Origin of the sequence: Olivibacter sp. CPCC 100613 (assembly GCF_036959255.1) — a bacterium.
Classification (GTDB): Bacteria; Bacteroidota; Bacteroidia; order Sphingobacteriales; family Sphingobacteriaceae; genus Olivibacter.
The window spans coordinates 576557-634227 of the sequence record NZ_JAWMTI010000001.1; the positions used below are offsets into that span (position 1 = coordinate 576557).

The following is a 57671-nucleotide window of genomic DNA, read 5'->3' on the forward strand; positions in this document are numbered from 1 at the left end:
ACATGCTACTAGAAGATTATGAATCACTTAAAGGCGGATAAAGCCTGATAGTTTTTATAAGAAACGGCAATTATATTCAATTTGTTTATCTTCGCCAAAGAATATTCCAAACATTTATTAAAGCATGTCGAGAAAGCGTATACTTATTACCGGAGCAGCTGGTTTTCTAGGATCACACCTATGTGATCGATTTATTAGAGAGGATTTTCATGTAATTGGAATGGACAACCTCATAACCGGAGATCTAAGAAACATCGAACACCTATTTAAACTGGAAAATTTTGAATTTTATAATCACGATGTTTCTAAATTTGTATATGTGCCGGGACGCTTAGACTATATTTTACATTTCGCATCCCCGGCCAGTCCGATTGACTATCTGAAAATTCCAATTCAAACATTAAAAGTAGGCTCTCTAGGCACCCATAATCTTCTCGGTTTAGCACGTTCTAAAGAATCCCGTATCTTAGTGGCATCTACCTCAGAAGTATACGGAGATCCTACCGTTAGCCCTCAGTCGGAAGCGTACTGGGGAAATGTAAACCCGGTTGGTCCCCGCGGTGTATATGATGAGGCAAAGCGCTTTCAGGAAGCCATTACGATGGCTTATCATACCTTTCATGGATTAGATACGCGAATTGTCAGGATATTCAACACTTATGGCCCACGCATGCGATTGAATGATGGAAGAGTATTACCCGCATTTATCGGTCAAGCGCTAAGAGGCGAAGATTTGACAGTATTCGGTGACGGATCGCAGACGCGTTCATTTTGTTATGTAGACGATCAGATAGACGGTATTTATCGTCTATTGATGAGTGATTATACGCACCCACTCAACATAGGAAACCCGGATGAAATCACCATTAAACAATTCGGTGAGGAAATTATAAAATTGACAGGAACATCTCAAAAACTAGTTTATCGCGACCTACCTGTAGACGATCCTAAACAAAGAAGACCGGATATAACGAAAGCTAAGGAGGTGCTGGGTTGGGAGCCCAAAGTAGACCGAACAGAAGGTTTGCAAAAGACCTACGAATATTTCAAATCTCTTCCTGAAAAGGAAATAAAACACAAAGATTTTACGTATTATAACAAGCATTAATAAAAGATTCTTCATATGAGCAAAATTTTGGTTACTGGCGGCACCGGATATATCGGGTCGCATACTGTTGTAGAACTACAGCGTGCTGGTTACACGCCTGTTATTATTGATAACTTGTCAAATTCCAACCGAGGGGTATTGAAACAGATTGCTTCCATCACGGGAGACAGCCCCGAGTTTCATGAATTTGACCTCTGCGACGAGCAAAAAGTAGCCGAATTTGTAAATAACAACCCTGAAATTACGGGCCTTATTCACTTTGCAGCTAGTAAGGCTGTCGGAGAATCAGTAGAAGAACCAATTAAGTATTATCGAAACAATTTCTTTTCTTTACTTAATTTATTAAACGCCTTTAAGGGACGTGACATTAATTTTGTATTCTCCTCAAGCTGTACCGTTTACGGACAACCCAAAGAGCTCCCCGTCACCGAAGCAGCCCCTGTACAAAAGGCCGAATCGCCCTATGGCAATACCAAGCAAGTAGCTGAGGAAATCTTGAGCGATACAGCCAAAGCATTTTCCAATTATCATATCATTGCGCTACGTTATTTTAACCCGGTAGGGGCACATGCAAGCGCATTAATCGGCGAATTACCCTTGGGCGTCCCACAAAATCTTGTCCCTTTTATTACACAAACCGCCATCGGAAAACGAGAAAAAATCACGGTATTCGGAGATGATTATGATACTCCCGATGGATCGGCTATTAGAGATTACATCCATGTGGTAGATTTAGCAAAGGCACACGTGGCGGCCATAAAACGCTTAGAGGAGCAAAAGGCGGAAACGAATTATGAAGTATTCAACATTGGCACCGGTAAAGGCTTATCTGTACTCGAAATTATCAAAGCTTTTGAATCGTCAACCGGTGTCAAACTGAATTTTCAAATAGGGGCCCGTCGGGTTGGAGACATTGAGAAGGTTTGGGGCGATGTGTCTAAATCAGCAACCGAGCTGGGATGGAAGGCGGAATTGGGTGTCGAAGAAATGATGCGTTCTGCCTGGGCCTGGGAGGTTTATTTAAAAGAAAAAAATCCATTTGGATAATATATCTTATTTTGCAAACATTTCTAATAGAAAGACCATGAATATCATTATAACAGGCGGTGCAGGATTTATTGGATCGCACGTGGTAAGACGTTTTGTCAACAACTACCCGCAATATCATATCTTTAATCTCGATAATCTGACGTATGCAGGTAATCTGGCCAATTTAAAGGATATAGAGGACAGATCAAATTATCAGTTTGTTAAGGGGGATATCACCGATGCCGCTTTTATCGACGGACTGTTCGAACGCACCAAACCCGATGCGGTGATCCACTTGGCTGCTGAATCACATGTCGATCGCTCTATTAGCAATCCCTTGGATTTCGTGCTGACCAACGTTGTCGGAACGGTTAATCTACTGAATGCCGCGCGTAAATACTGGGCAACTGATCAGAGCAAGCGTTTTTATCATGTTAGCACGGACGAAGTATATGGGGCATTGGGAGAAAGCGGCATGTTCACCGAAGAGACCAAATATGATCCGCACTCTCCCTACTCTGCTTCAAAGGCAAGTTCCGATCATTTTGTCAGAGCCTACCATGACACTTATGGGCTCAATACGGTCATCTCCAATTGTTCCAACAATTATGGTTCACATCATTTTCCGGAAAAGCTGATTCCCTTGGCAATTCATAACATAAAGAACGAGAAACCTGTACCTGTATACGGAAAGGGGGAAAACGTTCGGGACTGGCTTTGGGTAGAAGATCACGCCCGTGCCATCGATGTGATTTTCCATCGGGCAAAGGCGGGCGATACCTACAATATCGGTGGCCATAATGAATGGAAGAACATCGATCTGATCAAACTATTATGTAGTATTATGGATCGGAAACTCGGACGCTCAATAGGCGAATCGGAAAAGCTCATCACATTCGTGAAAGATCGGGCGGGCCATGATTTACGATATGCCATCGATTCTACGAAACTTCAAAAGGAATTGGAATGGGTGCCGAGCTTGCAATTTGAAGAGGGTTTGGAAAAGACCGTTGATTGGTATCTAGCAAATGAAGAATGGCTAAATAACGTCACATCAGGGGCTTATAAAGAATATTATAGTAAGCAGTATGAAAGGGAATAAGGCAGTAGGAAGTTAAAAACAAAATAATTAGCTATCTCGATTCAACAAGGTCCCTACTAACTGTTCCCTATTAACTATTTAACAATGTTATACAATCCTTTTCAGAAATTTTCGTTTGACAATAAAACTTGTTTCTTAAGCGGCCAGACTTTAACATCATCCGAAGAACAAATACAAGTATTTCCTTCTTGGCTGATGCAGCACTATCAGCTGGAGGAAAAACCATTCAAACTCCTTGATGAAAGTATAACAACTTACAAGAAACTTCAAGTTCCTTGTTCGGTAGAGACCTCCGATAAGCTGGAAAAACTAGAAGAAGCCATAAAATCTGCCTTTCTTGGTGGTTATGAGGAAGTGATTAAACTTGACAGCCAATTATTATTTCAGTGGATCGGAAAGCTCCTTTATGGCATCGTATTCAATGAAATACAATTAGGAATAAGGCAGCAACTTATGAGCGGTGAAGCCATGAATTTTTCACAAGTTTTAGCTAGAAAGTTCACCAATCTACATGTTATGCTACAATCCATGATTAGACCGATGGAATTTGAAGTTAACTTACCTTTCAGTATCAACATATTTGAAATAGACAGCATAGATGACAAGTTCAATTACCGAGATGAAATAAATACGCTCGTTTTCTCGTTACGTATGAAAAATTTCGGCATCGTCGCTTGCTTACAGGACAATGGGGCTAACAACAAATACCACGACACGAAGCTTCAAATAGTATCCGGTAAGAAATTGCACCCAATTCAGTTCGAGGAAATTTGTGGGCTTTTCTTTTATTCTGCTTACCTTTTTAATCGACTACCTGAATATGCGATACTTCCAACAGAAGAAGTTGTTTATATCGAACCCATGCCGCTAGCCGGTACTGACACACGCCCGATCTTTGACCCCTTTCAAGCTAAAACGTATGGGCAGGTACTGGAAAATTTCTGGAAACCTTGGGGGTTCACATTATTTGAAATCATTAAAGATCCTGAAAACCCCATGACATTCCTAACGGATCAAACCGGCGCTTTTCGTCCTTGTGAAACGATAGAGTTGCCAAAGACATATGACAATTAAGTAAGCAATTGCCCTACAGCCGTGAAAAAATGACCAATTACTTGGGGATATAATAATATAGTAACAACTACGCCAACAACAGCGCCATAGAAATGGGCGTCGTGATTAATACTATCGCGGCCGACTCTAGCTGCCCAAATGCAGTAGAATAAAAACAACGGTCCGAAAATAACCGCAGGGATGGGAATAAAAAATACGCCAATATAAGAAGTGGGTTGAAATAAAATAGCACTAAAAAGCACTCCGCAAATAGCTCCTGAAGCACCAAGACTATAGTAATTATAATGGTTTTTCTGCTTGATGATCGTAGTGATATCGCTGATAATCAAACTCAACAAATAAATCAAAGCGAATTGTATATGCCCCCAGCTACTGATCGAAGCCAATATTCGCTCTAGCTGAAACCCGAAAAAAGAAAAGGTGAACATGTTAAAAAATAAATGCATCCAATCTCGGTGGATCATACCGCTGGTAAGTAGCGTATATACTCGTTCTCCCCTACTTATGCTGTACGGATGCAACATGAACTTTTCAAGAACGCCGTGATTCGAAAAGGCATAAATGCTAGTAATAAGTGTGAAAATAAAAATCAGGCTGGCTACAGGTGTTTCCGTGATATAACTCTCCATATCTTAAATAATAGGGTTGAAAATACTAAAAAAATGTCATTAATCGCTAGAATAATCCTAATTGTTTACCCTGCATCGGTACAAACAAGTCTGTGCGCAATTCAGGCAATTTATTCCCCCCCATAAAACGAGACACCGATAACTTAAATAACTGATGCAGACTTTCAGCAAGTCGCCCTTCCCCACTAATTCGCCGACCGAACTGACTATCATTTAGATTCCCTCCATGACAAGCCGCGATACCATGTAAGATCTTTTCGGCCCGATCGGGAAAAGCTTTATAGACCCAATCTTTAAACAGCTCACTAATCGCACCGTTCAACCTTACAATGGTGAAGGAGGCGGCAGTTGCGCCATGCTTTGCCGCTTGCTCAATAAGTGCGGGCATTTCATCACTATTCAACCCTGGTACAATTGGTGCACACATCAGCATGACGGGGATACCTGTGTCTGTTAATTGTCTAATTACCTTGAGTCGACCAGCAGCTGTCACGGTTCTGGGTTCCATCTTTTGTCTCAACTCCTCATTCAAGGAATTGATGGTAACAGCAACCTGTACAAGCTTCCATTTTGCCAGTTCACTTAAGATATCAAGATCACGAAGTATCAAGTTGTTTTTACTGATAATAGAGACAGGATGTTTATATTTTAGAAATACCTCAAGCAGGGAGCGAGTAAGCTTAAGTTTACGTTCTAACGGCTGGTAACAATCTGTATTACCAGAAAGCATAATGGTGGAAGGAACATAGCTTTTTGCATTAAACTCCTTTTCCAAAAGTGCCGCGCAGTTGCGCTTGACAATAATCTTTCTTTCAAAATCCAAACCTGCACTATAACCCCAATATTCGTGCGCATTCCGTGCATAGCAATAAATGCAACCATGCTCACAGCCCTGATAAGGGTTAATTGATCGCATAAAGCGTAAGTCCGGGCTGTCACTTTCGCTGATGATTTGTTTAGGATACGATTCGATTACCTGAGTCGCAGTGTTTTCCAAAAAAGGTTCATCCAAGCCCTCAATGTGCTCGCAAATATATTTATTCTTGAAAAATTTATTGTGTGTATTGATTTGAGCACCCCTGCCTCTAAAATACTCCTCATTTTGTATTGCGTCCATAAACAAATATACTAAAAATATTAGTTTAAATACTATTATTTTTAGTATATTTGTTTAAACTGATTCGAAGGTATCGTCGACTAGGAGTAAATAGAGCTGCTTCGGCCCATGAGCCCCCAAAACCAGCGTTTTTTCAATATCGGCTGTTCTACTAGGACCTGTAATGGTACTGATCATCGTTGGCAGCTCTTGGTTATATCGCTGTTTAATAAGTTCAAACCCGTCCTTTAGGTCCATTACCAATTGCGACGTATAAGCAATGACTACGTGCACGTGCGGATAAATACTCAATCTCCTGCCCGCAAGATCACCATTGCTTACCATAATACTCCCAGATCGAGCAATTAAGGCTTCGCATTTTGTAATACCCATTTCTGCTTTTTGGAACTCCGTGTCACCTCTAAAGTATGGAAATTCATAGCGATCCAGTATTTTCTGTATCTCTTTTTCCCAAGCATAAATCTTTCTAAGCCCTTCCTTTTCCGTAATCGCAAGTAGGCTTTCTATCAACTGGATTTCATCTTCACAAAAAACGAAATTCCCTGCAACTGCTGTAAAATTTTGGGCAAATAATATCTCGATAACCTCGTCAGATTCTTTGTATAACGGCACCTCTTCCAGATTAGGGTAGGGATTATCGCGCTTTAGCAACAACGCTTTTCGTATTTTCTTCAGCAATCTTTCCTTCGCAGTAGCTTCTTGCATAATCAATCTATTTAAAGTGCAAGGTATGAGTTTTTTATTAAAAATTTGAAGGAGAAGATAGACTGTACACTGAATGGTGAATATAAAAAGGAAGAGGCGCGACTGAGTCAGTCGCGCCTCTTCCTTTTTATATAGAGTTCATTTACATTATTACTGCTTAACAGTATCTGTCGCGCTATTATCGTCTGAAGATTTACTCTTATCAAAGGTTCCCGAGTTATCACCCACACCTTCATGCATTAAACCTTCAGCAGCCTTGCGCTGATCAGAAGAACCTTCATCTCCGTTAACAAATTCATCATAGGTGGTCCGATGATCGAAAGGTCTTTTACCTAATATTTCTTCCAAATCAGACTGGAACAGTATTTCCTTTTCCAACAGCTTTTCAGCCAAAGCCTTCAAACCATCTGATTTCTCGGTAAGCAATTGCCTGGTTTTATCATAAACATCACTTATCAATTTGCGGACTTCTTCATCAATAAGTTCGGCCGTTTTTTCGGAATACGGTTTTTGAAACTGGGACTCTTGACCATCATTAAATGATACATTCCCCACTTTTCCGTTCATACCATACACAGCTACCATTGCATAAGCCAACTTGGTAATACGCTCCAAATCGTTCTGTGCACCGGTAGAAATTTTGCCAAATGTAATATCTTCAGCAACCCTTCCGCCCATTGTCATGCACATACCATCGATCAGCTGTTCAGTAGTATATAAAAATTGCTCTTTTGGTAAATATTGCGCATAACCCAATGCCGCCACTCCTCTTGGAACAATGGACACTTTTACTAGAGGATCGGCATGCTCTAAAAACCATCCAGCAATAGCATGTCCTGCCTCATGATAGGCAACAATACGTTTTTCCTCTGGTGAAATAATCTTATTTTTCTTTTCCAATCCACCAATGACTCGGTCTATCGCGTCTTGGAAATCCTGCATATCAACAGATTCTTTATTTTTTCGCGCAGCTATAAGTGCAGCTTCATTGCACACATTCGCAATCTCAGCACCCGCAAAACCAGGCGTCTGTGCAGATAATTTCTTTGCTTCAACATCTGCCGCTAATTTAATTGGTTTTAAATGCACTTTAAATATTTGTTCCCTGCCAACCAAATCAGGTTTATCGATCGAAATCTGTCGATCAAAACGTCCAGGCCTTAATAAAGCAGAATCCAATACGTCCGGTCGGTTTGTAGCGGCTAATATGATGATACCGGAATCCGTCCCGAATCCATCCATCTCCACCAATAATTGATTCAGTGTATTTTCTCTTTCGTCATTTCCGCCAACAATATTATTTTTCCCGCGAGCACGTCCAATTGCATCGATCTCATCAATAAAAATAATGCAAGGTGCTTTATCTTTCGCTTGCTTGAACAAGTCACGTACACGTGATGCACCAACTCCAACAAACATTTCTACGAAATCGGACCCTGACAGTGAAAAGAAAGGTACTTGAGCTTCCCCGGCAACTGCCTTAGCTAATAAGGTTTTTCCTGTACCGGGAGACCCGACTAATAATGCTCCTTTTGGAATCTTTCCCCCTAAATTGGTGTACTTTTTCGGGTTTCTCAGAAAATCTACGATTTCCATCACCTCTTGCTTCGCTTCTTCCAGTCCTGCAACATCGTTGAACGTGATATTAACCTGCGATTCTTTATCAAATAGCTGCGCTTTAGATTTACCAATATTGAAAATCTGACCGCCGGCACCTCCTGCGCCACCACCCATTCTGCGCATGATGAAAACCCAAAAAAGAATAACAAGTCCCAAAGGTAAGATGATAGAAAGCAACCAGCCGGTCCAAGGGCTATTTCGCTCTTCTAATGTCACATTTACCCGTTGATTTTCGGGAACACCTTGTTGCGCAGCATTTAATTTACGCTCTAAGGCATCAAAAGAGCCGTCCTGAAAAAAATACTGCGGACCTGCATTACCTGTTGAGAGGTTAAGTCCGTTATTCTTTGGCCGTACATCTTTATATTTCTCTTGATTGAGTTTATCCTTTTTTATATAAACTTCCACCCCAATTAATTCGTTTCTCTTATAGGCTACTAACTTTTCTACATCGCCCTCTTTCAACATAGTAGACTCGAATCGCTGATAGGTGATTTCTTTCGCACTCTCTCCTGTGAAAACATATTGGAGCGCGATAAAACCCAATATCATGGCTATCCATAACCACATGATATTGAATTTTGGAGGTTTGGGGCTGATTTTCTTTCCCGGAACTTTCTTTATTTTCCCAGGTTGATTTGACATATTATCTTTCATAAATTGTTTATCCTCTTTGTTTATTTAGCTTGGGGAATCTATGCACTTTGGAAATACTTCATCTCTGCATCGCCCCATAAATCTTCTATCGCATAAAATTGCCTTTTATCCGTCTTGAAGATATGTACAACAACGTCTATGTAATCTAGCAGAATCCATTCAGCATGATCGAGCCCTTCTTTTCGCCAAGGATCTTGCTTAACTGCTTTATACACTTCCTCTTCCACACTTTTCGCTATCGCCCGCACTTGGGTTGTCGATTCGGCATGACATACTACAAAATAATCAGAAACCGAACTATGAATATTTTGGAGGTCTAATCTAACTATTTCGTTACCTTTCTTCTCTTGGATACCATGTATAATAATTTCCGAGAGATGAGTGGATTCTTTAACCTTTTTACCTTTTACCATTAAAAAATTTTAGTTTTGAACAGTTTTTCATTTAATGCCACAAAGACTTTGCAAAGTAACACTTTTTTGGGACTTATTGTTGGAGAAAATATTATTACTCTTCAACAGGTAAGCTCAACTAATGATTATCTAAAATCTAATCTGTCAAATTCTAAGCCATATACTGAAGGAACTGTAATAATGGCAGTAGAACAATATGCGGGAAAGGGACAAGCAGGCAATGTTTGGAAGAGTGAGCCCGGCAAAAATCTAATCTGCAGTATTCTTTTGAACCCAACTTTTCTCTTACCAAAGGATCAGTTTGAATTGAACATTGCCGTCAGTTTGGCTATAATCGATACTTTAGAACCGATATTGGGTAAAAACCTCCGTATAAAATGGCCCAACGATATCTATTATTTGGATAAAAAGATTGGTGGAATTCTTATTGAAAATATACTTCGAGGAATAAGCTGGAAACATGCTATTATTGGCATAGGTCTTAATATCAACCAAACTGACTTTGGCGACTACCAGGCAAAAAGTGTCTCTCTTAAACAACTCCTGAATCGGGAGTTTGAGGTAAAAACTTTGCTCCAAACGCTTTGCTTTCATTTAAGTATTGAGTACCAAAAACTTAAAGGCAGACAAGCTGCACAACAAAAGAAGCGATACAAAGGCTTTCTTTATCGATTAGGACAACCGGCAAACTTCCTCATTGCTGGACAATGCAAAAACGGCACAATCCTTGACGTTAGTAAGGAAGGGAAACTTATAGTGGATTTTGACGGCAAATTGACAGAGTACGCAATCAAAGAAATCGCTTTCATTTGACGTTTCCTGCCAACTATACAGAAGTAGTACGGTAAAAACTGACTAAAGTACCGATCGGGACAAGTGCCGGTACATTGCATAATCCCCTCCTTTTCTATATGTTTGCACCGTCCTTAGTCTCGTATTTTTAACTAAGGCCAAAATTCACACAAACGTTTAAACCTTATTTGACTGTCAGCGTCAAAAAACAAATTGTATTAAAATGAAAAAATTCAGTGCATTTTTAGTTCTCTTGATTTTCAGCACCTTGGCTGTTTCTGCACAGATTAAAACCCCAGTTAAATGGGCCTATGCCGCCAAAAAGATCAATAATAATGAAGCTGTACTTCTAATAAAAGCCACCATTGAGAAAGGTTGGCATATTTACTCACAGAACATTAAGCCGGGAGGCCCTGTACCTACCAGTTTAACCTTCACAAAATCAACCGATTACACCCCCCTTGGCAAAACTACGGAACCGAAAGGGATAAGTCACTTCGAAAAGGTATTTGACATGGACGTTGTGTATTTTGAAAATGAAGTTGTTTTCCAACAAAAAATCAAACTGAATAAAGCAACAACAGCTGTTAAAGGTACCATTGAGTTTATGGTCTGTAACGATAAGGAGTGTTTGCCGCCTGATGAGGTAAATTTCAATATTCCAATAAAATAAGCAAAAACGGCGCAAGCCGTTTTTGCTTATTTCATCTAACCTATACCGCACTTTATTTACAATAAGGAGACCTGAAAATTGACTCCCTGTCAGGAATAATTACTAATTTCACGCCTTCAAACAAAAACTGATGTATAGAAAATTCATTATAATTACATTAGCAAGCATTTTTCTCAGCTTTTTCGTAAACGAAGCTTCTGCGCTTACGTTACAAACAGATTCCATCTCTTTGGATGGTATAGAATTTACAGATATAACGGAAGATACCACAGTAGCAGATACGGTCCAGTCAACTGGACCGACAAAGGATTTATCTGCTCAACAGGAAGTTGCTGCCAACACAGAGCGAAGCGTTTCACTCTGGCAAATATTCATTAATGGACTACTCTTCGGCTTTGCTGCTATTTTAATGCCCTGTATATTTCCCATGCTTCCTTTAACCGTTAGTTTTTTTACAAAAAGGGCCGGTTCTAAATCAAGAGCGATTGGACAAGCCATCTTATATGGCTTATCTATTATCGTTATTTATGTCGGATTGGGGATGCTCGTTACTATCTTTTTTGGATCGGACGCGCTAAACGCACTATCCACTAATGGTATTTTTAATTTCTTATTTTTCTTGTTGTTAGTGGTTTTTGCCGCCTCTTTTTTGGGTGCTTTTGAAATCACACTGCCCAGTTCATTTGTCAACAAAGTAGACGCGAAATCGGATCAAGGAGGTCTTCTAGGCATTTTTTTTATGGCTTTTAGCCTTGCCTTGGTTTCCTTCTCCTGCACAGGGCCCTTAATCGGCACTTTATTAGTCGATGCAGCCTCTAAAGGCGAGCGTCTGGGGCCTGCCATTGGTATGTTTGGTTTTTCCCTAGCCCTGGCCATTCCCTTTGCTGTCTTCGCTTTATTCCCTTCCTTACTGAAGTCCTTGCCGAAGTCGGGTGGCTGGCTAAATAGTGTGAAGGTCGTATTAGGGTTCCTCGAATTAGCTTTTGCACTAAAATTTCTATCGAATGTAGATTTGGCATACCATTGGAATTGGTTGGATAGGGAAGTATTTTTAGCCCTCTGGATTGTTATATTTGGTTTAATGGGATTGTACCTTCTAGGAAAAATCCGATTTGCACACGATAGTGAAGTGCAACATTTATCCGTTTTACGCACATTTTTTGCAATCGTAGTCCTATCTTTTGTCATATACCTTATCCCGGGTATGTGGGGAGCCCCACTTAAGTCTGTCAGTGCATTTCTGCCCCCTAGCGCCACCCAGGATTTTGACTTAAGCGCCGGCATATCGGTGCCACCCCCTACTTCTGCAACGAATGCTGGACCTAAGAAGTATGCGGAGATTTTTCATGAGCGTGGAACGCCAAAAGGTTTTGACCCTTATTACGATTATGAACAAGCCCTGGAGGTTTCCAAACAAACCAATAAACCCGTTTTAATTGATTTCACGGGGTGGAACTGTGTGAACTGCCGCAAAATGGAAGCAAATGTTTGGACAGATCCTCGTGTGAAAGCCTTGCTAAACAATGAGTTTATTATGGCTGAATTATTTGTTGACGATAAAACCAGTCTGCCTCAAGACGAGCAATACATATCTACTTACAGCAAGAAAAAGATCAATACGATCGGAAAAAAATGGAGCGATTTCCAGGCATCCAAATTCAATAGCAACTCACAACCGTTGTATGTTATTGTAGATAGTGACGGTGATGTCTTGGTTCCTCCTCAAGGAGCGAATTATGATCCACAAAATTATATCGAATTTCTTGAATCGGGGATCAAGGCTTATAAAGAGCGTCCATAGTGTCCGTAATAATCAAATTAGCTATACATTTACAATATGAGCACAATCAAAAATATTGCAGTATTTACTTCAGGTGGGGATTCCCCGGGTATGAACGCCGCCATACGCGCAGTTGTGCGGACGGGCTTACATTATAACCTGAATGTATTCGGTATTCAACGGGGCTACGATGGGATGGTAAATGGAGATATCTTTCCGATGGATGCTAAATCTGTAGCCAATATCATTCAACGCGGCGGAACTATTTTAAAGACAGCGCGTAGTAAAGAATTCAGAACAGTCGAAGGACGTCTACGTGCTTATGAACAAATTAGACAATTCGAAATTGATGGATTAGTGGCTATAGGCGGAGACGGAACCTTTACAGGAGCCGCAAAATTCATTGAAGAACATGACATTCCGGTAATGGGACTTCCCGGCACTATCGATAATGATTTAGCCGGGACTGATTTTACCATTGGTTATGATACGGCTATCAATACCGTTATCAGTGCTGTTGATAAAATCAGGGATACTGCGGAATCTCATGATCGCCTATTTATCATCGAAGTAATGGGGCGCGATTCAGGCCTTATTGCACTCCGGAGTGGAATAGGAACGGGAGCGGAAGCGATTTTAATTCCCGAAAGCGCAACAGATTCAACCGCTTTACTGGAAAAATTAGCACATGGCAGAAGAGATAAATCTTCAAAAATCGTATTAGTCGCGGAAGGTGATGTGGAAGGCGGAGCATTCGTTATTGCTGAGCTGGTAAAGAAACATTTCCCAAATTATGATACTAGAGTTTCTATTTTAGGTCACATCCAACGTGGAGGGAGTCCCACTTGTATGGATCGCGTACTGGCAAGCCGTCTAGGTGTTGCAGCGGTTGAAGCCCTACTAGCGGGGCGTAGAGGAGAAATGGCGGGAGTTATCAATGGCGACATCGCTTTTACACCATTTAGCAAAGCCATCAAACATATAGACTCGCTCACGCCTAGTCTTCTTAAAATTGTGGATATCTTATCCTAGTTTATTTGTAAAATGATTTGAAGAGAGATGCTTGATTGGTAGTCGAGCACTCTTTGCAATGGAAACGGACTTTAGCGGAACCGAAGCAAAAATATTAGATAAAACCTGGTTTATGGAGTGTGATTTCAGATTAAAAGTGTTTTTCACCGCTGCTACACAATTGAATTTTACAAAAACAGCTTCGGAACTTTTTATATCGCAACCTGCTGTAAGCAAAAATATTCAGGAACTAGAGCAGCAAGTTGGATTATCCCTTTTCGAACGGAGCGGTAATAAACTCAAGCTGACTGCGGCGGGCTCCATTCTCTACAAACATGCCCGCCTTATTATCGAACAATACAATAAAGCAACTTACGAAATCGATACATTAAAGGGCGAGACATCCGGAAAATTAAAATTAGGAGCTAGCACCACTATTTCTCACTATATCATTCCTTTTATACTAGCGAACTTTCACCGCAATTACGATGGTATCCATATTGAGGTGGCTCATGGCAATACGCAGCAAGTAGAAGACTGGTTGGATGACAAAACCATTGACCTTGGAATTATCGAGGGCTTAACGCAGAATAAATCCATGAAATACACCCCGCTATTTAAGGATGAAATTGTTTTGGTTACACGTACCGAAAATCCACTTGCTTTGAAAGCAATATGTTCATTTCAGGACTTACGAGCGCTTGATTTCATTATGCGTGAGAATGGATCCGGGACAAACGACGTTATCGCCAAACATTTAAAAGGAAAGGGACTGGATCTACAGGAGTTACAGATAAACGTTAATTTAGCGAGTACGGAAAGTATTAAGCAATTTCTCTTCCATAGCAATAGTTTTGCTTTTCTTTCTATACATGCCATCACACGGGAGCTACAGGAAAAACGTCTCAAGGTTGTTGAAATAGAAAACTTTACCATCGAACGCAGTTTTTTCTTCATTCATCCTCACGGGCCCCTATCTGGTCTTCCTGAATTATTTATGCGGTTTGCTAAGCGGCAGGAGCAATTTTTTATCCATGCTACCTAATAATAAAAAAGAGTTGTAGCTTTTGAAAAGCTACAACTCTTTTTTACAATTACTTAGGCATTCCTACCGCCTCTTCGTCCACCCATCCGATTCTGCCTTTCTTTCAGCAAAGTATCATACTTTTTCACCTGTTCGTCGTTTAAAACCCCTTTTATCTTTTGCTGAGATTTTTCTCTTAGGGTGCGCATTTTTTCGAAGCTTGCTCTTCTATTGCTTTCATCTCTGCCCGATTGAAATAGCGTTTGCTGCTCTTTGGCCTCCGCCAGCGAAAACTGATAAATCGAGTCTTTTTGTGTCTGGTTCAACTGGAGCTCTTTGTCAAGCATTTCCACTGTCCTTTTCGCACGCTCATCAGGATTTAATCGCATACCACCATTTCGTGGTTGCTGCGCTTTTGCTAAACCTATTATTAGTAAAAAGGCGCCTAGAACTAACCATTTTTTATCCATAATCATTTCATTATAATAAACTTAGATAAAAAATAGACGAAAGGTTTAACAAGATAAATTATTTTATTTGCGTGCTGCTAGTTTTTAACTTCTTTTTAAAAACCTTTTCAAATTTTTCCAATTTTGGAGCTATTACAAATTGACAGTAGCCCTCACTTCGATTTAAATTAAAATAATTTTGATGATAATCTTCTGCTATATAGAAAGCACTATACGGTTCTATTTGCGTGACAATCGGCTTATTGTATGCATGCTCTTCATTCAATCTTTTCACATAGTACAGCGCCTTCTCCTTCTGCTGTGAATTATGAAAAAAGATGGCGGATCGATATTGTGTTCCCACATCATTCCCCTGCCTATTTAGCTGCGTAGGGTCATGTGCTACAAAAAAAGCTTCGATCAGCTCATCAAAGCTTATCATTTTCGGATCGAAAATGATATTGACCGCCTCTGCATGCCCAGTGTTACCTGTACATACTTCTTTATAAGTCGGATTTTCAACATGGCCCCCCGTATAACCTGAAATAACCGTATCAACCCCCTTAAGTTGTTGAAACTGTGCCTCAACACACCAAAAACAACCTGCCGCAAAGGTTGCTGTATCCAAAAGGTTAACAGTTGATTGAAAGCCTGTTTCCAGATTCTTTTTTTCCTCTTTTTGATACCCACCAGCGCAGGAAATATAGGTATTCACCATGATAACGCTAAGGATCATTGCTATTTTTTTCATTGTTTCATTTCAATTAATCAACACGTAGGACCAATTTACCGAATTGTTCCGAACGGTCCATCTTTCTCAACGCTTCTTCTGCATGTGCCAAGGGGAAGATCGCATCGATAACAGGTTTCGCCAGATGTTTATTCACAAATGCCAGCATATCATGGAAGTCTTTGGGCGACCCCATCGTACTACCTAAGATACTCAATTGTTTCCAGAATATCTTTCTCGCATTGAGTTCAGGTAAATTACCCGATGCTGTAGCACCGAAAAACACGATCCTACCACCAGGCTTAGCCAGCTCGATATAATGATCAAAATCCCTTCCTATGGCACTATCGACAATCACATCAAAACCGCCATCCGGCCTCATCTTTTCTACCCAATTTTTATCGGTATATAACACCCCTGCCTTGGCGCCCATTTCCAGCGCTTTTCTTATTTTTTCCCGTTTACTAGACGTAACATATACTTCTGCTCCCGCAAGCACAGCCCATTGCAAAACAAAGCTTGCTACACCCCCACCTACTCCGGCAACCAATACCCGTTCCCCCGCTTTTAACTGAGCCCTACTAAACAACGCACGCCATGCCGTCAACCCAGCCAAGGGGATGGCCGCAGCTTCCTCAAAAGTAAGGTGAGCGGGCATAATATGTAAATTCTGAAGGGGGACCTTTACGTACTCCGCAAAGGTTCCATCTTGAGGAAGCCCGAGTATATGAAATGCGGATGACTGCACAGCTTCGCTTTCGCCCCAATCTAATGACGGATTAATCACAACTTCTTTTCCAATCCAATCCTTTTCAGATTCGCTGCCAACTTCCACCACAACACCAGCACCATCTGAACCTAAAATAATGGGAAATTTCAACCCAGCATACTCACCCCGCTGTATCCAATAATCTCGTCTGTTAAAGGCTGCAGCTTTAAGGTTTACGAGTGCTTCATTTGCTTTTAGCTTCGGCTTATTTACATTTTTTATTGTTAACGGTAGGTTGATTCCGTCTAGGACTATTGCTTTCATCTGTTGAATTTTATAATGGTGATTCCCTCATCTCCTCAAGGCTTGATAACCGCAGCTTCAATCCGGGCATATGGTTGAATTAGCCTCTGATGAAAAAAAGCAGTGTTGCCCAGGCAAACACTGCTTTTCACATGTTTTTAATACTTTTTCGGAAATTCCGAACTAATCATTATTTCTTAGCATTAGCATAACGCTCGCCAACTGATTTCCAACAAATAACATTAAAAATTGCTTCTAAATAGGCAGGACGCTTGTTCTGGTATTTTAAATAATAGGCGTGTTCCCAAACATCGATACCCAAAATCGGCGTTCCCTTAACTTCGGCAACATCCATCAACGGATTATCTTGGTTTGGCGTTGAGGTTACCTGCAACTTACCGGAACCGTCTACTACCAACCATGACCAACCCGAACCGAAGCGCGTAGCTCCTGCGTCCTGAAGCTTCTTTTTCAATTCATCAAAAGAGCCGAAAGTTTCTTCAATGGCTGTTGCCAGCTCACCACTTGGAGTTGTTTGTGCATCCGGAGACAATATTGTCCAAAATAAGGAGTGATTATAGTGGCCTCCACCATTGTTTCGAACCGCAGCAGGATATTTTGAAATGTTCTTTATGATTTCTTCAATGGAAAGCGATTCTGCATCGGTTCCGGCTATTGCCTTATTCAAATTATCAACATATGCCTGATGATGTTTTCCATGGTGAATCTCCATGGTCTCTTTATCAATATGAGGTTCTAATGCATCGGATGCGTATGGTAACGCAGGGAGTGAAAAAGCCATAATTTTATGTTTTTTAATTTTCTGATTTGTTCTACACAAATATAACGATATATGCTTCGAATTGTTCTCATGAATTAAGGTTTTTATAAGGAGATGACAATTAGCATGAAGCTTTTACTAGGATACAGAATATACGGGTGGTAAACTTACCTTCTCTTCAATTGAAAAAACCGCTGCACCAGCTCTCGACATGTATCTTCCATCACACCACTTACAACGGTGGTTTTTGGATGGACAATAGCTGCCGAAGTAGCAATATAGCCTCTCTTCTCATCCCGTGCACCAAAAACAATTCGCTTAATTTGAGACCAATAGGAAGCTCCTGCACACATGACACACGGTTCGATCGTCACATAGAGGGTACAGTCTTTTAAATATTTGCCGCCAATGTAATTAGCTGCAGCAGTGAAGGCCTGCATTTCTGCATGGGCTGTGACATCATTCAGTGTTTCGGTAAGGTTGTGCCCGCGGGCAATAATTTTTCCATCGTGCACAATGATGGCCCCAATAGGTACCTCATCCGACTCGAAAGCTTTTTGGGCTTCGCGTAACGCTTCCTTCATAAAGAATTCGTCTGATACAGCATCACTTGTATCTTCAAAATTGATATATTTCATCTGTAAAGAAATTACGGTCTAGATCAGTTTAGCACCATTAGGCACCTTGGACGCTACGGTAGATAAAACAATATCGCCATTTTCGTCTGCAAACCCGGTAATTAAACATTCGGATATAAAATTGGCAATCTGCTTTCTGGGAAAGTTTATCACTCCAATCACTTGCTTCCCTGACAGTTCTTCTTTTGTATAATGTTTCGTAATTTGGGCGCTGCTTTTCCGTATGCCTATTTCAGGTCCGAAATCAACTGTTAGTTTATAGGCCGGTTTGCGAGCCTTTGGAAAGTCTTCTGCTATTAAAATCGTTCCGACACGGAGCTCCACCTTTTCAAAATCAAGCCAATTTATCTCTTCCATGAGATAAACATAGATAAACTTGTGTTTTTTCGCAAGTTTTATTTAAAACCTCCGTTTCTACTCGTAACGTAAGGCCTCGATCGGATCGAGTTTGGAAGCCTTAGAGGCCGGATAAAAACCTGAGATCATGCCAACACCTACACAAACGACAATTCCCATGATAATCCATTTCCAAGGGACTACGAAACTCGTTCCTACGACAATAGCAACGATGTTACCAATTAGAATACCAAGTAATATCCCGCCAATCCCTCCTAATAAACAGATTACGATGGCCTCCGTTAAAAATTGCATCCGTATTACCTTAGGCGTAGCGCCAATCGCCTTTCGGACGCCAATTTCCCGTGTTCGCTCGGTCACCGATACAAGCATGATATTCATCAAACCGATGGAGGCGCCAATTAATGTAATGATACCGATGACGAAAGCACCTACGGCAACATAGGTAAGGCTACTAACTAATATCTGAGCAACGGCATCACTTTTGGTTATCTCAAAATTGCTTTCCTGCGTAACGGCCAAGCCTCGTATATTTCTAAACAAGGCAGTTGCTTCTCCAATTGTTGGGTCTATTCCCTGCGCGTTACCGCTCATTACTGTAATCGTATAAGAAGGCATCTCTCCCTGAACTGCTGCACGTGCACGCAATAAGGGAATAATGCAGGTTTTATCAGCCCCCATACCAGCACTGGACCCCTTATCTTCCAACACGCCGATGATAAGGTATTTTGCATTACCAATGACCAACATTTTATTCAGCGGATCCTGCCCTTCTTTAAATAATCGTTTTTTTATTTCACTCCCGATAATCACCACATTGGATCCGGTTTCTAACTCTCTTTGTGTGAAGTTTCGACCACTTTCTAATTTATAACCACCAGTTTGTAAATAGTGGTCATCTCCGCCTAAGATGGATATGTTTGGGTTTGACTGTTCGCTCTCGTATTTGACTACCGCAAAATTAGAGGCATAGGCACTAATCGAAACGATCGCTCCGTAATCGAATCTCTTTTGAAATGCCAGTGCTTCACGATAGGATATTTTTTTGAAAACTTTGGGTCTCGTACCGCCACCCCCTATTTGTACATTGATTCCCCTATTCCTAATATTAAAGGAATTGGCACCCATTGCTGAAAAGGAATCTTTTAATGAATTTTGAATAGCATCAATAGAGGTAAGAATGCCTACCAGTGCGGTAATACCAATTGCTATAATCAAAGCTGTTAAAAACGTACGTAGCTTATTACTAGCAATTGATTCCAGGGAAAGCCTGATATTTTCTCGATAGGGCATCTTTACTGACATAGTCTCAAACGATTTGCTATTAAGACATGCAAATCAGGATTATGTTACAGTGGGGGCTTCACTTACTAATTCAAAAATGGTTATTTCCGGCAAAATGCCGACACGACCTGGGTAACCTAAAAAGCCATATCCCACATTTACGTAAAGTTGCTGGTCTCCTTCGGTATAAAGACCAGCCCATTCTTTATAGACGTACTCTGCAGGGCTCCATTGATAACGATCTCCTCGGACACCAAATTGCATACCGTGCGTATGCCCGGCAAACATAACATCTATATCCTTATTGTCTAGCACTTGGGCCCGCCAATGCGACGGATCGTGTGATAACAATAACTTGACAGGTAAATCCTCCGTGTGCTTCTTTGCTAGCTCAATTCGCCCATATTTTGGAAATCTACCTGTCCCCCAATTTTCCACCCCCAGTATACCAATCTCCTCGTTATTCACACGCAATCTTCTATGCTCATTCAAAAGTAAATCCCAGCCCATAATTTTGTGAATATCTTTTACCTGCTGTAGATTTTTACGCTTCTCAGGGCTGTCTTCCTTCCCATAGAAGTAATCTCCATAATCATGATTTCCCAAAGTCGAATAAACGCCTAATGGAGCTTTTACTTTGCTAAATAAATCTTGATAGTTACGCATTTCCTCGGCCTTATTGTTAACCAAATCCCCCGTAAAGAAGATTACATCTGGTTTTTCAGCCAGTAACATATCGATACCTCCTTGCACCGCTTTCTTATTGTAAAAGCTTCCGGAATGAATATCTGATATTTGCCCAATCTTTAATCCGTGAAAGGCCTTGGGCAAATTCGGCAAATAAAGTTTCTGTCGTCTTATCCGATAATCGTAACCTCCTACCGCAATTCCCCAACTCAACGTGGCAAAAGGTACTGCAGCAACAACAATACCCGCTCTGGTGAGAAATTGAGATCGACTGATACGATCCATGTTCGCTGTAACAGTCTCCAAAGAAGCTTCTGTTGTTTTAGGTTCGCTTTTTTTGCCGATGATCTTCCTTTTCATCCATACCCCCCCTCTTCGAAAATCGTCTAAAAGCAATACCAGAACATAGAAGATCTTGCTGGTAAAGGTCAGGAAAAAAGCAACCAATATAATGGATCGAACAATGAGTGGCAGGTTGAAATACAAGCTTGCGAGAACTCCAATGAACAAAGCAGCACTATATCCCCACCAAATAGCTTTAAAAAATCGCTTTCTAGCCCATTGTAAAGTGCTTTTCTGAAGAGCGTGATAAATATAAAGATCTATTAAAAGTAGTATAAAGACATTAATAACGATCAATCTCATGTTAAAACCCTTTCCAACCCTAAAATAGGCTAGCCATCAACGCTATTTGTTTACAATTGTTTCTCCAAGCTGCATATTGGGTATGTTTGCCTGCTCACCGAGCACCAGCTGTTTTAACCCCTCTATCCATTTCGGATGGGTATTTAAGCTTGGTACCAACTCAACATGTTCTCCACCTAGCTTCTTAAATTCTTGCCCGTATTCTACGGTTATTTCATATAATGTTTCTATACAGTCGGCAACAAATGCCGGACTGAAAACCAGCAATCTTTTTGCGCCTTCATGGGCTAGTTTCTCCAGTGCATCGCTCGTATAGGGCTGAACCCATGGTTCTTTTCCTAACCTTGACTGAAAACAGACAGTATACTTATCCTGTGCTATGCGAAGTTTATCCGCGATCAACCGCGCTGTTGCATGACATTGCGCAACATAGCAAAATTTATTCGTTGAGGTTATCTGCGCGCAGCAATTGGGGGCATCACAACCGTGGTTACCGGAATTGTCAACGTTCTTCAATTGCCTAATCGGTAAGCCATGAAAGCTAAATAGCACATGATCGAAAGTTTCCGGCTTCTTTAATCTGCCATTGTCAGCAAAAGCTTCGATCATCAACTCGTTATCATAGAACTGATTGACAAATGAAATTTCCGGAAAGGTTGGCCATGTACTCATTAGACGCATTACCTTTTCAATCACAGACCCCGTGGTAGCAGATGCATACTGTGGAAATAATGGGATGACGCGAATACTGTCAACCATAGCTAAACGAAGTTTTTCCAATGCCTGTTCGATAGAAGGGTTTTGGTAACGCATCGCGAGTTCAATCTGGTATTCATCCCCCAATTCTGCACGCAATAAATCGACTTGTTCTTCGCTGATATAAAGCAATGGCGAGCCCTTTTCCTTATCCCAAATCTCATTGTACAATTTAGCGGTTTTCGGACTTCTAAAAGGGACTATAATCCCTCTTACCAAAAGATTTCTTTGAATTACACCGATATCGATTACCCGTCCATCCATCAAAAATTCATCCAGATATTTCCGAACATCAGGCACCTTGGGACTATCAGGCGTTCCTAAATTAATCAATAACACGCCTTTTTTTGCTTTCATTTGTAAATTCTTTGTTAGTAAATTCCTTTCTGCATAATAGAAGGGTTTCGTACATTCATTCCATCTTACAAAATTACAAATTTGCATTCGCTTTGGTTTTAGTCAGGAATGAATGTGAGCTTTATATGATAATGGAGGAAATGCGAAAGGGAATCAAGTTAAAAGCTTTCCAGTTGCTCTTTTACTTTTTGCATCAACCACATAGGAGTTGAGGTAGCACCGCAAACGCCAATTGTTTCATTTGGGTTGAACAGAGAAGCATCCAATTCTACGGGATCAGAAATGAAAATGCTTTTGGGATTATTTCTTAGACAAACGTCGTAAAGAACTTTACCATTAGAAGATTTCCTGCCTGATACAAAAACGATTTTATCAAATTGCCGGGCAAATTCAGCCAAATCTTCGTAACGGTTCGACACTTGTCTGCAAATAGTGTCATTCGCCTTTACTTCATATCCCCTTTTTAGCAGTTCGTCCTTAATCTGATAAAACTTGTCCGTGCTCTTTGTTGTTTGACTATATAAGGTAAATTTACCAGGTAGCGCGCGTGCATCCAACTCTTCCAGATCCTGAAAAACAATTGCCTCATTATTTGTCTGTCCTTGCAAACCAATTACTTCTGCATGCCCGTGTTTCCCAAAGATGAGTATCTGTTCCTTTTCATCGTAAGACGTTTTTATTCTATTTTGTAATTTCAGCACAACGGGACAAGATGCATCGATCAAGGTTATATTATTTTCTAAAGCGATTTTATAGGTCTCGGGAGATTCCCCGTGTGCTCTGATCAGCACCTTCTCATTCTTGAGATTTGGTAAGTCTCCATGGGAAATAATACGCAAACCTTTCGCTTTTAAGCGCGCCACTTCTTCATCGTTATGAACAATATCCCCCAAACAGTAAAGATAGCCCTCCTCTTCCAGAATTTCCTCTGCCATGTCAATGGCATAAACCACTCCAAAGCAAAAGCCGGAATCTTTATCAATCGAAACGCGCAGTTGATAACTCATGATGATGCAAAGATAGCATTTTTTGGCTATAAGTTGTTTGTTAGTTGTTAGTTGTTAGTTGTTAGTTGTTAGTAAAATTTACTTTTTAATTTTTACTTTTTAATTTTTAATTTCTAACTACTTCAATACATTTAACAATTTGAACATTTGCTGACGCATATTATAAGCAGTACCTTCATAATTATTTACGAGCAAGCTAAACACAAGTTCTGTTCCGTTCGCGGCCTTTTGATATCCCGTATATCCCAATACACCACCAATGGTACCGCTTTTCATTTTCATGCCATTATAAACAGGAATACTTTTATAGTAGGCAGTGAACCAGGGTTCTCGCCTAATGAACGCTAGAATTTTTGCCATTGTCATCGTCGTAACCCGATTTTCCGGAGAGAGCCCGCTACCATCAAAGATCTTTATAGTTCCTTTTTCCAAGCCTAACTTGGTAACCCAAAAATCGCGCAGTATATCGGCCGCTTCATCCGTATCCGATATTTGTCCTTTTTCCCTTGCCAACGTCATCAAGAGCGATTCGCCATACAAATTAATACTTTTTTGATTAAACCAATAAACGAGATCCGCTAAAGTCGGAGATTGATGAATGAGCAGGGTCTTCCCCTCTTCCGGCACCCCCTTTCCCGATAGCTTGAGTAGCTCACCGGTAGTTGCGGGCTGCCGCACACTGATGCCTTGACGTTCTAAATTCAACTGTAATCGCAGCGCTGCATCATATGCCGCGTCCGGCAATGCTATCTGTATAGGTTTTCTTAAATCGATACCGTAGCTTCCTCTTAAATAGATCAGGGATGAATAAGGAGCGCTGTAGGGATATACTTTATCACCCGAACCAGGACTGCCTGTTGTGGCTTCATTAACGATTTTGAGGTAGGATACGTTAGGTACAGTCGACCGCAAGCTTGTTGCGGCCCCTACCTGCTTACCAGGCTGAATATGAACATCTACTAAATTTTCCCGCCAGTTCAGTCCGGAGATTCCTGCACCATAATAGCTTCCCAGATCCTGCCAAATCCATCGCGGACCTGCCTTTTGCCCTCCGTATAATAAATCGTCACCAACAATGCTACCGTTTATTTTCTTTATCCCCGCCTTCACAATTGCATGGGTCCATTGTGTTAACAACAAAGACTCCTTTGTCCGTTCAAAACGATCGCTCCCAAGAGAAGGATCCCCGCTTCCTTTAATAACAATATCTCCAGTTAAAACACTATCAACAATTTGACCCGTATAGTATAATTGTGTCTGATATGTATAATCTGCTCCTAATATATAAAAAGCGGCAGCTGAGGTAATGGTTTTCAGGGTAGAAGCTGTTGCAAGCCCTATATTACCATTCTTAGAAAACACAACCGCACCCGTTTTAGCATCTAATACGGTAAAGGAAGCGATCCCATTTTTCAGCATCGGATTACGTTCAAATTGTTGATAAGCAAGGTTTATTTTTTGCTCTAAGGGTTGCGCGTGTAACGAAGTTATCAGAAAAAAAACAATCAAAACCAAATGAAATACAACCCTTATACAACTATTTAACGCCATTATTTTCATGTTTCTGTTATCAACGTTCCGTTTTCTCTTCAATAAGTCAATTCAACCAGTACGGGGAGGTGATCGGAAGCATACGGTTCTTTAATAACCTCATGTCGTATCGATTTGAAATGCTTGTTTGGTTTGAACATAATAAAATCGATCTCCCGATTGGGATTTATTTCAGGAATCGTAAACGCGGCGTTACCGGCTGTTCTACTCCTTAAAAAATATTTGTCAAAATAGTCAATGACATCCGATCCCGGTTTCGCATTAAAATCGCCACCCAGGATAACGGGTTGGGAATAAGTATTCAATTTCTCGACTATGGCTTTTGCCTGTAATACGCGATTCTGTTCCCTCAAGTCCAAGTGTGTACTCGCAAAAACAAGCGCTTTACCCGGTTTCGGTTCCACGGTTATGATCGCCAGTACACGTGGTTCACCATTGCTGCTGTCGGCCATTGGTAACTTTAAGCTGTCTACGCCTTGCAACGGCCACTTTGAAAGTATGGCAACGCCATAAGCGCCGTCCTCATAGTCGATCGCCTTGACAAAATGCGCATGCATTCCGGTTAAGTTTCCCAAGGCAGTCGCTTCATTCAAATTTCTACCGGATCGTCGATTATTTACATCCACTTCCTGTAAAGCAACAAGGTCTGGCTTATAGGTGTTAATAACTGCCGCGATGGCTTTCAAATCAATTATAGCTGGTTTTGACGGTGGATTCGCATGGTGAATATTATAGGTAATAATACGTAATGTATCCTTTCCGTCGTTGGTAGTCGCAGTTGTTCCAAATAAAAATTGAGGAAAAAGGATAATAGCAAAAAAGATGCTCAAGAAGACCTTACTCATAGCTTTGTTTATTATACTGACACACCAAAAGTAAAAAAGGAAGATGGTTTTCACGCATCTTCCTCTTTATTTTTATTTAATTTTAGCCTAGGCCAAACCTTGTTTCACCAAATACTCGGCGATTTGAACGGCATTGGTTGCCGCTCCTTTACGCAAGTTATCCGCAACTATCCACAGATTAAGTGTTTTTTCCCGGCTCTCATCTCGGCGTATACGCCCTACAAACACCTCATCTTTTCCGTGTGCATCTTTAGGCATTGGGTACTTCAAATTAGCTGGATCATCTATTACAATAACACCTGACTGTTTCGCAAGTAAATCTCTTACTTCATCCAGATCAAAATCATTCTCAAATTCGATATTAACAGCTTCTGAGTGCCCCCCAATAACTGGAATTCGTACTGTAGTAGCTGTTACACGGATATGATCATCGCCCATTATCTTATTTGTTTCCTGAATCATTTTCATCTCTTCTTTTGTGTAACCGTTATCTTGGAACACATCAATTTGAGGAATTACATTAAGATCAATCTGATAAGGGTAGGCTTTTTCACCTTCCTTGCCGAGCCTTTCATTATTTAGCTGTTCCACTGCCTTCACGCCCGTACCCGTGACCGACTGATAGGTGGAAACAACCACACGTTTTATTTTATACTTTTCGTGTAGAGGCTTCAATACCACTACCATCTGGATCGTTGAACAATTTGGATTTGCTATGATTTTATCATCCGATGCAAGAACATGTGCGTTCACTTCCGGAACTACCAGTTTTTTTGTTGGATCCATGCGCCATGCAGATGAATTATCAATTACCGTAATTCCCGCCGCAGCAAACTGAGGTGCGTAGGTGGTGGAGGTTCCTCCACCCGCAGAAAATAAAGCGATTTGTGGCTTTAACTCGATTGCCTCGTTGGGTGTAACCACCTTATATTTCTTTCCCTTGAATTCAATTTCCTTGCCCTTACTTTTCTCTGAGGCTACTGGAATTAATTCTGTTACCGGGAAATCGCGCTCTGCTAAAACTTTTAACATCTCCGAACCAACGAGTCCGGTAGCGCCAACGACTGCAATTTTCATTTTTTGTCTTAATTTTTTGTTTTAATAGTCAATTTTAATAAATCATTATTTTTTAACCTTCAAACATACGAATTTTTACAGTTAAAAAGGGAATGTTTTTATTAATCAGCTTTTTTCATTGTTGTTTTGTTTTCACATCCGTCCTTTAGATTTGTTTTACAGACATTCAGGCGATTTCATGGTTTGCAAAAAATGCGATCAACTTTATTCAGTTTGTTCATTATAGGTCCTGAGCGACTTAAATCTTGTCGGCATGTGCCAGGTTCGCTATCTTAGTTTAGAAAAATAAACCAAACCGCCACCAATTCAATGAATAAGACCCATCTTATTGTATTAATTTCATTTTTGTTGTCTTTGCTAACATTCAAACTATATGCGCAAGTAGAACCACTTGATATATTGATCAATGAAATACTGCCTGATCCAAAAATTGGCAGTGTGGAGTTCGTAGAACTGTATAACCGATCGGAAAAAATTATCAATTTACAAACCGTACAAATCGCTCGCGTCAATGATAAAGATAGTTTGATCAGTATTCGACCACTTGCCACAAAAGAGACTCTCTTCTATCCCAAGCAATATATGGTCTTAAGTAAAGATGGTGACCTTGTCAAAGATCACTACTATACCGAAAACCCAATGGCTTTCATTAACGTAACTGCAATGCCTCAACTACCCAATGCAGGCGGATCAATTGCCATCATAAGCGGACAAACGGTTATCGACCGACTGGATTATCACAGGGCTATGCACCATCCCTTGGTGAAAGACCAAAAAGGTGTTTCCCTTGAAAGACAACATTTCGACAAAGACACCAATGCTCCCGGCAATTTCACTTCTGCAGCAGCTTCTGTAGGTTATGCCACACCGGGTTATCAAAATTCTCAGCAAGGTGTAATGCAGGAAGATGACATCTGGTTGAGCTCAAAAACATTTTCACCTGACTATGATGGCTTTGAAGATCTATTGGAGATCAACTATCGCTTTCAGCAAAGTGGTAATATGGTAAATGTCTATATCTACAATGAACAGGGGAATCTCGTCAAAAACTTATATCGAAATCATTTACTTGGAACCGGAGGCACTTTATTTTGGGATGGTATCAGTGATGCCGACCAACGACTTCCTGTAGGTATTTATGTTGTTTATATGGAGGTTTACAATGCAACTGATGGTATAAAAAAGTATCGAAAGAGCTGTGTATTGGCCACTAAATTTTAGGCAAACAATCGTTAACATATCAAAAGCGAAATCGCCACACCTTACCAGGAAATTCGCCTTTAACCTAGTGATAAAGGTGTTTTATAGTAAAAGAACGTTTTTTTTGTCACTTTCTTCCGCAGACCACGAAGTAGCTTGAATGCCATTAAAAACGAACAAGTGATGAAAAAAGTAACCAAAGACTCATCGCTTGGAACTTTGCTACGACGGTGGTGCTTCAACCTGCAAGCCGCAAACTTCCTAGGCGATATTTCAGCTGAACGAAGAGCTTTTGCGGGCAGCCATAGGGCCCCGAGTGTCGGATAAACGGCCTTGGAGGATACCGACGCAACGGGCAGCAAAGCATTTGCTCCTCTGCTCATATGGCAGTATCCAAGCGGATTGAGTAAGTGAAACGGCTCCAATACGCGCCAGTGATGCTTTGCCATCAGGTGCAAGGTAGCCTACACCGCCTTGATTTATTCACATGTGTTTGTTTTCAGATGAGTTCATGAACTCATCACTACGTTCTTCGGTTTGCTCAACTTTTATCAAGAAAAGTTGAATAAAAAAAACGTTCTTTTTTAAAAAGCGATTTCCCTGTACACCTCACTACTCAGTTGCATATGAAAGGCAATTTATCTAAGTTTGTGGGCGATGGAAGAAAGCATTATCATTATTGGGTCTAACGGACAGATCGGAACGGAATTAGCAACAGCCTTGCGCTTAAAATATGGAGAAAAGAGTGTCGTCACGTCTGACATAAGGCAACCGAATGTACCATCTCAAGGCCCTTTTGAAATTGTAAATGTCCTTGATAAGGAACGGCTACAATCTTTGTTCGAAAAATACAAACCAACACAGGTTTATCTCTTAGCGGCTGTATTATCTGCAGTTGGGGAACAACATCCCAAAATGGCTTGGGATTTAAATATGATCGGTTTATTGAATGTACTGGATCTATCTGTAAGCTACAAAGTCAGTAAAGTATTTTGGCCTAGTTCCATCGCTGTTTTTGGCCCTCATTCACCCAAAGAGGAAACACCTCAATATTGCATCATGGATCCTAATACCGTATACGGATTCAGCAAGCAGGCAGGAGAACGATGGTGCGAATATTATTTCAACAAATACGGCCTGGATGTGCGCAGTATTCGATATCCTGGGTTGATAAGCTGGAAAACAGCTCCTGGAGGTGGCACGACGGATTACGCGATTCACATCTTCCATGAGGCTTTGAGAAACGGAACTTATGCGTCTTTCCTTTCAGCTGAAACGCGTCTGCCCATGCTCTATATGGAAGATGCCATCCGAGGTACACTTCAATTAATGGATGCACCGGCAGAGAAATTAACCATCCGAAGTAGCTATAACCTGACTGGCCTGAGTTTCACGCCCGAAGAGTTAGCTGAAGCGATTAAATTACACATTCCGACATTCTCCATTACCTATACAAAGAACGACCCTCGCCAAGCCATCGCAAACGGTTGGCCTTCCTCTATTAATGACGAGTACGCGCGAAAAGACTGGAACTGGAAGCCTCAATTTAATCTCAGCACATTAACAGAAGAGATGATAAACAACCTTAAAAAAATTTAGAAATTACTTAACGAACACTTTATATGGGAAGAGCATTTGAGTTTAGAAAAGAAAGAAAATTTAAACGCTGGGCCAAGATGGCTGTCCAATTTACACGTCTTGGAAAAGAAATAGCCATTGCGGTTAAAGAAGGTGGTCCTCACCCCGAATCTAATTCTCGTCTTCGCACTGCTATACAAAATGGTAAGGCAGTCAACATGCCAAAGGACCGGATAGAGGCGGCAATTAAACGCGCATCAGAGAAGGATGCAAAAGGCTACGAAGAACATGTTTATGAAGGCTATGGTCCGCACGGTGTACCCATTCTAATCGAAACAGCAACAGACAACACCAACAGAACGGTGGCCAATATTAGAAGTTATTTTACCAAGGCTGGCGGTTCTTTAGGTAAAACGGGTTCTCTTGATTTTATCTTTCAACGCAAATCGATTTTCCGTTTCGCCGCCACCGACGATCTGGATTTAGAAGAATTGGAATTAGAGTTGATTGACGGTGGTTTAGAAGAACTCTATGTTGAAGCAGACGAAGAAGGAAATGATATTGCAGTGGTACAAACCTCTTTTGAAGACTTTGGCAATATGCAAAAACTATTGGAGGAAAAGGGCATTGAAGTAAAAAGCGCTAAACTAGAGCGTATCAATTTATCGACTACCGAAGTTTCGGAAGAAGCTTCAGCAGAAGTGATGAAACTTATCGATAAGATTGAGGAAGATGATGATGTACAAGCAGTATATCATAACATGGTTTAACATGGGTTGCTAGTTCTTGGTGGTTAGTTATTCGTATGACTTGCTAACAATTAATAATGAACGGTTAACAGCTAAAAAGATGACTTTCGAAGATTTCTTCATAAAAAAAAGAATAGACCTTCATCAGTTAGAGAAGGCAGAACCTCAATTATATAGTGAGTTCAAAAGTCATTTTGAATTAATGGGTGAAAAAAGCTTTGACCATACGAAAAAATTCTGGTTTAATCGCTTACGAAAAAATTTTCATTTAAGCGAAAACGTCACCGTCTCTTCAACACCTATTACCAGCTCCAGTTTGGATGAAAACAAGGCAGTTGCCGCTGCTGAATCTCCTCAAGCTGTTAAACCTACAGGTTTTAAACCGCGATTTAAGGCAGCTTCTTCTAGCGAAGAAACCAAACCTGCATTAAACAAGGAAATAGACACCGAGCGCGCAACAAAAGCACCTGTAGGTTTTAAGCCAAGATTTAAAGCTGGGCAAAGTGCTCCTTTAAAGGGAAACGATGTAGAAAACGAACCTTTGAAAGATAAGGAGACTCCAGGAGCAACACCTATTGATACCACCGAGCAAGTCAGCAAGCCAACAGGTTTCAAACCGCGTTTTAGAGCCGGGGTAACGAAGAAGGAAATAACAGCTCCCGAAGAGAAGGAATCATTGGATCCCCTTCAGGATAAAAAAATCAACCCCAAGGAAGAGAGTGACACTGAAACACAGAAAGTAGGTGAAACCAAAGAGCTATCCAAACCTGTTGGTTTTAAACCTAGGTTCAAAGCTGGTGTCACCAATAAAACAGCTACCGAGTCGTCTCCGAAAGAACAAGAACCGTCTTCTGTTCAAGAAATTAAAGAAGATAAACCCAACGAAGCAGCTGAAAAACCCCAAGGCAATGAAACGGCTAAACCAAAGCCTTTAGGTTTTAAGCCGCGATTTAAAGCCGGTACGACAAAAAACACATCCCCGGAAAAAGAAAATACATCAGCGGATCCCGAATCGCTGGAAAAAACAACACACACGCAGTCGGATGAAGGCGACAACGCAAAAACCATCGCCAAGCCTTTAGGTTTCAAACCCCGATTTAAACCAGGGGCTAAAAAAGAAGATAGTGACGATCAATCCTAATCATTGATTTTGCGCACGAAGCACCCGTAACACATTACCACCCAATATCTTCTTAATCATTTCATCAGTGTAACCACATGCAATAAGCGCACCGGTTAAATGGGGATATGCGCTCACATCATCTAATTCTGCCGGCGTAGCGTCCATTCCATCAAAGTCTGCCCCAATGCCCACGTGATCAATACCCGCCAATTGCACTAAATAATTAATATGATCCACAACGAGCGAAAGCGGCGGTGCCAACTGTTGTTTTGCTTGCTTTGGAAGCAAGCGATACTTTTTATCAATACTTAGGACTACGCTATCTTGCGATCGAACATACCGGGCATATAATCCACTAACCTTTCGACGAAAAGTTGGATCCAGAAAATCTGCATAAAAATTGACCCCGATAACACCTCCATTTTTCGCAATGGCCTTAATCTGCTTGTCCTTTAAGTTTCGATGATGTGGATTAATGGAATAAACATCACTATGGGATACAAAGACAGGTTTATCGGTAATCTTTAGTACATCGTCAACGGTCTGTTCACCTACATGTGACAAGTCGACAACCATCCCCAATGCATTCATCCGCTTCACCACCTGTTTTCCGAAGTCCGTCAGTCCTCCATGCTTTCCCTTTCGTTCGTCAGCAGCTGAGCTCGCCCAGTCAGTACTGTTATTCCAAGTAAGTGTCAAGTATCGTACGCCTCTTTGATAAAGGCTATCCAAATTTTCAAGTCGATTTTCAATCATATGTCCGCCTTCTACCCCCAACATAGCCACGATCTTACCTTGCTGCAGTCCCTTATAAATATCATCTACATTTTTAGCAAGTGTTATCTGGTCCGCATGTTGTTCCACGAGTTTATATAAAGCATCAATTTGCCTATTTGCGTATTCAAATGGTTTTACGACCGTCCCGTCACACCATACCGAAAAGAATTGTACATCAACACCTCCTTCCCTTAACCGTGGAAAATCGGTGTGCCCATTCGTCAATGGTTTTGTTATATCCTTTCCTTTGATAATAGACTCCGAGAGCACATCATTGTGTAAATCAATTACGATTGCTTCTTTATGAAGGTTAGCTGCTTGTTGCTGAGCAAATAAGGCACCGCCAAATAGCAGGCAGAAAAAAATTGGAAAAAACTTCATGAGCCATCCGGGAATATTTCGCAATATATCATTAAAAACCTTATATTTAAAGCTTTTTTAACGACAGATGATGCTAAGGATCGATACGCAAAAGCCATACCGTTTAGTTTATTCTCTATGTCAACATGAATTTTTGGGTTATTTAATTGAGCCACATATCGTACAATTAAACCCAAATGGAGAATTTTCACTGACCTATCAGCGAATTTTTAGTAATACTGCACGTGAATACGCTCCTGCTTTGGAAGAAAGCGATCTAAAGATTGTTAAACTACTGGACGAGTTAGAACAATCCGAGCTCATCAAAAAAATGCATAAAAAGACCATTCGTCCGCGCGAATTTTTCAGCAAAATCTTCGACAAGAAGCTATTTGATTATATCCGTCCAAAAATTGATAAAAAACTGGCCAATGTATTAAACCTCATTCGGGACAAACCCCTTTATTTAATGAGCAAAGAAGGCTGGCCCGTAGAAGAGAAACTGACAATTGCATCGGAATCTGCTTCTGTACTATTTCATTTTCGCAGAAATGCAGAAGAGACCCGTTATTTTCCTACGATAAAGTTTCAAGGGATGCGTATTGATTTTATGTACAAAAATGCGCAAATCATAAGCAACGAACCCGCCTGGCTATTATTGGAAGGCAGCTTATACTCTTTTGAACAAGATTTGGATGGAAAAAAATTATCTCCCTTCTTAAATAAACGTTATATCAGTATACCGAGAAATACGGAATATAATTACTTTGATCGGTTTGTGCGTTCATTGATTACCAAACATCATGTTTACGCGGAAGGTTTTGATATCAAAACATACCAACATGAGGCTTCTCCTTTGCTAAAAATCGTCAATGCAGCTAATGGAGATGCTTTTGCACAATTGCAATTTAAATATGGCCCTTATACCTTTGATGCGGGTAGCGAACATAAGGTGACCGTTCGAATGGATTACAAAGAGTCGGAAGACCGCTATACCTTTCATCGCGTAAAGCGATCGCTAAAATGGGAAGAAGACCATTTACAGGAACTTCTGAGCTTAGGCTTATCGAAGCCTGATCCACTCTTCAATAACTTAAGTATCAAAAATCATGCAACACATACCGATGGTGCTTCCGATACGCACCTGTTAATCAACTGGATCAATGTAAACCACGATTTTCTCATCAATAAAGGATACCAAATAGAACAAAAGACCGAAAATCAACGGAAGTATTTACTTGGCAATACGAAGATCGACCTTGAAGTAAAAGAAGAAAATGACTGGTTTGATGTTCATGCGATCGTCCGTTTTGGGCCCCATGAAATTCCTTTTATACAATTACGAGATCATATCTTACATCAAAAGAGGGAGTTTATTTTACCCTCGGGAGAAATCGCAATTATACCGGAAGCCTGGTTTGCGCAATTTAATAACTTATTCTATTACGCTGCAAACAAGGGAAGCATCCAACTCCAAAAACATCATATCGGCCTAATCAACGACTTAAGTCAAAGTAATATCCAAGGACTGAGTATGGAGCGAAAGTTACAGCGTCTTCAAGAGTTCGAACAAATTGATGATATTGCACAGCCACTTAATTTTAAGGGTTCCTTGAGAAGTTACCAAAAGGCAGGATATAACTGGTTTCACTTTTTAAAAAATTACCATTTTGGTGGGTGTTTGGCAGACGATATGGGTTTAGGAAAGACGGTGCAAACCCTGGCTTTGTTGCAAAAGGAACGTGAGGAATTACAGGCAAAAGGAATACAAGGCACCTCGCTGATTATTATGCCAACCTCACTCATCTACAACTGGCAAAGCGAAGCCGAAAAATTTGCGCCGGCCTTAAACATATTGATTCACACCGGTACCAATAGACCAAAAGTTAACGATCACTTCGGAAAGTTTGATGTTGTTATTACTACCTATGGCATTGCGCGTGTTGATGAAGAGCTATTACAGGGATTTTATTTTCATTATATTATTTTGGATGAAAGCCAAAATATCAAAAACCCAAGCTCTAAATCATTCAAATCAGTAAAAGAATTAAGGAGTAAATATCGGCTAACGTTGAGTGGTACACCCGTTGAGAACTCGGTAGGTGACCTCTGGTCGCAAATGTCCTTCTTAAATCCGGGATTATTGGGCAGTCACGCTCACTTTCAAACTGATTTTGTGATTCCCATCGAAAAGAAAAAAGATGAAGAAAAAGCGCGTAAACTCCAAGCGATTATTAAACCCTTTGTATTAAGAAGAACAAAAGATCAAGTAGCCAAAGAACTTCCTCCAAAATCTGAACAGGTTTTTTATTGCAAGATGAGCGAAGAACAGGCCGAATATTACGAAAAAATTAAATCAGAATACAGGAACGTCCTTCTTGAACAATCACTGGATGAGTTAATGGTTAAATCACAAATTCAGGTATTACAAGGATTAACCAAGCTTCGCCAACTGGCAAATCATCCCCGCATGGTGGATGAAAATTATGAAGGAGAATCAGGCAAGTTCGAAAATGTTGTGCATACATTAGACAATGTTTTGTCAAGAGGACACAAGGTGCTTATATTTTCACAATTTGTAAAACAGCTGGAAATCTTTCGGAGGTACTTCGATAAGAAAAAAATTAAATATGCTTACTTAGATGGGTCTACAAGAAACCGCGAGGACGTCGTTAACGACTTCAGAAACAACAAGGAAGTCAAGCTGTTTTTGATTTCTATTAAAGCTGGTGGCGTTGGATTAAATCTTGTAGAGGCTGATTACGTGTTTATCCTTGATCCTTGGTGGAATCCCGCAGTAGAACAACAAGCGATAGATCGATCACATCGCATAGGGCAAACAAAAAATGTATTTATCTATAAGTTTATCACAAAGGACAGTGTTGAAGAAAAAATACTGGCTTTACAAGATCGTAAGAAAACCATTGCAAATCAATTGATAACTACAGAAGAAAGTTTCGTAAAATCGTTGACGGCGGATGACATCAAGGAGCTATTAAGTTAAGAATCGGTTTTATATTAGCTAACGCGATAATTAGCTAATATAAAACCGACCCCTAGGATTCAGCGAGTTAATGAACATCTTGAGAATGAATAGATAAAGTCTGCTCTACCTCAGTAAACTACAATTTCATCTGTAAATAGAAATCCTTTCATCTCATTTTGACCAACTATACGGATATAACGCGCAAGCCTGCCCTCCAAATCAAAACTAAAAGTTTTAAACTGTAGAGATGGGTCTGCTGTAGACACATCATTATCGACTTTTTGCATTTCACGAAAATGTTTACCATCATCTGAAGCCAAAATTTTCACATTGTCCGGTATATAAACCCCTGGTCCGGGAAGCTGCATGAATCTCAATTTTATCTGATGCAATTCTTCACGCCGTTCAAAATCGAGTGTTACATCAAAATCACCTAAAAATCCCTGCCATTCACCATCACCATAACTTAAACCACCATATTGCCCATTCAATAAGCTCATATCTGACTTCGCAGGATATTTTTCATTCCATTTATTATTGTAAATTATTTTCTTACCGATTCCTTTGTGTATATCGGCCGTAAATTCTGCCACCTTTCCAAAACGGACGGAGTCTCTAAAAACAGCCGCTTTAATGGTTGTCGTATTTACCAACGACAAAGAATCAATATACAAAGTAGAAGTTGCGGTTGGATCGCTTCCGTCAGTCGTATATCTGATTTCAGCATTATATTGTTCCGAAGTCATTGTAACAATAGCCTTCTTCGCACCAATATCATATTTGCCTACAATAGATACATCATAAGTAGGTTTATAATAATTAACGTGTAAGCGCTGCAAAAGCAGGTAGTGTTTCTGCAAACGTTTTTTAAAATCTTGCCAAACTCTTTTGTCGGAAGCTGTCCATCCCACTTCTGCCAAGGCAATGGCTCTTGGAAAAACCATATACTCCACTTGCTCTTGCGTTGGCATATATTCTGTCCAAACGTTCGCCTGTACACCCAAGATGTGTTTTTGTTGATCCGCCGCAATTTCGGCAGGAATAGGGTGATAGGCGTACACCTTTTCCAAAGGTAATAATCCACCCATAGCCTCTGGTTGCCCAATTGGGTTACTTTGGTACGAGTCGAAATACAGATACGCTCCTGGCGTCATAATGACATCATGCCCGGCATTCGCCGCCTCAATTCCCCCTTGTTCTCCTCTCCAGCTCATAACCGTTGCTTCAGGCGCTATTCCCCCTTCCAATATCTCATCCCAACCGATGAGCTTTCTTCCTTTTTCCTTCAGATAAGCCTCAATTCGTTTAATAGCATAACTTTGCAAGCCTTCTTCATTCGCTAAACCCTCGCTCTTTATTCGTTGTTGACATTTCGGACAGCTTTTCCAGGCTTTCTTATCAGCTTCATCTCCTCCTATATGGATGTATTGAGAGGGAAAGATTGCCATGACTTCATCCAACACCTCGGTCATAAAGGAAAACGTCTCATCATTACCAATACAAAACTCCGCATTTTTATAGGCCTCCCCCGAGCAGGATAGCTGTGGAAAAACGGCCAAAACTTCTTCGCTATGACCCGGCATCTCGATCTCCGGGATTACGGTAATACCTTTTTCAGCAGCATAAGCGATAAACTCACGTGCCTCCTCTTGTGTATAATATCCACCGGACGCGTTGGGATCTCCCATTTCGAGGTATCTTCGCCCCGAATTCCACCAGTCTTTCCATCGGGGATAATTTCTCCAAGCGGCATTTTGTGTAAGTTCAGGATATTTTTTTATTTCCAAGCGCCACCCAGCACCGTCCGTTAAGTGCCAGTGAAAGGTGTTCAGCTTATAAAGGGCCATCAAATCGATCATCCGCTTTAAGAAGGAAAGCGGATAAAAATGTCGAGATACATCCAGCATCAATCCTCGATAAGCAAATGAAGGCTCATCTTTTATAGAAACAGCGGGTACCAAACGCGCATTGCTTTGTGTATAGGCAATTTGAGTCAGCGTTGCTAAGGCATATATAAGTCCTTGGCGATGATGAGCAATAATCGTTATCTTTCCAGTGTCAACATCCAATTGATAGGCATTTTCAGGCAAACGATCTTCCGCTTCCGCTTTTAATAAAAAAACACCCTGCTCCGGCATCTTTTTTCTGGATTTTAACTTATGAACTTCCTCAAAATGGATATACGGATGGTTTCGAAGTATTGTCGCGTCTTCAACAAAATCCTGACTTACATATACATCTACAAGTTCAGGATATTGAAAATAACCTGTCTTTTCTTCCAAAAATGTTGGCGCGGGTATAATAGAAAGACTATCTTGAGCAAAGACGATCGTTGGGCAGAGGCAGAGAAAAGCCCATAGAAATAGCCCGGCAGAGAACTTCTTCTTTTCCATTTGTTTGTTATAAGATCTGACTTTGCAAACTTAGGTAAATTAACGCTTATATACAATGTACCATTGTGTCGCAATGTGAACCTTTGTTGCATCCTTTTTCAATTCCTATAACTATTTTAAATGACTGTCGAATATAACACCTAAAAATAACAGGATTCGCTTTTAAAAAAGAACGTTTTTTTATTCAACTTTTCTTGATAAAAGTTGAGCAAACCGAAGAACGTAGTGATGAGTTCATGAACTCATCTGAAAACAAACACATGTGAATAAATCAAGGCGGTGTAGGCTACCTTGCACCTGATGCAAAGCATCACTGGCGCGTATTGGAGCCGTTTCACTTCCTCAATCCGCTTGGATACTGCAATATGAACAGGCGTGCACATGCTTTGCTGCTCGTTGCTTCGGTATCCTCCAAGGCCGTTTATCCGACACTCGGGGGCCCTATGGCTGCCCGCAAAAGCTCTTCGTTCAGCTGAAATATCGCCTAGGAAGTTTGCGGCTTGCAGGTTGAGGCACTACCATCGTAGCAAAGTTCCAAGCGATGAGTCTTTGGTTACTTTTTTCATCACTTGTTCGTTTTTAATGGCATTCAAGCTACTTCGTGGTCTGCGGAAGAAAGTGACAAAAAAAAACGTTCTTATAATCTAAACACCTTTATCACTAGGTTAAAGGCGAAGCCGACCGAGGGATTTTCACCGAGCCGATAGTCATATTGTAAAATTTGACCCTTACAGTGATATGAGTGTTAATTAAAAGAAAATTTCAAGTAATTGATGTTCTTATTGTGAGCTAGGTATTTTCTCTCGTAATAAGTCTTGATAGTAAGCGTCTCGTTGACGAAATCAGAATGATATAAATCTTCGGTTTTACAGTGCACTTTTAATCCCAGCTCTTCTATTTTGGAAAATGTATAAGCATGTAAACCATCATTATCCGTTTTAAGGTTGACATAGCCTCCTTCCTTTAACACCCACCGATAACGTTCCAAAAACCGATCGGAGGTCAGTCTTTTCTTTTCGCGACTAATTTGAGGTTGCGGATCGGGAAAGGTTATCCAAATTTCGTCTATCTCTCCTTTTTCAAAGAAATCCAACAAGGTTTCGATCTGTATTCTTAAAAAGGCGACATTGGAAATATGATCTTCCAATGCGGTTTTTGCACCTCTCCATATACGATTTCCTTTATAATCTACACCAATGAAGTTTTTATCCGGAAAAAGTTTAGCCAGGTTGACAGTGTATTCCCCTTTACCACAGGCAAGCTCCAGTACAATTGGATTGTTATTACCAAAATGCTTTTTGGCCCATTGCCCTTTCATTACCTTTCCTTCTTCCAGCTGTAAGACGTTACCGAAGGTGGCTATTTCTGCGAACTTCCTTAATTTATCTTTTCCCATTGCGGGTGCAAACTTAGATAAAAAGTTTTATACGCAAAATAGTTATGAGTTGTCTGTTGCACCTACCACCGCCAATCACCTGAAATACGCAAGGGTTCTTCTAGTTTGTTCTCAATCATGAGCGCCTTTACTTCCGCGTCGGAAAGACGTTTCGTATCAATTACAGGCGCGTCAGCAATGCCATAAGCCAACATCGCGCCAAAACGAACGGTATTAATAAGCCCTGCCTTATCCACCAGGTTTATATCATCACAATCGGCATGATAACAGTTTAACACATCCTTACTAAGGTAGGTGTCACCACCGCCTCCCGTGGGCACCCCTTGTAACATAAAAGGCTGATGATCACTATGCAAGCCTGCCCTACCTTGAAAGTTATTTTTGAACGAAGTATCGATCGCTTGTACTTGTCTCCCGATCGATTCAAACAAGGCTCTACTTTTCTCCAAGCTAGCTTGAAAGCTCTTCGGGTTATTCGTCATATCGTAATTCAACATGTAACGAATGTGATCAATGCTTTTATCATGCATAGCTTGCTCTACATACGCTTTGGACCCGAGCAGACCTTCTTCCTCTCCCATAAAAAGCACAAACTCGATGCTACGCTTTGGTTTTAAATTTAATTTCTTTAATGTTCGGGCCATATCAATTACGGAAAAAGCACCTATCCCATTATCAATTGCTCCCGTAGCCAGATCCCAACTATCTAAATGTCCGCCAACAACAATACGCTCTTCGGGTAGCTCCGTACCTTTTATACGGGCAATGACATTACGCGCGGTAATAGGTCCCGCATAATTCGTCATGCTAATCGAAACATTCAATTTTCCTTCGCTCTTCAATGAATCTTTCAAAGCCAGACCTTCTTCCAAGCCAATACAAACAGCTGGAATGGGAATCAGGCTTCCCGTAACCGAAGCAGTGCCCGTGAGTAAAACCCCGCCGGGAACAGTATTGTAAAGAATAATTCCCTTCGCACCGTATTGTATCGCTAGCGCAGTTTTCTCCGATCGATGTAAATTCTTGCCCAAGGGGTTGGCATCTGGTAAAACTCCTAAATAAGCCAGCACAACTTTTCCTTTTGCCTTTCCTGGATCTGCTAGATAATCTCCTTCCAAACCACTACCCATATCAACCAATTCTGCATTCAAGCTTACCTTCTTAGGCGCATGCGCAAGCGATACCGCCTTGACTTCTCTTTCACCTGCACTCCCTTCTACTTGTAGAGAAAGAGTTCCTCTACTCCAGCCCTCTGCTTCAAATGTTTGAAAAGATACATCGTCAAAACCGTAGGATTTAAAGAGGTCATAAGCCAATTGTTCCGCCTTTGCACCATTGTCAGAACCCGTCAAGCGATGTCCTATACGCTGTGTGGCCGCTTCTAAATTGCTATAGGCCTCGGAACGTTCGAGGACCTCTCCATTTATTGCCCGAAAAGTGGAAATTAATTGCTCATCATATTGGCAAAAGCCTTCCATTGTAAGTAAGAAGAAAATAACAGATAGTAAATAGCTACGCATGTTTCAAAAAATAAATTATCAATTGTACGGTGTCATATCAGTTAGAGTACTCGGCAAAGCAATCCCTTTAGATACTCCCCTTCAGGAAAGGAAGCTCTAATCGGATGATCTTCCGGTTGGTTAAATTGGTAAATAAATTGTATCTCTTTTCCTGCATCCAAGGCTGCCCAGGCTAAAACCTGTTTAAAGGTGTTGATGTCCATGGCACCTGAGCAAGAAAAAGTCGCTAATAAGCCTCCACTGGACAATAACAGCAATCCTAATCGATTCAATTCTTTATAAGCACGGGAAGCTTTTTCCAAACTACTCCTTGAGGGTGCATACTTTGGCGGATCTAAAATAACCACATCGAATTTATCCCCTTGCTCCCTAAATGCTTTTAACTGTTTATTTACGTCACTTTGAATCGCTCGATGTTTTGATCGATCCAAGTTATTCAACGCTATATTTTGTTTCAGGGTTTCGATGGCCAGTGCGGAGCTATCCACGCTACACACTTCCGAGGCCTCCATCTTTAAAGCGTTTAAACTAAAACCTCCGGTATAGCAAAAGCAGTCCAGTACCTTTTTACCAATGGTATGTTGAGCAACGACTAATCGGTTCGTACGCTGATCACAATAGAAGCCCGACTTCTGTCCTTCGGCAATATTAACCTTATAATGTATTCCATTTTCAATCACATCAACAAAAGCTGGCGGGTGTTCACCAAAAAGAACGCCCCCCTGTCCTGCTAACCCATCATGCGCTCTCGCCGCACCATCATCTCGCTGATAGATTCCCTTAGGCTGGAAAATCAATTGCAACTCATCCACGATAATTGATTTAACACGCTCAATACCGGTTGTTAAAATCTGCAGAGAGATATAGTCACCAAAACGATCGGCTATCAATCCCGGTAGAAAGTCTGCTTCACTAAAAATAAGTCGGGCCGTATTCGTTGCTTCATCAAAAATGGTATTCCGGGCATTCACTGCTTTTCGAATCCGTTCTCTCCACCAAATTTCACCCACTTCTTTTGCTGGATCCCATTCTAAAAGACGTATTGCTACACGCGACTCTCCGTTATAATAGCCGTAGGCAATAAATTCCCGATCGTCATTATAAACATGCACGACATCACCATTCGCAGGCTTCCCTACAATATTTGCGATGGCTCCTGAGAAAACCCAGGGATGTAATTGCCACGCGGCTTTATCTTTACCTTTTTTTAATATAATCTCTGCCATTTATGCTATTTCACTCGGAATAATCGAGATTTTATGAAATAAAGCCAAACTTAGATAAAATGGTCGGATTCTCGAAAATTGATGCGATAAAAAAAGCGGTAGGCGGTACGGAAGCGCTCTTAATCATAAGTTAATTGTAAGCAACAAACATTAAGGAATTTTCGGGATCACCTTCGATGAACTCCCGCTGGTCGGTTTTGCTTTTAAAGGGGCCTTTTATTTAAACGTTATTGAACCATATTTGGAATCAATGCGTACTTGATTAGCTGAGGCTTTACCGAAATATCCATTATAGGTCTTATGAAGTTTTGGTCCACGTTCGCTCGGATCGGGCTCTTCTCGGGTAACGACGGCATCGCCTTTATCAAATCCACCGTAGCTAACATCGATCTGATAGGAAAAATTCGCAGCGGGGTCGATGCGAATTGTGCTGGAAGAATAAGCGGCATCGAGATTGAGCTTGCTGATATTCTTGTCCAGGCCGATTTTAAAGCCTCCTGAATACTTAATATCAATGTTGCCCGAGCTGGTGAGCGTACCTATTTGGCTCCCTCCGCAATAGCCGATGTTCAACTGTATATTATTGGCGACGCCTAAATCCATACTGCCATATTTAAAGTCCATCATCGCATCTTTAACCGCAAGAATTTTGGCAGACCCGTAGCTGGAATTGACGCGAATGTTGTTTCCTGATAACTTGCCGGCGTTTAGACTGCCATAGGATACGTCTAGGTTCACATCGCCTCCTAAATCGGGGAGCACAACGGCTCCGTATTTATTATTGATAGCGAGTGAGTTATTTCTTGGTAAAGAAATAAGGTAGTTGATCTGTACCCCTCGGTTATTCCCGCTGATAATATTGTTCCACCAACTGGACTTTCCTTTATTGATTTGCGTGCTCAGTGAAATATTGCCAGGTGATTTTGTTTCAGAAATGGAAACACTGTTAATGATTTCTTCGGCTCTGCTCCCTGAGGCCTCTACTGCTTTAATTGTTATATCAACTTTGATTTCATTCTTTGTCCAAGTTTTTACTTCCACCTTTCCGTAACGATTATCAATGCTCAGTGGTGTATTTTTAGATATAATATAGACTTTTTGTATCGTTTTGCTTTGTTCTACACCGTTGACTTCGGCCGTATTTTCTTGATCAGCGGAACGTTCTATCTGCTCCCAGTCAATGTCTTCTATTTTTCTTGCAAGCTTATTGGCTTGATTTTCCGAGAAACTCGCCATCCGCTCAGCTTCTTGAACAATACCATCTGTATCGATTTCTTTTAAACCTTGCACCAATTTGGTGGTCATTTGCTCTATTTTGGCACCCGTCGCCTCTATACTACGGGCCAACTTTCCTTCATTTTTATTTTGAGCCACCAGTTTAAAATGACTCAATACAAACAAGGCAACTATATATACAGAAATCCTATACCTGTTCATGAGGAGATTTTTTTTCTTGTTGATGGATATAATTTAAAATTTCCAGCTGCTGATTGAGTACCTCGATTTGCATTTTGAGATTACTGATCATGGCCTCTAAAGTCAGCTCCTTATTGGGACTTTGATCTAGTTCGGTTTTAAGTTGTTTATAGTTTCGTTGCATCTTGTCGATGACCTGTGTAAATTCCTGGTACAACTGCGGATCTTTCGTGGCCATGCTCGATAAGGCATCTTTTTTTTCACTGATCAAGGAGGCATATTCTACCTGTTGTTTTGCCAATACGGGGTCGATTTGACTATAATCCAGGCGATTTGATGCGCGTGTTTTGTAAAGCAAAAAGGCTGCACTGCATACTAATATAAACATGGCGGCCATGGATATGATCGTTCTAAGGCGTAAGGATTTCTCGCGCTTTTTTAGCAAATCTTCCCCCTCGAAAACAGCTGCTATATTTTCCCAAATCTGATCAGGTGGTAATTCATTATCAAAGGCTTTCCTGTTTTCAGCAATGAATTTCTCAATATTTCCCATACCTAAATTTTTTACGAAGCTTCTTTGGTAAAAGAGCGGCTTCTATTAATTTTCCAAACCCACATGATACTATCGATACGATGATTTTAATTTTTAAGTATCTCTAGTAGTTTTCTTTTTGCTCTTAAAAATTGTGTTCGCGAGGTATTCTCGCTTATTTTTAATATATGGGCTATCTCTTCGTGATCATAGCCTTCTAGTAAATATAGACTTAATACCACACGGTAGCCATCTGCTAGTTGATTGATTGCTTCCTTTACTTGTTCTATCTGCAAGCTGTTGTTGCTTTCTTCTATTTCTTCAGCTGCTACATCTATATCATTAATAGATTCGAAAACAACGGTTCTTTTTCTTAATGCTGAGAGCGACTTGTTGACGACAATCTGTTTCATCCATAAGCCGAAAGTACTTTCTTGTCGAAAGCTGTCGAGTCGCTTGAAAGCATCAATAAACGCATCTTGCAGTACGTCAGCAGCTTCGTCTGCATCGATCACAATACGCAAAGCGGTATTATACATGGCTTTTGAATAAAGCTTGTACAATTTAAATTGCGCTTGCCGATTGCCTTTCTTACAGTCGGCAATCAAATCTTCATGCGGGTCGCTATAGCTGACTTCCAATGTAATTGTTTATTGTTCTTTGCTTAATAGACGCAGTAGGTTTACAGATGTTGCATGTTGTTTAGTTTTTTAATTGTTTACTTGGTTAACTGATATTCCTAAAAGTAATTCGTCTATCGTGTAAGGCCTACATCGAAATCAATTTTAATATATAATGAAGGTGTTTATATGAAAGCGAAACCGATGCACCGAGAATTCATCGAAGGTAATTCCTGAAGCATCAATGAGCTCTTCAGGGTTTTTAATTTAGCATGTAACCATTGGATAAAATCAGCGTCTTATAAAAAACGTTATCCATATGGACCTTAAACTACTTCCTACCGTCATTTGCCGTACACCTCTTTTTTCTTATGAAGATACTTTAGACGATAAATGGGATGAATTGAAAGAAGCCATTAAAATTGCGTCAAAAGACCTTTATGAACAGATCAAAGACACAAAGAAGGAAGATTATGACACGCTTCCTGAAAAAGTAAGATTTTCCTGTTGGAAGTATTTCAATCGCGCACGTTTTCGCGCAACACCCTTTGGCCCTTTCGGTTCAATCACAATGGTTCCTTTAGACAAAGTAGGTTCCAATGTCATTCTTGAAACAGAGCCAACCCTGCATCGCTTTACCAATTGGATTCATAAAGACACGTTGTTAACAGACCCAATTGCACTCTATAAAAATGCCAAACTTTTTCAAGCCAATACTTCAGTATATCCTTGCGGTGATCAATTGCGATACATAAGTATGCTGGAAGACGGTACCTTTGAGATTGCCTCCATTGATAAACAGGCAATCATTGAAGATGTGTTGCATAAATGCAAAACAACCATTACCAAAGAAGAAGTCGTAGAACACCTCGTCCATGCCTACGCCCTAGACCTTGCTGTAGTAACCGACTTTTTGATCCAACTCATCACTTTACAGCTTCTGTTAACCGATTTACATCCAAATATTATTGGAACAGACTACTTTAAGCGAGTGGGATTGCATTCAAAAGCACTCGAGCAAGATCCTTATATCATCGCAACCCGACCTTTATTGAAGGGTAGCCTCAACATACAGTCCTTCAAAGTAATACCGGAGGCGATTAATTTTATTAAGGATTACCTACCTCAACCCGTTCATAAGCCGTTGGAAGACTTTAAGCGCGCTTTTCAACTTAAATTCGAATATCGAGAAGTTCCGCTCTTGGAAGCCCTAGACCCCGAAATAGGTGTTGGTTATAATGAGCTGGAGTCATCACCTCATATGGACGAATTGGTCGAACTGTTGAAAAATAACGCCCCCTCGAAAGAGCATGAGCAAATACCTTACACCCCCTTTCATCAATTCTTGCTAAATGGAATCTTAAAGGGAGAGGATATTCAGCTGGAAGAATTGGTAAAACACGATCTGCCTAAATACAATACACAACCGCCGAATACGTTTAGTGTAATCGCTCAGGAAATAGAGGGTCAAATTTTGATTCAACAAGCAGGGGGCGCCACCGCAAATTCACTGCTAGGACGGTTTACCTTAGAAAACCCAAACTTAACGCAATATGGCAAAGAACTCGTTCAAGTAGAAGAAGCGGCTAATCCCGAAATTATATTTTTTGATATCGCTTATCATTCAGAAAAAAGTATTGATAACGTCAATAGACGAGAAAATATTTACAAATATCAGTTACCCCTGCTGTCTTGGTCTGATTGTAATTTCTTGCGATCAAACGACTTGATGGTAAGTGTGGTGGATAATCAAATAGTTTTAAGATCAAAAGAACACAATAAGCGTATCATCCCACGGTTAACGAGTGCATATAACTATAATCGTTCGGACTTATCCGTATATCGATTTCTATGCGATTTACAACTTGATATATTGCATGTCGGTTTTAGTTTCAACCTCCAATCTATATTTCCCAATCTAGATTTTTATCCTAGAATTACATATAAAAATGTCATTTTTGCGCCACGAATTTGGAAGGTCCCGAAAACCTCAATGAAAGAAAATAATGTTGCTGCTTTAGAAGCTTTGAAGAGTTGGTTGAAAGGGGCTAGTATACCCTGTTACATCGTAAGTAAAGAAAGAGATCAATTTCTTACATTCGATTACGAAAATTTGGAGGATCTGTCCTACCTCCTACAATTGCAGAAAAAAGGAACGATGTATGTACATGAAGCCTTCATACCACCTTCTTCTTTCATAAAAAATAAATACAGACAACCTTACTTGTCCGAAGTAATAGTAAATCTGTATCATAGCAAAGTTAACTATTCAAATGTGAAGTCAACTTTACTTGCGCTGGATCGTAATAATACAACGATTGCATTCCCTGGTGAGGAATGGGTGTATTTCGAAATATACACACATCCTATTTCAGTTAATGCGCTTCTGACTGACAAAATTTATTATTATATAAAAGAGATGAAACCAAAAATCAAACAATGGTTTTTTGTTCGCTATTCAGATCCGAGTTACCATATACGATTGCGCATTCAATTAAAAAACACTTATTTCTTTCGAGAAATTGTCACAAACCTGTCCACTGTTTTAGCGTCAGATTTACAAACTGGCTTGATACGAGATTTACAAATCAAGCCGTATCATAAAGAAATCGAACGATATGGAATAGAGACTATACACCTTTTGGAAAAACATTTCTGCAAAGACAGTGAATATGTATTGAAATTGATTCGTCGTAGCGTTGATACTAAAACCAGCTATCTACTCATAATAAAATTATTGAGTGACACTGTCAATGGTCTAGATGAAAAAGTAAAAATACAGCACATACAGACTGTTGCAGACAATTTGGCAAAAAAATATAAGGTAAATAGTTATACCTTTAAAAAAATCAATAAACTCTCGAAAGAAATTATATCACACCCAGATCTGACTTTATCAAAATTCTTAGAAAACAAATACGTTCCTTTTTTCCGTGAGATGAATAGTCTATTAAATAAGTTCAATCGCCAACATAAGTTACAGGTTTTGGGAGATTTGATTCATATGCATGTTAATCGTTTGTTTACCTCCGACCAAAACATCCACGAGCTTATTATCTATCAGCTTTTTTGTAATATAATGAAGTTCCATCAGAAGAACCCAAAACGGCCAGACTAATCTCAACCCTAGTGTTAAAATGATTCTTAGGAGTTTTTACGTAGGTAAAACCTGCTTGGTCTCCGTAACTATATTGTAGCCGTTTTGCTATATTTTCTAAGCCTTTGCTTAAACCACTCGTATTATGAATTTCATTCACTAAGTTTTCTGTTTCGATAAATAGCCTATCATTGCGAATGTAGACTTTTAAAAGTCCGCGATGGTTAATAAGTGACAAATTTCCGTGCTTAAAAATATTTTCAACAAGTGTAATTAAAATCAAAGGAATTATCGATATGCTACGTACCCTTTCCTCTACTTCAACATGAAAGTAAATTTGATCATTTTGACGCAGTGAGTGCAGATGAATCAAATTGTGCACTTGCTCTATTTCTTCTTCAATCAAAATATATCCCTTCTCTTCGTTACTTTCTACTGCATAACGCATCATAGCTGAAAGTGTTAAGATTGCATCGGCAGCTATTGGTGCCGATTTGCGCGTCTTATTATAAATAAAATTCAACGTATTAAACAAAAAATGGGGGTTGATTTGGGCTCGCAAATAGGCATTTTGTGCTTTTCCTAGCTCTTGTTCCATCTTCTGCTGCTCGATAATCTGATGAAGTCGTTGCCTCTCTAGGCTCGCTGTTCGCTCTTTCTCTTTTAACAAAGTAACCAAAAAATAGTAGCCTGTTGAAAATCCTATAAAATATAGGGATCGCCAAACAATTTTCAAGATTACAGAACTACTTATTGCTAAGGGCTCAATACCAAATAGTTCTGGGAACTTCGCAGCTATATTGTCGGTCAAATAATAAAGAAGTGTATAGAATATTATTTCTAATGCGACGCCAAAAGGTAAGACTAAAACTACTAACCGACTTCTTAGCGTATACATTAGCACTATATGCGTGTGAAAGTAGAACAATAAAATATTTAGGATGTAGTGAATTGTATACGAACCAATCTTCCCAAACTTCCCGGATAATAGTCCAAGAATAACAGTTTCGTATATAATGAATGATAGCCAGGCGATAATATGCACTCGATACTTGGTTACAAATTGCCCTATTATTCTCATAATTTTGGATTTGGTGTAAGCAAAACAGCTTTCTGTGTAAATTTCTTGGATACAAGATTAATAAGCACGACTTTTAAAAGAAAAGCCATGAAAAAAATTCAAGTAACAAAGAAAACGGTATTCTTGTTTAAAACCGCTAAGACCGTTAAGGGAAGAACTGGAGAGGAAACTCTTACGACTTGGCAAACAACTATCATTCCTTTTAAGCAAGAATCCTAACGGCACAAATATAATATAATAGTTTTAGTTGGTTGGTTTAAAGGCTGGTTAATTATTACGACCAGTCTTTATTGTGTTCTTGAGTAAATAATCATAAAAGGCATCTTTGTAAAAAGTACCTATAGGGATAAGCATGTTCCTCGGTAGCTTCACAAGGCTCCCTTCAACCTTTTCTATGTAGTTTTTTGAGATAATAAAAGAACGATGGATTTGGATAAAATCGTCCGTATCGTCGAAACGTTCCTTAATCTCTTTTAACGTGAGGTAAGTCATGATCTCTTCCGTCATCGTATAAATCTTTATATAGTTCTTCACACTCTCAATGGCAATTACTTCATCAAATTTTATACGGACAAAACGATTCCGTTCTTCGGTAGTCTTTACATAGAACTCTTTTGTACTTTCATCATTTTTACTTTTAGGTTTGTCTTTTAACAATTTGTTGATGGTTAATGCAAATTTAGCAAAAGTAAAAGGCTTCAATAAATAAGCATCTGCTTCCACTTCAAAGGCTTCAAATGCATATTTTGTATGTGCGGTTGTGAATACCAATTTATCCGTCTTATTTCGAATTGCCTTCGATAAGTCTAAGCCGGAAATACGGGGCATATCAATATCCATAAAAACAAAATCTACAGGATCGCCTTTACCTATGTCAGCCATTGCTTCTACTGGATCTATATGGCTCTGTATAACAACCAATTCATGAATTTGTTGAATATAGTCGTTAATAATTTCTATTGCATCAGGTTCATCGTCAATGATAATACATCTGTAGAGCATGTTTACTTTGGTTTTTTCAAACTTATGCAAAAGCTTCTTTAAATACAACTATAGTGCAATTATTCCATAAAAGCCATCAGCCTTTTACAACTGATGGCTTCTAAAGCATATTGGATCATTCTTATGGGTTTTGTTCTCCAATATTTGGATTTGCTTCCATTTCTAATCTGGGTATAAGAAACTGCCATCTAATATCTCCGGCAGGTATTTCCATCACTCCAGCGACTGAAGCCGAAACAAAGTTCGGCACAAGTGTTCTATTTAAAGGTAAATTCAATCGTTTTAAATCCAACCACCTAAACCCCTCTCCCCATAATTCTATACGTCTATTAAATAAAATCTCTTCAATTAAAGCAGGTCCTGTTTTTATCGATTTTTTAGCATTTGAATCACGGACAGAATTCAACTGGAATAGCGTATTCTGAGCTTCTTCTTCCTGACCATTCTTAGCATAGGCCTCGGCAAGAATGAGATACATCTCTGCACTTCTTACTAAAGGTACGTCACCTAAAGAAGGGCCTCCAACAACCTTAACTGCAAATTTTCGGCTCATATATGCCTGCCTTGCAAAAGCAGTGGACGGCAATGGAAAATTTTCACTTGTGGGCACCGGCTCCCATAATTTTTTACGAATATCACTTTCTGATATCTGATCATAAAGAGCAGAATTTATTCTTTTAGGGTTAGCTCGCATGAAAGAAGTGTTAGCGTCATAGGCAATTTGAGCGAAAAAAGACCCGAAAGTGTCTCCCTGGTCTTCTGTAGGCATAGATGCCCACATTACTTCGCTTAAATTCGGCGCATTGTTAAATCCCGAAAGATAAGCAGCTTCTGACATTAACGGAAATTCTCCTCCGTCGATCACCTCTTTGGAATATTTGATTGCATTTGGATAATCTTGCATGGTAAGCGCAACCCTCGCTCTTAATGCTTTAGCAACGAGTGCATTGATATGTGATTTATTTTCACGGACCATCACGTTCAAGGCAATTACATCCTCCAAGTCTTTAATTATAGCTGCATAAACTTCTTCAACGCTCGCTCGGGGCATATCACTATCTCCAGATGACAAGGGTAACGGAATACCGGGTTGGGTATTCGGTTTGGCAGTTGCATCATAACGCTTAGCAAAAAACTGCACCAAATACGTGTAAGCATATGCTCTTAAAGTAATAGCCTCTGCCTTAACTCTAACTTTTTCGCTTTCAGCTCCGATAGCAGCATCAACGTTATCAATGATATTGTTTGCATTACCTATCATACGATAAAATGTCCTATATACGTATTGAGGAACAATATTATTATCAACTCTATGCGCATTCCAAGATGCTTCTGATGAAAACCAGTTATTATTAGAAATCCCCAGATCTTCTCCCATAAATTCGACATTTAGCAGGATACCGCCTACTCCAGGTTTATTTTGCTGATTCGAAGTAACCTCTTCTGTACGCTGAAACATCAGTCGATAAATGCCATTCAATAGTTTACTTGCATTTTCAACCGTATTAAAAACAGATTCTCCATCAACCTTATCCGTTGGTTTAGTGTCAAGATAATCCTTACTACAACTACTGATGATGAATACAAATAATATTGATAATATTAAATATTTTTTCATGTCTTTCTTTTAATATTTATAACGAAACGTTGACCCCAACACTGAATATTCTGCTTGGCAAATACGTTGTATTATTTGAACCGTCAAATGACTCCGTTGGATTCATACCCTTTCTCTTCGAAATAAGACCTAAATTTTCTCCTGTAACGAAAACCCGCAAGGCAGAGACATCAATTTTTTTTGTCAACTCGGATGGTAATGTATAGGATAGGTTTACGTTTCTAAAGCTGATGTAGGATGCATCGATCAACCATCGATTTGAGGCAGCATTAAATTGTGTCGTGCTATTAATGTCTATCCGCGGGATATCCGTTACCTGGCCAGGAGTTGTCCAAGAATTTTTTACATCCTCATGTAACGCAGCCCCATAAGTTATCCCCATTAAACCGGCGTAGTTGCTATCGTAAAATTTACCACCGATTTGGTAGTTTATCAGAAATGAAAGCGCAAAACTCTTATACCTAAAGGTATTATTGACGGAACCAATCAAATCTGGAATTGCACTCCCTGAATAATCAAACTCAGCATTATTATAATTTGTCGTATACTCAATACCATTGACGGTTCTCAAATCAGTCGTTGTTCCTACAGCAGGGACATATAAGGCCGCACCATCAGCTGGATCGACACCTGCATACTGCCGTAGCCAAAAATTGTACAAATCTCTGCCAACCTCTCTCCTTTTATTGCCATTAGTGACTACTGGTGTCTCGGCAGGCATCTTTGTGATTTTATTTTTAATTGTCGACCAGTTGGTAACCATATTCCAGGTAAAATTCTTAGTCCGTATAATATCACCGCCTAGCTGGAGGTCAACACCTGTGTTATACATTGAGCCAATATTCCTATAAACACTTCTTATCGGGTTAGACAAAGCCAACGGTACTGAGAAAATTAAATTACTTGAACCTCTTCGATAGAATTCTATTTCCCCAAAAATCCGATTATTAAAAAACGAAAAAGAGACACCAGTATTAAAGGTATTAGAGGACTCCCATTTTAATCCCGGATTACCCTGTGTCGCTAATATAACACCCGGTTGGCCTCCATTATTCCACCCTAATTCATAAAGCGACTGATAGTTATAGTATGTAGGGTCATCATCGATATTCAAAGTTGCATCGTTTCCCACCTGTCCATAGGAAGCTTTCAATCGCAAATCATCAATCCAAGAAGTATTATCCATGAAAGACTCTTTCGATATAGACCAAGAACCCCCTAACGAAAAAAATGTACCCCATCGAGAATCTTTAGCAAATCGAGAAGAACCATCCCTTCTTAAAGAGGCGTCGAAGAAGTATTTTGAATCATAGCTATAGGCCACCTTTGATAAGTAAGATTCAATACGATAAGTATCTTTATATCCACCCGCTGCATACGGTGTAACAAAATTTGGAAACTCTGAATTACCTTCAATAGTAATTCCCGTTTTAGTTGCTGTTAATGACCGATAGTCGTAATCATAATTTTCGTGACCTGCTAAAGCATTAATACTGTGTTTACCTATCACTTTATCATAAGAAAGGATTTGATTGAAAGTATACGATCTTGTGGTTGATGAAAGTTTATATGAATATCCGTTATAAGAAGCCCCATCACCAACCACATTGTTCCAAAATGTAGTATTGTGATTTTCCTTAATATCAATACTGATTGAAGGTCTGAATGTAAAATCTTTCAAAAATTTAATTTCCACATACCCCCTACCACTTATCAAATTCCTTCTATTTAGTTTTTCATTTAACTGTGTTTCATAAATTACGTGACGACCAGGGTATGCTCCTTGTGGTCTATTAATTGACCCTGGATGGACTCCATAGTCATACCATTGCTCGCCAGTTAGCTCATTCATAATTGGATTACCATTTTCGTCGTAAGCTCGTACCGGATATATCGGGCCGATAAATCTTGAAAACATGAAGGCGTTTATATAGCTGTTGGCATTATCTGTCGAAGCATCACTCGCCAAATTACCATCTGAAGTCGAACCCGCTAAATTAAATCCTGTTTTCAACCATGATTTAATAGAAGAATTAGCACTAAGACGCGCATTAAATCTTTTATAGTCTGACTGAAGGATATATCCTTTGTCATTCAGATATCCAAGAGATACATAGTAATCAGACTTCTCCGACTTACCAGTTACGCTCATGCTAGCATCTGTTCTTTTCCCCGTCCTTTCAAGCGGCTTATACCAATCAAAATCATTATAAAGCAAAGACGCGCCAGGGTTAAGTTTTCCATCTGCACCTACTATCTGATTATTGGGAACATTAAAAGGGTTATAAATAAGCTGTGATTGAATCGTGTTACTGGCCTCAAGCGCTGCGTCCTCCGGCGTTTTCCCAGTACCAGAAGTTGGATATACTAGGCTATTTCTTAATGCTTGCCACATAAGTGGATAATATTCAAAAGCGTCAACCCTGTCATATTCAGGTGTTCCTCTAGAGGAGAAACCTTGATTAAGATTCACATTAAGCTGAGTACCGGGCACCATACCCTTTTTGGTTGTAATAATAATAACACCATTTCCTCCTCTTGAGCCATAAAGAGCCGTTGCTGAAGCATCTTTTAAAAGCGATATGTTTTCAATATCATTTGGATTAATATCTCCAATATCTCCATCGAAAACAGCCCCGTCAACTACATATAGTGGTGCATTAGAGGCTGATATTGAACCAAAGCCTCTGATTCTAATATTTGATCCCGAACCGGGCTGCCCATTGCCTGAATTAGTATTTATACCAGGCGCCATTCCTGCGATTGCATTTGTTATATTCGTGACCGTTCGTTTACTTATATCTGCTGAATTCATGGTAGCAACCGAGCCTGTAATCGCTTCTTTTTTTGCAGTGCCATAGGCTACAACCACAACTTCGTCAAGCGAGTTGCCTTGGGTAGATAAGATAACGTTAATTACCGATAGCTCTCCAACCTCCATATTTTGGCTGGCATAACCAATATAACTAAAAACAAGTTTATTTGTGGCCGAAGATACAGTTATCGCATAGTTTCCCTCTGCATCTGTTTGTGTTCCATTAGTGGTCCCCATCAGAATAATAGACACGCCAGGCAACGGTTCACCGATTTCATTCGTTACCCTACCCCTAATTCTTCTTTCCTGTGCTTGGGTTACTCCAATTAGCATTACGCACAATAGAAAGAAGCATAGTAGTTTTTGTTTCATATGTTTGTTCTTGCATTAAAAATTAAATTGATTAAAAATGGTCGTCCTCATCTCAAACTTATAAAATTGGCAAAGCATATTCTTCGCCAGGTTGATTATAGTATCTTCGCTTTACTCACTTTAGGCATCTACCCAATAAAGAATAAGAGCCCAGTGCCTGTCTCAATATAATACTAGGAGCAGGCTAGCATTAGCAAAAGATAGAAAAAACACGTGTGTAGGATTAGGTCAATAAACGTATTCAAAAAGCCACTTCGCAATGCACTAAAATCCTAAAATGTAATGTAAATCTATCTCAATATGCTTAATGTTATAACTATTTTAACACAAATCTCTCAAATTATTAGCAAAACTAAGCTTTTGAAAACATTTTACAAGGTTTTTTAGAATTTACTCTGAGGATAACCAAATATGGTCGAACATCGCTATATGATCTGAAGAGAAGAATTTAGTGATCAATCTAAATTATTGGAAAGGTTAGCCGTAAATCTTTAAACGATCAAAAATGAGGCGGTTGCCGTGAGATTTGTCACTGCAACCGCCTTCAGAAAACCTACTAGTATCCTTCGTTCTGTTGCCCTTGTAGGTTCGGATTATTATCTATTTCCCGTTGTGGAATTGGTAAAACTGTTTTGGGAGCTCCAAAAGCCGCGGAGGCCTGGCTACCCCTTAAGTTCTGCCTATTTCTTAACAGGTCCATCCTTCGATGTCCTTCAAAAGCGAGTTCCTTTCTTCTTTCTAGAAGTATGGCACTGATCAACTCACCTTGATTCGTTATACTTTTAGGTGTGAGCCCCGCTCTCTTCCGTATACGGTTATTCAAAATATCAATCGCCTGAGCATCTGGCGCGTTGCTTAATTGCGCCAAGGCCTCAGCTAAATTAAGGTAAACTTCAGTTGTTCTAATAACTGGAGAATTATCACTATTGTTGACTGCGTCAGGAAATTTATTATTGAAAAAATAATCAATACCAGCAGTTTGTCCTTCTATTTTCAAATTAAAACGCTTGTCTCCTGATTCGGCCTCAAATGCCTGGATTAAGCTTTGAGAGAAAGGAGCGTCACCACGCCCACCTACTGATGCAGGCATATAATAAGATGCCCAACCACCAGCACCAGTTCTACCATTGTCAGTTGCACTATTCTGAATAGTGAACACATCCTCATTAGTATTTCCATTATAGAAATTAAAGTCAGCAGCTAAATCATAAATTCCTTGCTCAAGCGTATTATTTGCAGCTTCCGCCGCTTGCGCCCACTCTTCCCTATAAAGATGTAAACGCGAGAGCAGTGCATAGGCCGCTCCTTTTGTAGCTCTCCCTCTGGTGTCGGAGGCACTTTCATAAGTTGCAGGAAGAGTAGGTATAGCCTCTTCTAAATCCTTTACTATTTGTGCATGAACCTCATTTAATGAATTTCGCGAAGGATAAGAAACTTCTCCGGTAAAGTCATCAAGAACAAGGGGTACACCTAAATTGCTACCATTGTTGAGTTGAAATGGTTGAGCAAAGAAATTTGCTAACTGAAAATACGCTAGTGCTCTTAAGAATTTCGCCTCACCAATATACTGTGCCTTCAGCTCATCGGAAAGTCCTTCAACATTCGGCACATTCGCGATCACCTTATTGGCCCGTGTTACCACTTGATAATGCATTTCCCAAACGTCGTAAACGCTACTATTGGTGGATACGGAAGCGAAATCGTTTAGTTGTTGAAGAGTCGGAAATGTTCCGATAAAATCAACATTATCCGCCATGTAATCTGCGATAACCTGCGGCATCGATCCATAGAACTCTAAAGTTTGTGCTGTACTATACACGCCTCGCAGGGCACTTAAAGTCGTTTCAGGACTACTAAAGACCAATTCTTCCGTTAAATCTTGCTGAGGGAGCAAGTCCAATTTCTTTTCACATGCCGAAAGAAAAACCAACATAGCAGAAGTTAAAAATATATATTTAAGTTTCATGTTTTTATATTTTAAAGTGTAAGGTTAACTCCGAGTGTGTATGACTTTGCCTGTGGTAATGCGAAGAAACTTTGGCCGATTGTCAAATTACTTGCCCCATTGGCTGAAATTTCAGGATCGCCCCTAAAATCTTTACTCTTAACAGTCCACAGATTCTGACCAAGAAAATATATTCTCGCACTTGAAAATATTTTTGTTTTTGTTAGAAAGCTACTTGGTAAATTATATCCAATGGTTAATGTCTTCAATCTTAGATAAGATCCATCCATTAGTTGTTTCGTTGACGGTTGATGATAAGTGGTCCTTGTATCACTATTCAAGGCAGGAGCAAAGGCCCGATCACCTGGTTGCCTCCAATAATCTAAAAGCTTCACGCTTTTATTATAAGATCCCGACCCAAAATTATCAGTAAATTCTAAACCATCGATATAGACATCGTTGCCTTGAGTAAAATTGAAAAATGCAGTTAAATCAAATCCCTTGAAGGTAAATGTATTTGTAATCCCCCCCTGAAACGTTGGATCCGCTTTACCAACAATCACTCGATCAGCGGCTGTTGGCGATGTAGTAGGTGTGCCGTCCTTTGACAGCCATTCTGCATCACCAGTTTCAGGATTGATCCCATTATAGCGTATCAAATAAAAGGTGTTTTTAGAATGTCCCACGATTGCTCTCTGTTCACCCGTCCCTAAAAAGTTCCTTCCATCTTCATCTCTATTTTCCGGTAGTTCCAAAACCGTATTTTTATTGAAGCCAATATTGAAAGAGGTTCTCCACGAAAAATGTTCACGACTTATATTTTCAGAATTAATACTAAATTCGAAACCTCTATTTCTTAGTTTACCGACATTTTGGGAGGCGCTAGCAAATCCAGTCGTAAACGGTAGTGGAACATTTAGCAATAGATCTCGTGAAGTCTTATTATAAAAATTCA

50 protein-coding genes (2 of these 50 running past the window's edge) are annotated in these 57671 nt (G+C 40.0%); 16 read left to right on the forward strand and 34 right to left on the reverse strand.

What is annotated here, in order from left to right; genetic code table 11:
• Positions 1 to 4: the 5' portion of a 3-deoxy-D-manno-octulosonic acid transferase gene (locus tag RYH73_RS02225; protein ID WP_335311626.1), read on the reverse strand. Its footprint begins 1235 nt before the window's first position; 4 of the gene's 1239 nt are visible here — the first part of the coding sequence; its start codon is at positions 2 to 4; its stop codon lies off the left edge, out of view.
• 120 nt (positions 5 to 124) lie between these two features.
• Between RYH73_RS02225 and RYH73_RS02230 the strand changes: the two genes are divergently transcribed.
• The 4 genes from RYH73_RS02230 (at position 125) to RYH73_RS02245 (ending at position 4313) form a co-directional block, all read left to right on the forward strand.
• A complete protein-coding gene (locus RYH73_RS02230; protein ID WP_335311627.1) occupies positions 125 to 1108 on the forward strand; it encodes a UDP-glucuronic acid decarboxylase family protein in 984 nt (327 codons plus the stop codon).
• Positions 1109 to 1123: 15 nt separating this feature from the next.
• Positions 1124 to 2155: a UDP-glucose 4-epimerase GalE gene (galE, locus tag RYH73_RS02235; protein ID WP_335311628.1), complete on the forward strand. Its 1032-nt coding sequence runs from the start codon at positions 1124 to 1126 to the stop codon at positions 2153 to 2155.
• Positions 2156 to 2192: 37 nt separating this feature from the next.
• Positions 2193 to 3239 (forward strand): dTDP-glucose 4,6-dehydratase, encoded by a 1047-nt coding sequence (gene rfbB / locus RYH73_RS02240; protein ID WP_335311629.1) that lies wholly within the window; start codon positions 2193 to 2195, stop codon positions 3237 to 3239.
• Between the two features lie 84 nt (positions 3240 to 3323).
• Positions 3324 to 4313, forward strand: a complete 990-nt coding sequence (locus tag RYH73_RS02245; protein ID WP_335311630.1) for a hypothetical protein — start codon at positions 3324 to 3326, stop codon at positions 4311 to 4313.
• Here the strand turns inward: RYH73_RS02245 and RYH73_RS02250 are convergent.
• From RYH73_RS02250 to rsfS, 5 genes are all read right to left on the reverse strand, one after another.
• On the reverse strand, positions 4310 to 4942 hold the full coding sequence (locus tag RYH73_RS02250) for a rhomboid family intramembrane serine protease (protein WP_335311631.1): 633 nt from the start codon (positions 4940 to 4942) through the stop codon (positions 4310 to 4312). The genes RYH73_RS02245 and RYH73_RS02250 overlap by 4 nt on opposite strands.
• A gap of 46 nt (positions 4943 to 4988) precedes the next feature.
• Positions 4989 to 6059 carry a PA0069 family radical SAM protein gene (locus RYH73_RS02255; RefSeq protein ID WP_335311632.1) on the reverse strand — a complete coding sequence of 357 codons (1071 nt, stop codon included), beginning with the start codon at positions 6057 to 6059 and terminating at the stop codon, positions 4989 to 4991.
• A gap of 54 nt (positions 6060 to 6113) precedes the next feature.
• A complete protein-coding gene (locus RYH73_RS02260; RefSeq protein WP_335311633.1) occupies positions 6114 to 6764 on the reverse strand; it encodes a LutC/YkgG family protein in 651 nt (216 codons plus the stop codon).
• 150 nt (positions 6765 to 6914) lie between these two features.
• On the reverse strand, positions 6915 to 9041 hold the full coding sequence (gene ftsH / locus RYH73_RS02265; protein ID WP_335311634.1) for an ATP-dependent zinc metalloprotease FtsH: 2127 nt from the start codon (positions 9039 to 9041) through the stop codon (positions 6915 to 6917).
• A 38-nt stretch (positions 9042 to 9079) separates the two neighbouring features.
• On the reverse strand, positions 9080 to 9454 hold the full coding sequence (gene rsfS, locus RYH73_RS02270; protein ID WP_335311635.1) for a ribosome silencing factor: 375 nt from the start codon (positions 9452 to 9454) through the stop codon (positions 9080 to 9082).
• Between the two features lie 66 nt (positions 9455 to 9520).
• On the opposite strand from rsfS, the gene RYH73_RS02275 reads away from it, so the two are divergent.
• From RYH73_RS02275 to RYH73_RS02295, 5 genes are all read left to right on the forward strand, one after another.
• Positions 9521 to 10267 (forward strand): biotin--[acetyl-CoA-carboxylase] ligase, encoded by a 747-nt coding sequence (locus RYH73_RS02275; RefSeq protein WP_335312588.1) that lies wholly within the window; start codon positions 9521 to 9523, stop codon positions 10265 to 10267.
• A 202-nt stretch (positions 10268 to 10469) separates the two neighbouring features.
• Positions 10470 to 10919, forward strand: coding sequence for a protein-disulfide reductase DsbD N-terminal domain-containing protein (locus RYH73_RS02280; RefSeq protein WP_335311636.1), 450 nt, complete (start codon positions 10470 to 10472; stop codon positions 10917 to 10919).
• A gap of 130 nt (positions 10920 to 11049) precedes the next feature.
• Positions 11050 to 12720 carry a protein-disulfide reductase DsbD family protein gene (locus tag RYH73_RS02285; RefSeq protein WP_335311637.1) on the forward strand — a complete coding sequence of 557 codons (1671 nt, stop codon included), beginning with the start codon at positions 11050 to 11052 and terminating at the stop codon, positions 12718 to 12720.
• 36 nt (positions 12721 to 12756) lie between these two features.
• The gene (gene pfkA, locus RYH73_RS02290; RefSeq protein ID WP_335311638.1) at positions 12757 to 13731 is read left to right on the forward strand and encodes a 6-phosphofructokinase; all 975 of its coding nucleotides are present in this window, start codon (positions 12757 to 12759) and stop codon (positions 13729 to 13731) included.
• A 112-nt stretch (positions 13732 to 13843) separates the two neighbouring features.
• The gene (locus RYH73_RS02295; RefSeq protein ID WP_335311639.1) at positions 13844 to 14755 is read left to right on the forward strand and encodes a LysR family transcriptional regulator; all 912 of its coding nucleotides are present in this window, start codon (positions 13844 to 13846) and stop codon (positions 14753 to 14755) included.
• A gap of 53 nt (positions 14756 to 14808) precedes the next feature.
• On the opposite strand, the gene RYH73_RS02300 is transcribed toward RYH73_RS02295, so the two are convergent.
• From RYH73_RS02300 to RYH73_RS02360, 13 genes are all read right to left on the reverse strand, one after another.
• Positions 14809 to 15204 carry a hypothetical protein gene (locus RYH73_RS02300; RefSeq protein ID WP_335311640.1) on the reverse strand — a complete coding sequence of 132 codons (396 nt, stop codon included), beginning with the start codon at positions 15202 to 15204 and terminating at the stop codon, positions 14809 to 14811.
• A gap of 58 nt (positions 15205 to 15262) precedes the next feature.
• A complete protein-coding gene (gene msrA / locus RYH73_RS02305; protein WP_335311641.1) occupies positions 15263 to 15934 on the reverse strand; it encodes a peptide-methionine (S)-S-oxide reductase MsrA in 672 nt (223 codons plus the stop codon).
• A 13-nt stretch (positions 15935 to 15947) separates the two neighbouring features.
• The gene (locus tag RYH73_RS02310; RefSeq protein ID WP_335311642.1) at positions 15948 to 16946 is read right to left on the reverse strand and encodes a zinc-binding dehydrogenase; all 999 of its coding nucleotides are present in this window, start codon (positions 16944 to 16946) and stop codon (positions 15948 to 15950) included.
• Positions 16947 to 17115: 169 nt separating this feature from the next.
• The gene (locus RYH73_RS02315; RefSeq protein ID WP_335311643.1) at positions 17116 to 17727 is read right to left on the reverse strand and encodes a superoxide dismutase; all 612 of its coding nucleotides are present in this window, start codon (positions 17725 to 17727) and stop codon (positions 17116 to 17118) included.
• A gap of 146 nt (positions 17728 to 17873) precedes the next feature.
• Positions 17874 to 18344, reverse strand: coding sequence for a nucleoside deaminase (locus RYH73_RS02320; RefSeq protein ID WP_335311644.1), 471 nt, complete (start codon positions 18342 to 18344; stop codon positions 17874 to 17876).
• Between the two features lie 18 nt (positions 18345 to 18362).
• On the reverse strand, positions 18363 to 18701 hold the full coding sequence (locus RYH73_RS02325) for a tRNA-binding protein (protein WP_335311645.1): 339 nt from the start codon (positions 18699 to 18701) through the stop codon (positions 18363 to 18365).
• A gap of 57 nt (positions 18702 to 18758) precedes the next feature.
• Positions 18759 to 20006 carry an ABC transporter permease gene (locus tag RYH73_RS02330; RefSeq protein WP_335311646.1) on the reverse strand — a complete coding sequence of 416 codons (1248 nt, stop codon included), beginning with the start codon at positions 20004 to 20006 and terminating at the stop codon, positions 18759 to 18761.
• Between the two features lie 39 nt (positions 20007 to 20045).
• On the reverse strand, positions 20046 to 21317 hold the full coding sequence (locus RYH73_RS02335) for a metallophosphoesterase (RefSeq protein ID WP_335311647.1): 1272 nt from the start codon (positions 21315 to 21317) through the stop codon (positions 20046 to 20048).
• Positions 21318 to 21359: 42 nt separating this feature from the next.
• Positions 21360 to 22430, reverse strand: coding sequence for a ferrochelatase (gene hemH, locus RYH73_RS02340; protein WP_335311648.1), 1071 nt, complete (start codon positions 22428 to 22430; stop codon positions 21360 to 21362).
• Positions 22431 to 22588: 158 nt separating this feature from the next.
• Entirely contained in the window at positions 22589 to 23437 is an 849-nt protein-coding gene (locus RYH73_RS02345; RefSeq protein ID WP_335311649.1) for a 4-hydroxy-3-methylbut-2-enyl diphosphate reductase, read from the reverse strand.
• A 117-nt stretch (positions 23438 to 23554) separates the two neighbouring features.
• Positions 23555 to 24988 carry a D-alanyl-D-alanine carboxypeptidase/D-alanyl-D-alanine endopeptidase gene (dacB, locus tag RYH73_RS02350; RefSeq protein ID WP_335311650.1) on the reverse strand — a complete coding sequence of 478 codons (1434 nt, stop codon included), beginning with the start codon at positions 24986 to 24988 and terminating at the stop codon, positions 23555 to 23557.
• Positions 24989 to 25026: 38 nt separating this feature from the next.
• On the reverse strand, positions 25027 to 25833 hold the full coding sequence (locus tag RYH73_RS02355; protein WP_335311651.1) for an endonuclease/exonuclease/phosphatase family protein: 807 nt from the start codon (positions 25831 to 25833) through the stop codon (positions 25027 to 25029).
• A gap of 87 nt (positions 25834 to 25920) precedes the next feature.
• Complete coding sequence (locus RYH73_RS02360; protein WP_335311652.1) at positions 25921 to 26910, reverse strand: aspartate-semialdehyde dehydrogenase; 990 nt, start codon at positions 26908 to 26910, stop codon at positions 25921 to 25923.
• Between the two features lie 309 nt (positions 26911 to 27219).
• On the opposite strand from RYH73_RS02360, the gene RYH73_RS02365 reads away from it, so the two are divergent.
• Positions 27220 to 28131, forward strand: a complete 912-nt coding sequence (locus RYH73_RS02365) for a lamin tail domain-containing protein (protein WP_335311653.1) — start codon at positions 27220 to 27222, stop codon at positions 28129 to 28131.
• Positions 28132 to 28190: 59 nt separating this feature from the next.
• Here the strand turns inward: RYH73_RS02365 and RYH73_RS02370 are convergent, their stop codons facing one another.
• Positions 28191 to 28559 carry a hypothetical protein gene (locus RYH73_RS02370; protein ID WP_335311654.1) on the reverse strand — a complete coding sequence of 123 codons (369 nt, stop codon included), beginning with the start codon at positions 28557 to 28559 and terminating at the stop codon, positions 28191 to 28193.
• A gap of 208 nt (positions 28560 to 28767) precedes the next feature.
• On the opposite strand from RYH73_RS02370, the gene RYH73_RS02375 reads away from it, so the two are divergent.
• The 3 genes from RYH73_RS02375 to RYH73_RS02385 all read left to right on the forward strand — a co-directional run bounded on the left by RYH73_RS02375 (position 28768) and on the right by RYH73_RS02385 (position 31578).
• Positions 28768 to 29709 (forward strand): NAD-dependent epimerase/dehydratase family protein, encoded by a 942-nt coding sequence (locus RYH73_RS02375; RefSeq protein WP_335311655.1) that lies wholly within the window; start codon positions 28768 to 28770, stop codon positions 29707 to 29709.
• Between the two features lie 23 nt (positions 29710 to 29732).
• Positions 29733 to 30458, forward strand: a complete 726-nt coding sequence (locus RYH73_RS02380) for a YebC/PmpR family DNA-binding transcriptional regulator (RefSeq protein ID WP_335311656.1) — start codon at positions 29733 to 29735, stop codon at positions 30456 to 30458.
• Positions 30459 to 30537: 79 nt separating this feature from the next.
• Positions 30538 to 31578, forward strand: a complete 1041-nt coding sequence (locus RYH73_RS02385; RefSeq protein WP_335311657.1) for a hypothetical protein — start codon at positions 30538 to 30540, stop codon at positions 31576 to 31578.
• Here RYH73_RS02385 and RYH73_RS02390 read toward each other — a convergent pair whose 3' ends face one another.
• Positions 31579 to 32718 carry a dipeptidase gene (locus RYH73_RS02390; RefSeq protein ID WP_335311658.1) on the reverse strand — a complete coding sequence of 380 codons (1140 nt, stop codon included), beginning with the start codon at positions 32716 to 32718 and terminating at the stop codon, positions 31579 to 31581.
• A gap of 70 nt (positions 32719 to 32788) precedes the next feature.
• On the opposite strand from RYH73_RS02390, the gene RYH73_RS02395 reads away from it, so the two are divergent.
• Positions 32789 to 35701, forward strand: a complete 2913-nt coding sequence (locus RYH73_RS02395) for a DEAD/DEAH box helicase (protein ID WP_335312589.1) — start codon at positions 32789 to 32791, stop codon at positions 35699 to 35701.
• 110 nt (positions 35702 to 35811) lie between these two features.
• On the opposite strand, the gene RYH73_RS02400 is transcribed toward RYH73_RS02395, so the two are convergent.
• The 7 genes from RYH73_RS02400 to RYH73_RS02430 all read right to left on the reverse strand — a co-directional run bounded on the left by RYH73_RS02400 (position 35812) and on the right by RYH73_RS02430 (position 44807).
• Complete coding sequence (locus RYH73_RS02400) at positions 35812 to 38076, reverse strand: beta-N-acetylhexosaminidase (RefSeq protein ID WP_335311659.1); 2265 nt, start codon at positions 38074 to 38076, stop codon at positions 35812 to 35814.
• A 745-nt stretch (positions 38077 to 38821) separates the two neighbouring features.
• Entirely contained in the window at positions 38822 to 39472 is a 651-nt protein-coding gene (gene trmB / locus RYH73_RS02405; protein ID WP_335311660.1) for a tRNA (guanosine(46)-N7)-methyltransferase TrmB, read from the reverse strand.
• A gap of 62 nt (positions 39473 to 39534) precedes the next feature.
• On the reverse strand, positions 39535 to 40992 hold the full coding sequence (locus tag RYH73_RS02410; protein ID WP_335311661.1) for a M20/M25/M40 family metallo-hydrolase: 1458 nt from the start codon (positions 40990 to 40992) through the stop codon (positions 39535 to 39537).
• A gap of 41 nt (positions 40993 to 41033) precedes the next feature.
• Positions 41034 to 42218, reverse strand: a complete 1185-nt coding sequence (locus RYH73_RS02415) for a class I SAM-dependent rRNA methyltransferase (protein WP_335311662.1) — start codon at positions 42216 to 42218, stop codon at positions 41034 to 41036.
• Positions 42219 to 42434: 216 nt separating this feature from the next.
• Entirely contained in the window at positions 42435 to 43655 is a 1221-nt protein-coding gene (locus RYH73_RS02420) for a hypothetical protein (RefSeq protein WP_335311663.1), read from the reverse strand.
• Complete coding sequence (locus RYH73_RS02425) at positions 43642 to 44187, reverse strand: hypothetical protein (protein WP_335311664.1); 546 nt, start codon at positions 44185 to 44187, stop codon at positions 43642 to 43644. The genes RYH73_RS02420 and RYH73_RS02425 overlap by 14 nt, the downstream gene beginning before the upstream one ends.
• Before the next feature lie 86 nt (positions 44188 to 44273).
• Complete coding sequence (locus RYH73_RS02430) at positions 44274 to 44807, reverse strand: RNA polymerase sigma factor (protein ID WP_335311665.1); 534 nt, start codon at positions 44805 to 44807, stop codon at positions 44274 to 44276.
• A gap of 298 nt (positions 44808 to 45105) precedes the next feature.
• On the opposite strand from RYH73_RS02430, the gene RYH73_RS02435 reads away from it, so the two are divergent.
• The gene (locus RYH73_RS02435) at positions 45106 to 47904 is read left to right on the forward strand and encodes a lantibiotic dehydratase (protein ID WP_335311666.1); all 2799 of its coding nucleotides are present in this window, start codon (positions 45106 to 45108) and stop codon (positions 47902 to 47904) included.
• Here RYH73_RS02435 and RYH73_RS02440 read toward each other — a convergent pair.
• Entirely contained in the window at positions 47840 to 48781 is a 942-nt protein-coding gene (locus RYH73_RS02440; RefSeq protein ID WP_335311667.1) for a sensor histidine kinase, read from the reverse strand. The two genes, RYH73_RS02435 and RYH73_RS02440, sit on opposite strands and share 65 nt — an antisense overlap.
• A 270-nt stretch (positions 48782 to 49051) precedes the next feature.
• Between RYH73_RS02440 and RYH73_RS02445 the strand changes: the two genes are divergently transcribed.
• The gene (locus tag RYH73_RS02445) at positions 49052 to 49183 is read left to right on the forward strand and encodes a hypothetical protein (protein ID WP_335311668.1); all 132 of its coding nucleotides are present in this window, start codon (positions 49052 to 49054) and stop codon (positions 49181 to 49183) included.
• Positions 49184 to 49231: 48 nt separating this feature from the next.
• Here the strand turns inward: RYH73_RS02445 and RYH73_RS02450 are convergent, their stop codons facing one another.
• The 5 genes from RYH73_RS02450 to RYH73_RS02470 form a co-directional block, all read right to left on the reverse strand.
• On the reverse strand, positions 49232 to 49966 hold the full coding sequence (locus RYH73_RS02450; RefSeq protein WP_335311669.1) for a LytR/AlgR family response regulator transcription factor: 735 nt from the start codon (positions 49964 to 49966) through the stop codon (positions 49232 to 49234).
• Between the two features lie 121 nt (positions 49967 to 50087).
• On the reverse strand, positions 50088 to 51584 hold the full coding sequence (locus RYH73_RS02455; protein WP_335311670.1) for a RagB/SusD family nutrient uptake outer membrane protein: 1497 nt from the start codon (positions 51582 to 51584) through the stop codon (positions 50088 to 50090).
• Positions 51585 to 51600: 16 nt separating this feature from the next.
• Positions 51601 to 54771: a SusC/RagA family TonB-linked outer membrane protein gene (locus RYH73_RS02460; RefSeq protein WP_335311671.1), complete on the reverse strand. Its 3171-nt coding sequence runs from the start codon at positions 54769 to 54771 to the stop codon at positions 51601 to 51603.
• A gap of 556 nt (positions 54772 to 55327) precedes the next feature.
• Positions 55328 to 56737, reverse strand: a complete 1410-nt coding sequence (locus RYH73_RS02465; protein WP_335311672.1) for a RagB/SusD family nutrient uptake outer membrane protein — start codon at positions 56735 to 56737, stop codon at positions 55328 to 55330.
• 11 nt (positions 56738 to 56748) lie between these two features.
• Positions 56749 to 57671, reverse strand: partial view of a SusC/RagA family TonB-linked outer membrane protein gene (locus RYH73_RS02470; protein ID WP_335311673.1) — the 3' portion only. The gene runs 2074 nt beyond the window's last position; the window shows 923 of its 2997 coding nt (coding positions 2075-2997); the start codon falls outside the window, past its right edge; the stop codon is at positions 56749 to 56751.

Bases quoted from the DNA above. Each gene is read 5' to 3' on its own strand.
- RYH73_RS02370 (WP_335311654.1), bottom strand. From the start codon at position 28,559: ATGGCAAAGCATCACTGGCGCGTATTGGAGCCGTTTCACTTACTCAAT.
- RYH73_RS02355 (WP_335311651.1), bottom strand. From the start codon at position 25,833: ATGAGTAAGGTCTTCTTGAGCATCTTTTTTGCTATTATCCTTTTTCCT.
- RYH73_RS02260 (WP_335311633.1), bottom strand. From the start codon at position 6,764: ATGCAAGAAGCTACTGCGAAGGAAAGATTGCTGAAGAAAATACGAAAA.
- RYH73_RS02285 (WP_335311637.1), top strand. From the start codon at position 11,050: ATGTATAGAAAATTCATTATAATTACATTAGCAAGCATTTTTCTCAGC.
- RYH73_RS02345 (WP_335311649.1), bottom strand. From the start codon at position 23,437: ATGAGTTATCAACTGCGCGTTTCGATTGATAAAGATTCCGGCTTTTGC.
- hemH (WP_335311648.1), bottom strand. From the start codon at position 22,430: ATGAAAGCAAAAAAAGGCGTGTTATTGATTAATTTAGGAACGCCTGAT.
- galE (WP_335311628.1), top strand. From the start codon at position 1,124: ATGAGCAAAATTTTGGTTACTGGCGGCACCGGATATATCGGGTCGCAT.
- RYH73_RS02375 (WP_335311655.1), top strand. From the start codon at position 28,768: ATGGAAGAAAGCATTATCATTATTGGGTCTAACGGACAGATCGGAACG.
- RYH73_RS02315 (WP_335311643.1), bottom strand. From the start codon at position 17,727: ATGGCTTTTTCACTCCCTGCGTTACCATACGCATCCGATGCATTAGAA.
- RYH73_RS02245 (WP_335311630.1), top strand. From the start codon at position 3,324: ATGTTATACAATCCTTTTCAGAAATTTTCGTTTGACAATAAAACTTGT.
- RYH73_RS02420 (WP_335311663.1), bottom strand. From the start codon at position 43,655: ATGAACAGGTATAGGATTTCTGTATATATAGTTGCCTTGTTTGTATTG.
- RYH73_RS02360 (WP_335311652.1), bottom strand. From the start codon at position 26,910: ATGAAAATTGCAGTCGTTGGCGCTACCGGACTCGTTGGTTCGGAGATG.
- RYH73_RS02435 (WP_335311666.1), top strand. From the start codon at position 45,106: ATGGACCTTAAACTACTTCCTACCGTCATTTGCCGTACACCTCTTTTT.
- RYH73_RS02230 (WP_335311627.1), top strand. From the start codon at position 125: ATGTCGAGAAAGCGTATACTTATTACCGGAGCAGCTGGTTTTCTAGGA.
- RYH73_RS02425 (WP_335311664.1), bottom strand. From the start codon at position 44,187: ATGGGAAATATTGAGAAATTCATTGCTGAAAACAGGAAAGCCTTTGAT.
- RYH73_RS02465 (WP_335311672.1), bottom strand. From the start codon at position 56,737: ATGAAACTTAAATATATATTTTTAACTTCTGCTATGTTGGTTTTTCTT.
- pfkA (WP_335311638.1), top strand. From the start codon at position 12,757: ATGAGCACAATCAAAAATATTGCAGTATTTACTTCAGGTGGGGATTCC.
- msrA (WP_335311641.1), bottom strand. From the start codon at position 15,934: ATGAAAAAAATAGCAATGATCCTTAGCGTTATCATGGTGAATACCTAT.
- RYH73_RS02295 (WP_335311639.1), top strand. From the start codon at position 13,844: ATGGAGTGTGATTTCAGATTAAAAGTGTTTTTCACCGCTGCTACACAA.
- rsfS (WP_335311635.1), bottom strand. From the start codon at position 9,454: ATGGTAAAAGGTAAAAAGGTTAAAGAATCCACTCATCTCTCGGAAATT.
- dacB (WP_335311650.1), bottom strand. From the start codon at position 24,988: ATGGCGTTAAATAGTTGTATAAGGGTTGTATTTCATTTGGTTTTGATT.
- RYH73_RS02335 (WP_335311647.1), bottom strand. From the start codon at position 21,317: ATGAGATTGATCGTTATTAATGTCTTTATACTACTTTTAATAGATCTT.
- RYH73_RS02400 (WP_335311659.1), bottom strand. From the start codon at position 38,076: ATGGAAAAGAAGAAGTTCTCTGCCGGGCTATTTCTATGGGCTTTTCTC.
- ftsH (WP_335311634.1), bottom strand. From the start codon at position 9,041: ATGAAAGATAATATGTCAAATCAACCTGGGAAAATAAAGAAAGTTCCG.
- RYH73_RS02395 (WP_335312589.1), top strand. From the start codon at position 32,789: ATGCTAAGGATCGATACGCAAAAGCCATACCGTTTAGTTTATTCTCTA.
- RYH73_RS02390 (WP_335311658.1), bottom strand. From the start codon at position 32,718: ATGAAGTTTTTTCCAATTTTTTTCTGCCTGCTATTTGGCGGTGCCTTA.
- RYH73_RS02330 (WP_335311646.1), bottom strand. From the start codon at position 20,006: ATGTCAGTAAAGATGCCCTATCGAGAAAATATCAGGCTTTCCCTGGAA.
- RYH73_RS02385 (WP_335311657.1), top strand. From the start codon at position 30,538: ATGACTTTCGAAGATTTCTTCATAAAAAAAAGAATAGACCTTCATCAG.
- RYH73_RS02365 (WP_335311653.1), top strand. From the start codon at position 27,220: ATGAATAAGACCCATCTTATTGTATTAATTTCATTTTTGTTGTCTTTG.
- RYH73_RS02300 (WP_335311640.1), bottom strand. From the start codon at position 15,204: ATGGATAAAAAATGGTTAGTTCTAGGCGCCTTTTTACTAATAATAGGT.
- RYH73_RS02455 (WP_335311670.1), bottom strand. From the start codon at position 51,584: ATGAAAAAATATTTAATATTATCAATATTATTTGTATTCATCATCAGT.
- RYH73_RS02310 (WP_335311642.1), bottom strand. From the start codon at position 16,946: ATGAAAGCAATAGTCCTAGACGGAATCAACCTACCGTTAACAATAAAA.
- RYH73_RS02450 (WP_335311669.1), bottom strand. From the start codon at position 49,966: ATGCTCTACAGATGTATTATCATTGACGATGAACCTGATGCAATAGAA.
- RYH73_RS02325 (WP_335311645.1), bottom strand. From the start codon at position 18,701: ATGGAAGAGATAAATTGGCTTGATTTTGAAAAGGTGGAGCTCCGTGTC.
- RYH73_RS02460 (WP_335311671.1), bottom strand. From the start codon at position 54,771: ATGAAACAAAAACTACTATGCTTCTTTCTATTGTGCGTAATGCTAATT.
- rfbB (WP_335311629.1), top strand. From the start codon at position 2,193: ATGAATATCATTATAACAGGCGGTGCAGGATTTATTGGATCGCACGTG.
- RYH73_RS02380 (WP_335311656.1), top strand. From the start codon at position 29,733: ATGGGAAGAGCATTTGAGTTTAGAAAAGAAAGAAAATTTAAACGCTGG.
- RYH73_RS02255 (WP_335311632.1), bottom strand. From the start codon at position 6,059: ATGGACGCAATACAAAATGAGGAGTATTTTAGAGGCAGGGGTGCTCAA.
- RYH73_RS02250 (WP_335311631.1), bottom strand. From the start codon at position 4,942: ATGGAGAGTTATATCACGGAAACACCTGTAGCCAGCCTGATTTTTATT.
- RYH73_RS02415 (WP_335311662.1), bottom strand. From the start codon at position 42,218: ATGGCAGAGATTATATTAAAAAAAGGTAAAGATAAAGCCGCGTGGCAA.
- RYH73_RS02280 (WP_335311636.1), top strand. From the start codon at position 10,470: ATGAAAAAATTCAGTGCATTTTTAGTTCTCTTGATTTTCAGCACCTTG.
- trmB (WP_335311660.1), bottom strand. From the start codon at position 39,472: ATGGGAAAAGATAAATTAAGGAAGTTCGCAGAAATAGCCACCTTCGGT.
- RYH73_RS02445 (WP_335311668.1), top strand. From the start codon at position 49,052: ATGAAAAAAATTCAAGTAACAAAGAAAACGGTATTCTTGTTTAAAACC.
- RYH73_RS02410 (WP_335311661.1), bottom strand. From the start codon at position 40,992: ATGCGTAGCTATTTACTATCTGTTATTTTCTTCTTACTTACAATGGAA.
- RYH73_RS02440 (WP_335311667.1), bottom strand. From the start codon at position 48,781: ATGTATACGCTAAGAAGTCGGTTAGTAGTTTTAGTCTTACCTTTTGGC.
- RYH73_RS02320 (WP_335311644.1), bottom strand. From the start codon at position 18,344: ATGAAATATATCAATTTTGAAGATACAAGTGATGCTGTATCAGACGAA.